This is a genomic window from Pseudoalteromonas sp. L1, from assembly GCF_021728095.1.
Classification (GTDB): Bacteria; Pseudomonadota; Gammaproteobacteria; order Enterobacterales; family Alteromonadaceae; genus Pseudoalteromonas.
The window spans coordinates 57,672-115,342 of record NZ_JAKKCT010000007.1; the positions used below are offsets into that span (position 1 = coordinate 57,672).

Genomic DNA, 57,671 nt, shown 5'->3' on the forward strand with positions numbered 1-57,671 from the left:
CCTACCAAGGCATTATTTTTGATATGGATGGCACCTTAATTGACTCAATGGGCAGTCACTTACAGGCATGGCAAAAAGCTTGCGAAGCCTATGGCTACCCATTCGATTACGACTACATGTACAGCTTAGGTGGCATTCCGACCGTTAAAACAATTGAAATGCTTAACGAAAAATTTGGTTTAGAACACGACCCTCTGGTTGTGGCAAAAGATAAACACCAGTTTTGGGTTGATTTACAGCACCAACCGCTGGTGATTGACGAAACCGTCGCAGTACTTGAAAAGTACCATGGTGTATTGCCAATGGGTGTGGGCACGGGGGCTGACCGCGAGCATGCAATTGATCATCTAACAGATACGAATTTAATTAATAAAATTGGTGCGTTAGTCACTGCAAGTGATGTAAGTAAAGGCAAGCCAAACCCAGAAACATTCTTAAAAGTGGCAGAGCAATTAGGTGTTGAGCCAAGCCAATGTGTGGTGTTTGAAGACACGCAAATTGGCTACCAAGCTGCCAAAAGTGCGGGGATGGATTGCATCATGGTGAAAAACGGAAAAATCCAACTTTAGCGATTAAAGTTGCAATGACACCCTTATTTGTATTATAAAACTATAAATACAATTACAAAAAGGTTATTCATATGTCATTGCAATGTGTTTTCCAAGGTTTAAAAACAACTCATCAAACAGCCAGTTCGAACACGAAAAAGTCGCGCGGGCTTTATGCATTGTTGGTGACATGCGGGATTGCCCTTACACCAGCGTGTGCTCATCAAGGAGATAACATGACTACTTCCCCTTCAGCATCAATGACGGCCTATGGCGTACTGGCTGATCAAACGCCGGTTAATCAAGTAACGTTGACTAACAGCAATGGTATTAGCGTTGATGTGATCAACTACGGCGGCATTATCACGCGTATTGAAACACCGGATGCAAAAGGCGAAATGGGTAATATTGTACTGGGTTTAGATAATCTAGAAGCGTACACAAAAGCGACAACTTACTACGGTGCAATCATCGGTCGTTTTGGTAACCGTATCGCAAACGGTAAATTCATGTTAAATGGCACTGAATATCAATTAGCGACTAACGATGGTGACAACCACTTACATGGTGGTGTGCAAGGTTTCGATAAGAAAGTATGGAACATGACACCGTTCACGACGCAAAACAGCGCCGGTGTTACCCTAAGTTTAGTGAGCCCTGATGGTGACCAAGGTTACCCAGGTGAAGTAACCACAGAAGTGACTTACACGCTAACGAACAACAACACGCTAGATATGCAGTTTATTGCTACAACAAGCAAGCCTACCATCATCAATATGACGCAACACAGCTACTTCAACCTAGCGGGTAAAGGCGACATTCTTGATCACCAAATGCAAATTAACGCAAAAGCAATTACCCCTGTGGATGGCGGCTTGATCCCAACTGGTGAGTTGATGGATGTGGCTGGCACACCGTTTGACTTCCGTACTGCTAAAGCAATCGGTCAAGATATCAAAGCAAGCAACGAACAACTGAAACTTGGTAAAGGTTATGACCATAACTTTGTGCTTAAAGATACGCCAAGCAATGAACTTATTGAAGCAGCGACGGTTTACGAAGCAAATTCTGGCCGTACGTTAACTGTTTACACAGAAGAGCCTGCAGTACAGTTTTATTCAGGTAACTTCTTAGACGGTAGTACTGTGCAAGCGTCTGGCTTAGTGCATAACATGAGAAGTGGTTTTTGTTTAGAGCCACAGCATTTCCCTGATGCACCAAATCAGCCGACGTTCCCAAGCACAACATTACTGCCAGGTGACGTGTATTCAACACGCATCGTGTACGAATTTGGTACAAAATAAAGGAACACAATCGTGAAAACAACAAAGCTTAAAAGCGCAATGCAAAAGGCCGGTTTAGCTAGCCTATTTGCCTTGTCGTTTGGCGCTCTGACGGGCTGTCAGACTACAGCTGAAGACAACACAGCTAAGAAAACTGACGTGGCAGCCACAGAAAAAGCGCCAATCCAAGATAATGGTATTTTTACCAACCCACTTTTTCCTAATGGTGCCGATCCATGGCTTGAGTACTGGGATGGTAACTATTACCTAACCACAACAACATGGACATCTGAGTTAGTGATGCGTAAATCACCAACACTCGCCGGCCTTGCTGATGCAACACCTGTCAATGTTTGGTCTGATTCAACCCCTGAGCGTTGTTGTAACTTCTGGGCGTTTGAGTTCCATCGCCTAAAAGGACCAAACGGCTACCGTTGGTACATGATGTACACAGCTGGTACTGATGGCACTTTAGATAATCAACACTTAAATGTATTAGAAAGTGCCGGTGACGATCCTATGGGTCCATACGAATACAAGGGCGCATTAATGCCTAACGTATGGAACATCGACGGTAACTACTTAACATACAAAGACAAGCTCTATGTGATCTACTCACAATGGCAAGGCGATCAGCAATTAAACATTATTGCTGAAATGGAAGATCCGTGGACACTGAAAGAGAACTCACCGCATACAGTGATCACGCGTCCTGAGCTAGATTGGGAAATCAGTGGTCGTAAAGTAACTGAAGGTGCTGAAATTTTACAGCACAATGGTCGTACGTTTATGACGTACTCAGCAAGCTTCTGTAATACTCCTGATTACAAACTAGGTATGCTTGAGCTTGTTGGTGACGACCCACTTAAAGCGAGTAGCTGGAAAAAATACGACAAGCCAGTATTTGAGCGTACAGAAGAAGTGTTTGGCCCAGGCCACAACGGCTTTTTCACATCGCCAGACGGTACAGAAGACTGGTTAGTTTATCACGGTAATGATTCGGTAGAGCACGGTTGTAGTGCGACTCGTTCATTACGTGCGCAAAAATTTACTTGGAACGACGATGGCACGCCAAGCTTTGGTAAACCATTAACACCAGGCGTTGAAGTAGCTCCGCCATCAGGTGAATACGGTCCACTGGTAACGCGAGTACAAGGTCAACGTTATCAATTAGTGAATGCAACAAGCGGCTTATGTTTAGACATTGCAGCTGATCCGCAAGATGCACGTGCAGTTCAACGTCAGTGTGCAAGCACCAATGGTCAATGGGTTATTGATGCAACAACAGATGGTTTTGTTCGTTTAGCTAACCGTGAAGACAGCAAGTTCTTAGAGCTTGAAAGCTGTAATGACGCAAATAACGCCAAAGTACAATCTGCAGCATGGCGTAATAACTTCTGCCAGCAATGGAAAGTAGCACCAAGCACAGATGGTAATGTATCTATTACTAACCGTTACACAGGCAAGCCATTAGCGGTTGCTGGTTGTTCTGCCGCACAAAACCAAGCGGTTTTACAGCAAAGCGACGCAACAGCGTGTGGTGACTGGCAATTACGCCCAATGGGCAGTGTTGTTGTATTAAGTCAACAAAGTGGTAAAGCACTTAGCGTGGCAGATACAGTTAAAGCAGGTACTAATGTTGAGCAACAAGCTTATACGCATAAAGATGCACAGCAATGGTTCTTCACACCAACAGATACAGGCTATGTAAGCCTTAAACAAAGTGCTGACAGCGAGTTCTGTGCTGCGGTAGCTGATAATGCCTTAGTACCAGGTGCCAACGTAGAAATGGCTTCCTGTGCAGCGAAAACAGCACAGTGGCGCATTGCGCCAGTAGAAGGTGGTGGTGTTATGCTTATCAACCGCTACACAAAACAAGCACTTGGTTTAAGTAACTGTGGTTTAGCTGAAAACACTAACTTCGCACAACAACCTGATTTAGGTAACAAGTGCCAAGTGTTCCACCTGCGTGAACCAAATTAAGTTATAAGTAATAAATCGACTCAACCAAAGCCACTTCATTTATGAGTGGCTTTTTTGCGCTTATTTTCACACCAGCGCACTAATTAATACCCCTGGATCGCTGATACCGGCTTCTTTCATTGCATCTGCGATAGCTTGGCTTAGTGACATAACTTGGTTTTGTAGCCCCATGACTATTTCAAGTTGTATTTCGATTTGTGTTTTAACTGCATCATCTTGCTGGTTTTCTGAGGCTTGTAGTTTTGCAAGTTGCTCTTTTGCTTGCTCAAGTTGTTCTTTTAAAAGTTCTAACTGGGCGAGCATTTTTTGAATTGCAGCTGGCAGTTCACTCTTTTTTTCTTGCGCTTTTGTTTCTGCTGTTTGTTGTCCAGAAAGAGTTGCTCTCTCAGCAATAGAGAAACGATAGTCGGATGTAGTATCGTCTTTTGCCGTCGATTTTTGGTTATCTATGTTCAGGGCATGCGCTAACGAGTTAATATTCATCGCGGTTAAGTATAAGTGAAGGATAAATTAGTATCGGCAATGGGTACTATTTCTTTAGCTTTTATTTAATGTAGCACTGGAGCTGTTACCTCGATACCGACAAACTGGTATCGAGGTTTTGATTAATCTGCTTTAAAGAAACTAATTTGCCGTTTGAGCCCTTCGGCAAGGGTTTTTAAGTCGTCAGCAGAGCTTATTGTGCCTTGGGTACGAGATTCACTGTCTTTTGCAAGTTGACTTATTTGATGAAGGTTTTGTGTTATCTCTTGTGCAACCGTGCTTTGCTGATCGGTTGCTTCAGCAATGTTACTTGAGGAGCGGGTTAATTCCCCAATACTGATGGTAATAGACTCTAATTGCTCTCCTGTTTTTTTGCCTTCTTCTGAAGACTTAAGCCCTAGCTGCTGGCTTTGTTTCATCTTTTCTGCCGCCATGGTAACTTGGCTTTGTAGTTGCTCGATAGTTTGGCTTATTTCGACAATCGATTTTTGTGTGCGCTGAGCTAAAGTTCTGACCTCATCGGCAACAACTGCGAAGCCTCGTCCTTGTTCACCTGCTCTGGCCGCTTCAATTGCTGCATTTAGCGCTAATAAATTAGTTTGCTCAGCAATGGCATTAATAACTTCAGTCACTTTACTTATTTCATTGCTAGCATCATTCACTTTTTCTACCGCATCATGACTGTTATTAAGTTGCTGACTAAGCAGCATTAAATCATTGATGACTTGCGTTAATTGGCTTTGTCCTGATTGGGCATCTTTATCAACTTGAAGTGTCTGGTTCGCGCCTTCAGTGGCATTATGTGCAACATCTTTTATCGAGCACGACATTTGCTCTATTGCCGTTGCAATCTGTGCGGTTTGTGCCATCATTTCATGGGCTTCTTGACCATTTTGTTGTGCTAAGTGGTGAGCCGCAGATGCTTGCGTTTCAAGTTGTACTATTGATGTTTGTAAAGCCAGTATTAGCTTTTTAAGCTCCACAGACATTTTACTCACACTTGCCGTAATCGTTACAACTTCATTATCACTAGGCTGGTTAGTGGCTTCAATATACTGCAATAAGTCACCTTTACCCAGAGCATCAACTGTTTTGGTTAGTTTTTTTAGTGGTGCGAGCGTCTTTACTAGCCCCCAAAATAATAGAAGGGTAATCATGATTATGCCGGCGAGAGAGGCCAGTGCATTTACACGCATTAATTGCCAGCTTTCGTCATTTAGCTCATGTGCTTTTACGCGAGCGAGTAGTGTCCAGTTCCAGCCTTTTACCTTTTTTGCAAGTGCAAACATCGTTTCACCTTGTTGGCTGGTATAATAGACATGTTCGTTTGAGTCGGTTTGCTCAATCGGCAATCCTTGCAAGGTTTGTTTTGTTAACTGTTCTCCTGATTGACTATGCGGACCTACAATAATTGTGTTATTGGCATTATTGAATAGTAACAGCTTTCCTGATTCTTCTATTGTTAGACTTGCAACAGACTCTCTGAGGGCATTAAGAGAGTCGTTTATATTAAAGCCAATATAAAGTATACCTATGACTCGGTTAGTACTATTTTTAATGGGCTTATAAACGGTCATGTATTCATTCCCGAAGAGTTTAGCGTACCCTTCATATTCTTCTCCCGCAATGAGCTTTTCGTAACCCGGGTGCTTGTTCCCTAGGTAAGTACCTACAGCGCGTTCGCCATTGTCTTTTTTTAATGATGTGGCAATACGGAAAAAATCATCACCATCTCTTACAAAAACTGTTGCATTGCCTTTTGTCAGATCTGCATAACGATCGACCGTATTCATATTGTTATTAATTAATTCGCCGTTATGCGCTAATGACGGAACCTGATATTGACCGACTTGTGTTTTTTGTTCACTTAACGTAATTGAACCAGAGTACATATCGCTAAATACATTTGCATTTCGCCGTGCAATGGCAAGTAAGCTGTTATATTGAAGTTCGAGCAGAGATGATATTTGGTTAAGGTTAGCCTTGATCGTATGTTCACTTTTATTAGTTAAAATTGTTTTAGCACTGAAATAAGATGAGGCACCAACGATGGAGAATACACATAAGGATAATATAAATGCGAGTGCACCAATTTGTTTTGCTATAGGCCAGTTCCGAAAGTTCATAGTACGCCCTTTAAATAGTAGCATTGTGTATAAGTTAGTTATTAACCCATAAAATGCCAATGTATTGGTAATCTACTTATCGGCAGATCTGCTTAATAATGAATGATTATTTTGTTTTAGGTAAGAAAAAAGCCGAGTTTTCACTCGGCCTTTCCTGACAACACATAAGTAAGGTGAGACAGCTCACCTTATCCGTTACTCTTCTTGTGCAGAAGCTGCGTCAAAGAGTGCTTTTATTTCTTCAGCACTGATTGCACCGTTGAAAATTTTCAGTTCATCAATAGCCCCGTTGTAGGGGGTATCCCAGTAGTTAACACCGAGTGCAAACTCGTTGGTTTCACCAGGGACTGTAAATACACGTGGAAAACCATTTGTTTCTAGTTGCAGTTCACCATTCACGTACATTTTTAAAGCATTACCATTCGTACCATCGACTGTGAATGCAACATGTGTCCATTCTCTAAGAGGAATGCGACTATCTAACTCAGCATTATCGAAGAATGCGCCGTTATTTGCCCATAAGCGGGTAAGTGCAGTTCCAGACATTGATGGAACATAACTTAGCCATGAATTTGCACTTGCTCCTGCAAAGAATGCTGTCGTGTAATCAGTGAAGGTTTCTGGTTTAAGCCACATAGATACAGAGTAGTCATTGGTGGTTATTAGATTATCCGGTAAACGAACCCCCGAACCGTCAAGAAATACGGCTTGGCCTATAATACCATCTACATAAGTAACATTGCCGCCAGTATTATTAATTAAACCACCAGTTGGTTTGCCAGCTGCGTAGGCATCATTTAGCGCACTTAAGTCACCTTCAAAGCTGTATTCAGCTGGTGCAAGTGATTTTAAGGTTACATCGAATGACTTGGTATCAGTGAAGTCTTTATATCGAATAGTGGCCGTTAATGTCACAACTTGGTCGCCAGCTGTCGCACTTGGCTGGGTGACAATAGCTGTGCCATTGACAGGTTTTAAATACTGTTCGTTGTTGGATGTCCAGCTAATACCTGATACAAACGGACCAACGCGAGGTAATTCGAAGCTTTCTCGTACTGCAGATAAGTCACCTAAATCAAGGGCATTTGTGATAAAGCCTTCAAACTGAGTTGAATCAGTTAAGTTGTTAATCGCTGCGCCGTTAATGTCTAAGCTATTGAGTGCGTAGTCATACACAATAAACTCATCAATTTGACCTTGGAACGGTAAGTCCCAGCCATAGTTTACACCTAGCGCAAAGTTGCCCGTTTGTGTACTAAAAAAGTCAGGGCGTGGCATGCTACCTGCAAGCTCACCATCACGGTATAGTGTTGCTGTACCATTTGCATAGGTAATGGCGATATGGTTCCAATCCATCATTGCTGGTGTTGCTGAGATTATTTGATTCCAGTTATCTGTGCCGTCTTCTTCTTGATAACGGCTCCATAGCATGGGTGTTGAGGTAAAGTGTGTATTACCCGGAATTAGACTCATCCAGCGAGCATCCGATGTTGCCGCAAAAAACGTTGGTGAGAAGTCAGTTAAAACCGTTGGTTTTAGCCAGTATGAAATGGTGTACTCATCGCCAGTGACAAGATCATCAGGTAAACGAACACCCGTTGCACCATCGAAGTTAAAGGCTTTACCTGTTTGGCCTTGTGCATATGTGGCTGTACCTACGCCAACATTGAGCATGTTGTTATCAGTTACATGGGCATCCTCAAGGTTGTTTAAGCCGTCGCTGAGTGAATCTTCGAATGCGTAGTGTGCAATCGCGTTTTTAAATTCTGGGCGGGCTTCAAGGTTTACATTGAAAGTTTTGGTTGTACTTTCGCCGTTGAGCGAAATATTCGCAGTTAAAGTAACGGCTTTATCGCCGCGATCTGGCGTTGGAATAAATACCGAACCCTCGCTGGTGATGTAGTATTCATCGCTACTCTCCCAGTTAATTGCTGCACCGTCTTTACCTTTTGTCGGTAATGAGTAGCCTTCGTCTGCAATCGATAATTCAGTTTTAATATCAAGCGCTTCTTGAACAGTATCAAGCACATTTGCAGTATCTGTGATTTCATCACGTTTACTTGCCCAAATGGTTGCACCTTCGCTTGATGTTGCCGATACAGTAACGGCCATTGCTTTAGTTGCATCATCCCATTGCCATTTAGCCACACCAAAGTAAGTACCAGAATCTAACTCAAGTTTAATATTTGAGTCATCAATCATGTACCAGATACCTGGATCATCACCGGTAACAGAATGATCTTCGTTAAGCGCAATATGCGTTGAACGAATAGCGTCGGTGTTAACCTCATTACCGTGGTTGATAAACTTGTAATAACCGTAAAGTTCATCTGCCACAACCATGTTGTCGCCTTCAAGCGGCACATAGCGTTGTGGTGAAGCCATTGGCCAACCTAATGAATTAATAAACATTTCATGTACGCGAACTTGGTGCGCTTCTGAAATGGTTGGGAACTCAGTCGATGTTTGCGGGAAACGTGTATGCGTTACTAAAATATGACGACCTGTCGTCTCATCGTAGTAAGCTGAGTTATGACCAGGTGATTGGTAGCCCCATGCTGGTGCTGTTTCGCCAAGTTCTTGCGTGTACTCAAAGCCACCCATTAGTTTTTCGCCCACTTCCAGTCCGCCCATTGCAGCAATGTCGTTACCTGCGTTATCTAGGTATGGACCATCAGGTGTTTTTGAGCGAGCGACACGGATGTTGTAACCATCGTTTAGCGCAAAACCAGCTACTGAGTAGAATAAGTAGTAGTATTCACTTTCGGGGCTGTACATCACAAATGCACCTTCCATTGCTCGGAAGTCACCGCCTACTAGTTTTTTACCATAGCCTTGACCTGCTTCTGGCATACCGGTCTCTTCATTCATTGCTAGCACGAAAATACCGCCAGAGTAAGAGCCATAAACCATCCAAAGTTTGCCATCAGCATCATAGAATGCCGCTGGATCAATAGCATTCGGATCAACGGCACCATTCCATGTCGTTTGGCCGTTATCAAGTGGATAAGCTGTAAATTCAGCATCAGAGCGATAACCGCTGCGTAAGAAAATACCTTTGTTTTTATAAGGGCCTTCAATACTGTCAGCTTCGGCTAAGCCAAGGTAAGAGCGGTTCCAGCACACTTCATCAACAACATCCGGTGTATCAGGGTTATCTTGTGCGCAGTGGTTATAGTAAAACCAAAATTTGCCATTTGGCGCTTTGATTACATCTGCTGCCCAGTTACCTGTGAAGCCATCTGTCCACTCAATACCTTCGGCAATTTCAGCGGTGTAGTTGAAATCAAATAGTGGACTCTCATTAACTGCTGCATTAGATGAAAGGCTTGAAATCATTTCCCAGTTCAAGAGATCTGTAGATTTAGCAGATGCAAGGTGAGAGCCAAAAATATAATAGGTGTCGTCAACTTTAACGACTGAAGGATCGTGCACACTTACATTAGCCACCATGACGCTACCAGATTCAGTGTATTGAACACTGCTGCTTACACTTGGTTTTGCGCTTTGTGGCTCGGCAACCGCAGGGGATGAGTCAAGCTTAGTACCCTCTTCTTTACCACAACCTGTAACAGCCAAAGAGCAAGCTATGAGCATGGCTAATTTATTTAATTTCATTTTATGTGTCCTCTTGAAACTGGGATTATTTTTATTCGATTGTTGTCAATAAAATTGCCGCGTGCCTATATCAAACTAATAAGAACGTAGTATTGTAATTTTATAGTATGATTTGAAATGTGCAAATACTTTTGCAAAGGTAATTAAGATGTAAACGCAGGGTTTCATGTTTTACAATGTTTACAGGCGTATTTTTAATTTTTTGAGAGGCTGATTTTGATGTTTTATGAGCTATATTTAGTTTTTTAAATTTAATATTAAGCTAAAAGAAGGCGAGGAATGTGTTTATTTGTATTACATTTAAACAATAAAAAAGGGCTCTTAAAGAGCCCTTTTTTGAAATTATTTGTCTTGTTTACTGAGGCCTTCAGTGGTCATAATAATGCGCTTAAGCGTGCCATCTTCGTTGTAGTAAAGTGGCTCAATAGCGACCGAACGACGAAAACGTCCGCCACTTGGTTTGCCATCAATCGGTGGCACTGCACCAGTATGATAAATAAAGTAGTCTTTACCTTTGTATTCGATGATTGATTGGTGATTTGTTTCGCTGTTACCCGCTATTTCATTCAAGATTCCTTTATACTCCCAAGGTCCGTGAATACTTTTACTCATGGCATAACAGATCTTCTCAGGGAACTCACACGCGTACGAAACATAGTAGTTGTCGTTTTTCTTATGAACCCATAGCGCTTCGGTAAAGTTAGGCAGGTCTAGCGTTTTAATTTCACCATCAAGAGACAGTAAGTCGTCGCTTAGCTTAACGTATTTTGGCATTAAGTTACCAAAGAACATGTAAGTATCGCCGTTTTCCTCTGTATAAATAGCAGGGTCGATGTCGTCCCAATCATTTGGCGTATGTTTGGTCATGTCATCGGTCACAAGCGCATGGCCAATGGCATCTTTAAATGGACCTGTTGGTGATTTAGAGGTTGCAACACCAATTGCAAAACCGGGTTTTGTATCATTGTGGCGCACTGTGGTAAAGAAATAGAAAGTGCCATCACGCTCAATCATGTGTGAAGCCCATGCTTCGCCTTTAGCCCATTTAAAGTCAGTGGCTTTCATAATTGGGCCGTGTTTTTTCCAATTCACCATATCGGTAGAAGAAAAAGCCAGCCAGTCATGCATTTCAAAAAAGACATCATTATTAGGGGCTTCATCATGACCTGTATAAAGGTATACAGTGTCATTGTGTACAAGTGCGGCAGGATCGGCAGTAAATACATCAGTAAATAATGGGTTCTGTGCAACGGCTAAACTGCTTGAGAAAAGTAAAGGCAGTGCTAAAGCTTTGAGTTTCTTCATGAGTGTCCTCTTTGACTAATAATTGTTGTTCGAGCTATTGCTTTGTCCACACTAAAATCTAATCTAAACGGCCCAAGTAATACGCACTGTACGTTAAATTATACTGGGTAACTGATTGTTTACATCGCAACAATTCAGCTAAGTGCAGCAAAAAGCAAGTTAATATTGTATTATTGTATTTCAATAATAGTAGCATCAAAATATGCTGGGTAAATAACTTGTTAGCTCTTTTTGTTGTTTCTTATAAATTAAAATTGAATTGAGGTAATGTGTCTTTTATCTATATCTTAATGATTATTATGACCTTTATGTAGCTGTTTATATTGGCGAACAGTCTTTCATATATTTGTAACGTGCTATAATTAAAGCGTTTTTGTAAACATAGCGACACTTATTTTAATTTGTCATTTTGAGTTGACTGTTAAATAGTCATACAATATGATTAAAGTTCAGGCAGCAAAGTATTAACATAAAAACGTAGATTCACTCGCGCACCGTTTTGACAACACACGATGCACAACACAGTGATCTCGCTTCGGTAACTGAATGGGGAAAGTTCAGCGGACCGATATAACTATAATTTGGAGAACACCGCTTATGTTTAAAAGAACACACATAGCCAGTGCTGTAGTTATGGCATTTACTTGTCAATTTGCTTTTGCTCAAGAGGAAGCACCAAACACTCCTGAGAATAGCGCTGATGAAATGGAAGTGATTCAGGTATCTGGTATTCGCGGCAGTTTAAACAAAGCGCTAGATGAAAAACGTGCAAGCGTTCAGATAGTCGATGCTATTGTTGCTGAAGATATTGGTAAGTTTCCTGATAATAACGTAGTTGAAGCATTACAACGTGTAACAGGTGTACAAACAACTGGCCGTGGTGCGGGTGAAGTGAGTCAAGTTTCAATTCGTGGCTTAACCGATGTAAATACAACCGTTAATGGCCGTGCTATTTTTACAGGGGCGGGCCGTGACGTATCACTACAAGACATTCCTGCGAGCCTTTTATCAGGCGTCACTGTTTATAAAACGCGTTCAGCAGATCAGATTGAACGTGGTATTGCTGGGGCTATTGACATTAAAACGCACCGTCCTTTTAACTTTGAAGGCGAAAAAGTCGTTTTAGCAGCGCGTGCAATTTATTCTGATCAGCCTGATGAAGTTGATCCAAATATTAGTGCTTTATTATCTAACCGTTGGGAAATCGACGGTGTGGGTGAGGTTGGAGCACTCGTTAATATCTCTTATGCAGAGACTCATTATCGCGACGACACAATGACGGCGGGTGCTGCATTTCCATTTTTTACTGACAAACCTCAATTCAATTACTCACCCTATTCACGCGTACCAAATGAGTTTTGGCCACAAGGTACAGAGTCTGGTCTTCCTACAGCTTCAGGATCGACATTAGATGTTAATGGAGAACCGACCGAATACCTATTAGCACGTGATGCAATATTTGGTACTTCATTCACAGGCCTTCGTAAGCGACCAGCGGCTTCAGTGTCTTTGCAATGGGCACCAGTCGATACACTTGAAATTACTGCAGAAGGCTTTTATACCGGTTACGAAAATGAGTCACAAAATGCGATGTGGTTCTCAAACACCTTTGAAAATGGCAATGGTAATATTGATACGCCAATTGTTTTCGATGGCACTAATGTGATTAAAGAGAAGCAGGCAATTGGCGCAGGTGGCTTCCAAAGTGGTGACTTCTCATACGGTAAGACAGACAGTTACTTATATGCACTTGGTGCCCAGTGGCAAGCAAGTGATTATTTAACAATTAATACTGAAGTTGTTTACCAAGACAGTGAATACGAAACAGATTTCTTCGCAATGCGCTTTGACCGCGTAGCGACGGGTCTTGATGTTGATTTTAATGATAAAGATGGTGTACCTGGTATTTCATTTTGGGACGATCCAAACACTGCGGTGAATGAAGCTGATATGGCTGCAATTGCTAACTGGAATGCAGGTACTGTTTACGATAACGGCGGCGGTAATGCTGGTGATGCGCTGACTTTTACCTTTGATGCAGAATACCTAATTGGTGGCACATATTTCGATAAAGTTAAATTTGGTGGTCGTTACGAAAAACGTACGGCACAAGAGTACACTCGTGCTCAAGATGCCATTATTCGAGATGAAAATGGAATGCCTATTATTACTTCTGTTGCGAGTTTAATTGAGCAAATTGCAGCAGCAGGTGGAGCTGGCGATGGTTCAGGCATTGTATTCCAAGTTGATGACTACTTTGATGGTCGTGCTGATGTGTTTGACAGCTTCGTCACAGCTGATGGCGGTTACATGCTAGATAATGGTAGTGCTGTTCGTAGTGTATATGGCATGGAAGCAGAAGACGTATACAAAACATTTGATATCGAAGAAAACTCATACGCACTTTATGCTACGACTAACTTTTTCATTACAGAAGATATCAGCGGTGAATTCGGGCTACGTTATGTCAGCTATGAGCAAGATATGGATTTTGTTGCTGAAGTCGGTGGGATGAACTCAAATGTATTCGAAGAAAGTTCAGCAAACGCAGATACCGATGCCTTATTACCAAGCTTGGTACTTAACTGGAATATCACAGATGATTTAGTGGGTCGTGTGGCGTATACGGAAACGCTGCGTATGCCTAATTTCGCTGATTTAAATGCATTACAGTACTGGTTTGATCCACTTACTGAAGGGGCGACATATGGCACTGGTAACGGTGGTAACCCAGATCTTAAACCAACAGAATCAAAGAACTACGATGTATCACTTGAATGGTACTTTGCAGATACAAGCTCGCTTTATGCCGCTTATTTTAAGCGTGAAATTGAAGGTTTGGTTGTTGCGGGTCGTAAGCAGGTTGTACGCGAAGGTGATGATGGCGTAACACGTCCATACGTATTAAGTGCACCCGTTAACGCTTCTAATGGTGAGCTGTCTGGTTTAGAAGTTGGTTTAGTTTACTTCCCTGAAGCGTTACCTGAATACTTAAATGGCTTAGGTGTGCAAGCTAGTTTCACCATGCTTGATTCATCACAAGATACACCTGAATTCAATCAGCTAGGTGAAATTTCAGGCTATGTTGATTCACAAATGGCCGGTGTTTCTGACGAGTCTTACAGTATCGTGGGTATCTACGAGCGTGATGCGTTCGATATGCGTTTATCTTATGTATGGCGTTCAGAGTTTTACACCGGTAATGAAGCTGCAATCTTTGCTAATCCTTTACAGTTCTGGAATCGTCCAGAGCAAAGCTTAGATTTTCAATTTAGCTACAATGTGAATGAAGATTTTGTTGTGACCTTTGATGCAACAAATATTCTTGATGATGTATATCAAAGCCATTATGGTGAAAATAATGACACGTTATTTAACTTTGGTAATGGTATTTACTCACGCACATTTGCATTGGGTGCACGTTATTCTTTCTAATTCTTAATTAGACCCAAAAGCCCCAGCTCTGCTGGGGTTTTTTATTCGTAAAGCGAGTATTTGCTATCGGTCGAAAAGAGTTGCGATTTAATTAGTATGATAATACTATTAATTAAATTAGCATTAAATTTACAAAAATAACGAACGCAATGGCCAAGCTGTGTACTATCTAAGGCTGTAAATTTATTTAATACGCAGTGTTGAAGGCTTGTCATCATTGCTCGAAATAGTGAGCGTGGCTCATTATTGACCATTTAGGGTGTTGTTGTATGGAATCTCAAAAATTATCCGTTGTAGAAAAGGTCGGCTTTGGTGCCGGTGACATGGCAGTGAATGTCATGGTAGCAGCGTTATTTTATTTTATGTCTTTCTTTTACACCGATATTTACGGACTTGATCCGGTTGATATGGGTGTGTTGTTTTTAGTGGCGCGTTTTGTTGATGCCTTTACCGATCCTTTAATGGGAGTGATCACCGATAAAGTGAAAACGCGTTGGGGTCAGTTCCGTCACTGGTTCTTATTTTTATCTGTGCCCTATGGTCTGTCGGTGATTTTACTCTTTACTACGCCTGATTTTGACTACAACATGAAACTAGCTTGGGCCTATGCGACTTACCTTTTCGCAACCTTAATGTTTACCGGTGTTGCTATTCCTTATATTTCTTACATTGGTGTCTTAACCGCCGATCCAAAAGAGCGTTTGTCAGCCAACGGCTACCGTATGTTTTTCGCTAAGATTGCCAATGTAGTGATTGTATTTTCAGTGCCGCTGCTTGCATCATATTGGGGAGATGGCAGCTTGTCGTATGGTTATAAACTGGCAATGGCGTTGGTATCGGCATGTGCCGTTGCACTGTTTTTATTTTGTTTTTTTACAACGCGCGAACGTATTACTCACGAGCCGCAAAAAGAAAGTGTGCTTACGCAATTAAAAGTGCTACTTAAAAACGATCAATGGTTACTACTGTGTGCGGCATGTGTACTTGGTACGCTTGGTTATGCGATTCGCGGCAGTGTTGCTATGTATTACGCAACCTATTATTTAGGCGTGCCTGATTTAGCAGGTGCCTTTACTAGTGCGGGTATTGCAGCATCTATTGTCTCTATGGTAGCAAGCACTTGGATCACCCAGCGCTACTGTAAAATGAAGTTATTCCGTCAATCACAAATTGCTGTGCTATTCATCTCATTGCTAATGTATTTTGTGGTGCAGCCGGGTGATGTAATGATGGCGTTTGTGCTGTATATCATCTTGTCATTTGTGGTTGATTTACACGCGCCAGTATTCTGGTCTGCGATTGCAGAAGCCGTCGATTACGGTGAAATTAAAGACGGTGTTCGTGCATCAGGCCTATCGTTTGGTGGTATTTCATTCTGTCAAAAAGCAGGGGGGGGCTTAGCTGGCTTAGCGGGTGGTTTATTACTGGCATTTTTTGAGTACAAGCCTAACGTTGAGCAAACCGAATTCACCCTAATGGGCTTAGCACTGATGTTAACTATCATTCCTGGTGTATTCCACGCCTTACTAGGTCTGATTTTGAAAAAATACAAAATTACCGATGAGTACTATACGGATATGGTTATTCATAAGCGCCTACCAAACTAACCACTCTTTAAACGCACACACTAAATAAGTGTGTGCGCTTTGCTCTTTAAAATAACAATTCGCTGGGAGACAACAGTATGAACACATTCAAAGTTAGCTATTTAGCAAGCGTTTGCGCTGCAATATTAACTGTGAGCGGTTGCAGTGAGCTGCCAATAGACAGTAAACAAGCGGTTTCTGTAGAGCATGCTGAATATACCAGCGAACAACATTTATTTGCCCTAAACCAAGTCAGTTTAAGTGCCAGCCCGTTTTTACATGCGCAGCAAATTAATGTGCGTTATTTATTAGCACTTCATCCTGATCAGCTACTTGCTCCTTACCTGCGTGAAGCCGGTCTTGAACCAAAAGCGCCTAACTATGGTAACTGGGAAAGCACAGGCCTTGATGGCCATATTGGTGGTCACTATCTTTCAGCCCTGAGCCTTGCATGGGCAGCCACGGGTGACGAAGAATTAAAGCAGCGTTTAGATTACATGCTAAGCGAGCTGGATCGCGCTCAACAAGCCACAGGTGGTTACTTAGGCGGTATCCCAAATGGCGATGAAATGTGGCAGCAGATCGAAAAGGGTGAAATCAAAGCTGATTTATTCAGCTTAAACGACCGCTGGGTGCCGCTTTATAACATCGATAAAATCTTTCATGGCTTGCGCGATGCATACGACGTAGCCGGCAGTGATAAAGCAAAACAAATGTTATTTAAGTTAGGCGAATGGTTCTTAGCGACCACTGCTAAGCTAACTGATGAGCAAGTTCAACAAATGCTGTACTCAGAGCATGGTGGCTTAAATGATGTGTTTGCTGATATGTACTTTATTAGTGACGATGAGCGTTACTTAAAACTAGCTCGCCAGTTCTCTCATAACATCATTATTGAACCCTTATTACACAAAGAAGATAAGTTAACGGGCCTGCATGCCAATACGCAAATTCCAAAAATTATTGGTATGTTGAAAGTGGCTAATGCCAGCGATGATAAAGCATGGCAGCAAGGTGCTGACTTTTTCTGGAAAACAGTCAGCCAAGAGCGCTCAGTATCAATTGGCGGTAACTCTGTACGTGAACATTTTCACGATAAAAGTGACTTCACGCCAATGGTTGAAGATGTTGAAGGCCCAGAAACCTGCAACACTTACAACATGATGAAACTGAGTAAGTTACTGTTCTTAAAAACCGGTGATACGCGTTACTTAGACTATTATGAGCGCGCCACATATAACCATATTTTATCGTCACAACACCCAGAGCATGGTGGTCTTGTTTACTTTACCTCGATGCGTCCTGGTCATTACCGCATGTATTCATCAGTGCAAGATTCAATGTGGTGTTGCGTAGGCTCAGGTATTGAAAATCACAGCAAATATGGTGAGCTGATTTATAGCAATACCGGTAAAGAGTTATGGGTGAACTTATTTATTCCGAGCACGTTAAATTGGCAACAACAGGGTTTACAGATCACCCAAGACAGCCAATTCCCAGATGATAACAAGGTCTCACTGACCGTAAATCGTTTGTCTGAGGGGCAAAGTACTGAGTCGGTAATTCACATTCGTAAACCGTCTTGGCAACAAGGTGAGCTGAGCTTTACTCTAAATGGACAAGCTGTAAGCGCAACCGAAAAAGACGGTTATTACAGCATCAGCCATGCTTGGCAAAGCGGTGACAAACTTGCCTTTGAACTTAGCCCTAAGCTTTATACTGAGCAGCTACCTGATGGTCAGCATTATTATTCGGTGATGTACGGACCTGTTGTCATGGCTACCAAAGTACACGCTTTTGCAAATGAAAAGCTTAACTTTGTTGCCGATAATAGCCGTATGGGCCACATTGCCGCAGGGCCGACTTGTCCGCCAGAAGCTCTGCCAATTATGCTGAGTGAGCCAGAAAAGTTTATTGCCGATCTCACTCGTAAGCCAGGCCAAGAGCTCGCATTTATCGCCGATAAAAATGTGGCGATTGCTAAACAAGGTATCGATAACACCAAAAGCATAGAGTTAATTCCGTTCTTTCGCTTACACGATAGTCGTTATCAAGTGTATTGGCCGCAGCAAAGCGAAGCTGAGTTCACGCAATTTGTTGCCGATGCAAAAGCGGCTGAGCAAGCGAAAGAACAGCTTCGTTTATTAACCGTTGATCAAATTACGCCGGGTGAGCAACAACCTGAAGTTGAACACGATTTTAAAGGTGAAGGAACCCGCGCAGGTGTTAATAATGGCCACCATTGGCGTGATGCAACAGGTTGGTTTGAGTATCAGCTTAGTAACCCAGAACAAAAAGCGGTTGCTTTGCGTGTTCGCTATTTTATTGGCGATGTGAATCGTCACTTCTCTATTAATTTAAATGGTGAGCAATTAGCTGCAGTTAGTTTGCCTGTAGGTAGACCAACGGATGAGTTCTACACCATTGATTACCCATTAACAGAGGCAATGAAAAAGTCGACAACGCTGACCTTACGTTTTGCTGCCGACAAAGACTCTGTTGCCGGTGGTATCTATGGTATTCGTTTAATCAACGCACAATAAAGAGTTGGCTATGTTAAGCAACAATGCGTTTGCGACGGCTACAGAGCATGTTTTACCGTCGCTTTTAGATAACAGCGCCGAGCAACACAGTTTTTACCAAACACCCACAGGGCTTGGTTATCGAATAATTGAGCAAGGTCAGGGGGATAAACCTAGTTGGGATGCCACAGTGACTGTACATCAACGGGTTACCCTTAAAAATGGTCGGGTGTTGTTCGACACTCGCAAGCAAGGTGCTGCTGTAGAGTACGAAATTGCAGAGGCGATAGTGGGCTTGCAAGAAGCACTGCAATTAATGAATAAAGGCAGTCGCTTTGAAGTTTTAATCCCTGCGCATCTGGCACGCGATGTGTATAGCGTATTTATTGAAGAAAAGCATCAACAAGGCTGCCAAAGCCCCATGCTCGTTGATATTACTTTGATTGATTTTAGTTGATAACACCTACTCTCAACCTCAAACGAGGTCATTAAAGCAAATAAAAAACCTGCAATTTTGCAGGTTTTTTGTGTGTTGAATAATTACTTCTTAAGCTTGGTTTTAAGCTTATTTAGGTCGGCTGGGTTAACAACCGGCCAATTGTTTTTCCAACTCATAGGTAAAATACGTAGCTTTTGCACGCCGTTATCGGCTGTTTCGTAGGCGTGTAATACTAAATAGTCTTTACCATCAAAAGTGTACGCAGCATTATGACCAAGAGCAGCCCAGTCTTTATTACCTTCAATAACTAAACTGCCACCGCCATCAACCATAGAGCGACCTTGTTGATCTAAATATGGGCCTTCGATGTTTTTGCTTCGACCTACGCGTACGTTGTAAGTACTCTCTACGCCACGGCAGCATTTATCAAACGAAACAAATAGGTAGTAATAGCCGTTCTTTTTAAAGATATAAGGTGCTTCAATCGGGCCATGTTCCGTGTTTGGACGACTCGCAATGTGATGCCACTTTTCTGGTTTTGCTAAGCGCACCATGTCATCATCAAGTTTTACTAGTTTAAGGCCGCCCCAGAACGAACCAAAGCTCATCCATGGTGTGCCATTGTCATCTTCGATAATCGCAGGGTCGATAGCGTTCCAATCGTCACGATCTGGCACTGATTCAACCACTATGCCGTAGTCAATCCACTTGTAATCAGGTGATGATGGGTCAAGGGTTTCGTTAACCGTTACACCAATTGCTGAGGTGTTTTTGCCAAATGCAGAGACTGAGTAATAAAGGTAAAACTTACCATTTTTCTCATACACATCGGGTGCCCATAAGTGGCCATCAAAGCTTGGTGAAATACGCTTTGCCCAACTCGGCTCATCTTTAAAAACGCGGCCTGTGAGTTTCCAGTTGGTTAAATCTTTCGATTCATAATAGGTAATGCCTGGGCCTGTGCTAAATACATAGTACGTGTCGCCTTCTTTGGTCATCACCGGATCGTGTACTTCAACTTGCTTTGCAGATACGGCTGCGGCAGAAAAAAGTAGCCCTGTTGAAAGCCACTTCATTACTTGTGTCACGTTACTTACGGGTCTCATGCTTGAATACCTTTTGTTGTTTTAACTCTTGTGTTCATTCAGCTACTATATAATATGTAATACAATATTAACAATAAAATCGAGACGAAATACAGGACACATTATGCTCAAAAAATTATCTCGGCTAACGCTTCTTAGTGCGTTAAGCGCCTCACCATTGTTAGCCCTTGCTGATGCTAATAGTAGCAAGACTTTAGCGCCAATTGACAACCCCATAGTACTCAAACGTGCTGATCCTTGGTTAGTTCGTGATGATAAAAGTGGCTGTTACACGTTTATTGGTAGTTCGCCGAAATTTGATGAAATTGAGCTGCGCCAAGCTTGTCGTTTAAACGATTTAAAATTAGCTGAGCCAAAGGTTATTTGGCAAAAGCGTGATAAAGGCCCAATGAGTGTCAATATTTGGGCTCCAGAGCTACATCAGATTGATGGCAGTTGGTATATCTACTTTGCCGCAGGTGATATCGAAAAGCCATTCAGTATTCGCATGTATGCACTTAAAAACGACAGTGCTAACCCGATGCAAGGTGAGTGGCAAGAAATGGGGCAAGTCACCAGCCACCTTGATAGCTTTTCGCTTGATGCCACAAGTTTTACGCACAAGGGGAAGCGTTACATGATTTGGGCGCAGCAGAACCAGCCTGCAACTTATAACTCAGCTTTATGGTTAGCTGAAATGGACTCACCAACATCAATTAAAGAGCCCATTATCGCGATTACAGAGCCAACCCTTGATTGGGAAGTGCAAGGCTACAAGGTAAACGAAGGTGCTGCAGTCATCACCCATGGCGATAAAATATTTGTCACTTATTCAGCCAGTGCCACCGATCATCGGTATGCGATGGGTTTGCTATGGGCAGATGTGAATGCTGATTTACTTGACCCTGCTAGTTGGCATAAGAAAGCTGAGCCGGTGTTTACCACCCATGCTGAGCTAGGGCGTTTTGGCCCTGGGCACAACAGTTTTGTAAAAGCTGAAGATGGTGTAACTGATTTAATGATTTATCACAGTCGTGATTATAAAGAGCTGAAAGGCACACCGCTTACAGATCCAAATCGCCATGCGCGAGCACGCATTATTACGTGGGATAAAAACGGCTTTCCAGTGTTTTCACCAGAACTCGCTGATTAAAAAAAGGCGCCAATTGGCGCCCTACAACTTTGGGAACGAACGATTACCAGAAGCGGTAGTAAATAAAGGCAGTAATACCAATAATACCTGCGGTATGAATGTAATCCCACTTATCTAAGCCAGCAGCCACTTCTTTCATGGTTGCTTTATCTAGGCTTGAGAAAGTCAGACCTTTCAATTGTTCTTCGTCTGCTTGCTTGGTGAAAATACTCACCACAATCATAATCGCAACGACCACGACAAATAGCAGAATACAGTAATATAACCAGTTCATTGTGGTGATCCACGCAAATGATGAACCTGTTAAATCATCTTTAAATGGCAGTAACACTAAGCGGATCATACCAAGTACAAAACCCGACACTAAGCCCACAAAACCCGCTGTTGGAGTGATGCGTTTACTACATAAACCGAGTAAGAATACTGCTGCAATACCTGGTGCAATAAGCGACTGCACACTTTGCAGATATTCATACAGCACATCGGCAATTAAGCTCATGACGGGTATCCACAATAGGCCTAATATAACAATTACGATAGTGGCAATACGGCCTACTTTAAGAAGGTGCTTCTCAGATGATTCAGGTTTGAATTTCTTATAAAAATCAATGGTAAATAAGGTCGCTGATGAGTTAAATAATGATGCTAACGAGCTCATAAGCGCCGCGACTAAACCACCAATTACAATTCCTTTAACGCCGGCTGGTAATAGCTCAGCAACGAGAGTAGGGAAGGCTTGATCAGCACTTTCATAGCTAATAATACCCTTAACATTCAATGCGTATGCAATCATGCCTGGTACTAAGAAGATAAATACAGGAAGTAGCTTTAAGTAACCTGCGAACATGGTACCGCGACGGGCTTCTTTAATGCCTTTTGCAGATAAAACACGTTGTACGATGTATTGGTCTGTACACCAATACCAAAAACCAATAATGAATGAACCAAATACAATGCCTGGCCATGGGAATTCAGCATCTGAAGCACTACGTATAAGGTGCATATTAGCATCGTTGATACGCTCAACTTCTGCCCAGCCTCCAACTTTATCTAGACCAACCACTAATATGACTAAGGAGCCAATAATGAGCACTGGAGTTTGCAGCACTGAAGTCCACATAATGGCTTTCATACCACCAAGCACCGTATAAATACCGGTGATCACCACAAGGCCAATAGCTGAGATCCAGAAGAAGTCTATACCCCAAATGCTCTCGATACCTAAGATTGTTTTAAATGCAATACCGCCGGCATAAACCGTCACCGCTACCTTAGTTAATACATAACTAATCAATGAGATTACAGATAAGAAAGTACGTGATTTAGAGTTAAAGCGGCGCTCTAAGAATTCTGGCATGGTGTAGACTTTACTACTCCAATAGAAAGGCACGAAAATCCAACCGAGTAGTAGAATGATCCACGATTGCATCTCCCAGTGAGCCAGTGCCATACCCGATTGTGCACCTGAACCTGAAAGGCCCACTAAATGTTCCGAGCCAATGTTTGATGCGAAAATAGAGGCACCAATTACTAACCAACTTGCATTACGGCCCGCTAAAAAGTAATCAGCGGTGTCTTCTTCTTTTTGTCGCATAGACATCACGACAACGCCTAGTAACAGGACAAAAAATCCTGCCAGCACTGTCCAGTCTAAGGTACTCAGTTCGACCATTGTGTGTTCCACCTAATTATGAAAAGTGAATATTGTTTTATATTTGTCAAATAAAAATATTATATTATAAATAGGTTGAGTTAAAGAGATTTGTCAAAATAAGGTGACAGCCAGTACAGAAAATAGTGACTTAAAAGCTCGGTTTTTGTTCATTTATTCTGGGTGTTTTTATCTTTATTATTGATTATAAAGAATAATTTGCAGGATGACGGAAGCAGTATATAAATGTATCATATACCCAGATCTTTTGAGGAACACTTATGGCGCGTTTAGAGAATTTAAACCTATCACAACAAGTTACCAATGAGCTTGGTAAAGCAATCATTGTTGGTGATTACAATACTGAAACGGGGCTACCAACCGAAGCACAATTATGTGAAGTGTATGGTATTAGTCGCACAGCTGTTCGTGAAGCAGTGAAAATGCTCGCTGCAAAAGGACTGATTTCTTCTCGTCCACGACAAGGTATTCGTGTGGAGTCAGCGGAGAACTGGAACTTATACGACACAAGCGTATTGAAATGGTTGCTTGAGAGCAGCCCATCATTATATGTATTAAAAGAGTTTTTGCAGGTTCGCTTGGCGATTGAACCACAAGCAGCGGCACTTGCTGCAAGAAAAGGCGATCAAGCAGCCATCGCAGAAATTAAAATTGCACTCGATAAAATGCAAGCGGCAGCAGAAGAGCCTGAAGGCGTAATGCATGAGCCAGACCTTGCCTTCCACACGGCAATTTTACACGCCAGTGGTAACCGTTTTTTCTATCAATTACGTGACTTTATTCGCACCGCATTACATGTGAGTATTCAACATACTACACCCGCTAAAGGCAATAAGAAGGCTATCGCTGAAGAACACTTTAAAGTGTATAACGCAATTGCAAGCGGTGACCCTGAGCGTGCTAAAAACATGATGACGTACATGATTGATGAAGCAATGGCGTTTATTGAAAAAGAAATCGCTGATAAAGAAGCGGCTCAATAAGTATCGCTTCTTGACGTTGTAATTACTTTAAAACAAAAGGTTATCATGCCAAATTCAAACGAGCTAAAAACAGTTTACCCAAGCCTCGCTGGTAAGAGTGTGTTTATTACTGGTGGTGCATCGGGAATTGGTGAAGTAATGGTAACGCGGTTCTGTGAGCAGGGCGCGAAAGTCACCTTTGTTGATATTGCAACCGAGCAAAGTGATGCTTTATGCGCAAAATTAGCTGGTAAATATGAGTTTGATCCACAATTTATTCATTGTGACATACGTGATGTCGAAGCCTTAAAAGCGGCCATTGAGCAAACTCGCCAGCAACAGGGTGACATTGGTGTGTTAATTAATAACGCCGCCGATGACACCCGTCATGCCGCGGAAAATATGGATGTGAAATATTGGGAAGACAAGTTTGCCGTTAACTTACGCCCGTGCTTCTTTTCATCACAAGCAGTGGTTGAACACATGCAGCGTTTAGGTGGTGGTAGCATTATCAATATGGGGTCGGTAAGCTGGCGTATTAAGCAAACTGGCATGCCTGCCTACACAACAGCAAAAGCAGGGATTGAAGGTTTAACCCGTTCATTAGCTGCTTCTTATGGTAAAGATAATATTCGTGTAAATTCATTGGTGCCAGGTTGGGTGATGACAGAGCGTCAAATCACTCATTGGCTAACCCCAGAAATGATTGAAGATGTTCGTTTAAGTCAATGTATTAATGAAACAATTCAACCAGACCATGTTGTCAATGCCGCGTTGTTTTTAGCCGCTGATGACAGCTGCATGATGACAGCACAATCACTGATAGTAGATGCAGGTTGGACTTAATCTTTCAAAGCGATTGCAAAATAGCTAACTTGCGATAAAATTTTTTATGTAATTCAAATGGTACTATAATAATAAAATATGGGTTACAGAATCAGCAGAACTCATACTTAGGAAGGTGGTAAGAAAGTTTGACCGACTTTGTTCTTGTTTATTTAATTTTGATTATTGGCGCTTGCCTACAAAGTGTTATTGGCTTTGGGTTAGGTATGTTATGTGTGCCTGTCCTTTACTGGCTAATGCCAGAACTGGTACCAGGTCCTATGATTTTGAATGCGCTGTTTTTAACGTCGGTGTTAATGATAAAACACCGTGGTGCAATAGACATGAAACAAACGGGCATATCCATAATCGGTGGTGCAGTGGGGGTTATCTTCGCCGCTGTGGTGATGTGGTATGTCAATGCCAAGCAGTATCAACTCTTGCTCGGGGTGAGTATTTTGGTCGTGGTAGCTTTATCTGTTATAGGTATGAAACCGAAAATCTCCACAATCACTAGCTTGCTTGCGTCAATGTCATCGGGCTTTTTAGGGACCACGACTTCCGCTGGTGGCGCGCCGATGGGGTTACTTTATCAAGCTGAAGATAAAGACAAAATTAAAGCGAATCTGAGTGCCTTTTTCGTATTCATAAACCTGTTTGGCATTATTGTATTAATGCTTACAGGCTCTGCTGATATCAGCGATGTGAAGCTGTTTTTCTTATGTTTACCCGCAATTTTAACTGGTTGGGGTCTATCTTTTGTGATTAATAATAACCTCAATGAAAAGGCCATTCGCGGCATCATCTTGCTGGTGGCTGGTTTATCTGGTCTAGCACTTATTTTCATACACAGATAGAATGAGAATAGTTCAGCTTTTTGTGTAATGAAGCCAATGCTCGATGACACCATTAAAATAATCATTTCTAGCCAATGCCAATTAGGCGAAGGTGCCTATTTTGCAAAGGCGCATAACTGTTTATTTTGGGTCGATATTTTAGGGCAGCGTTTGTTTCGTTTAGACTGCCAATCGATGCGCGTTAGCCAGTTTGCCATGCCAGAACCTATTTGTTGGGTGATGGAAACCGAGCAAGCAGAGTTAGTTGCAGGCTTTGCCAAAGGCGTTTATACGCTAAATAGTAAAGACTTTAGCCGTGAACTCCTTTATGCAATTGACCACGAACCTTCACAAAACCGCTTAAACGATGGTAAAACGTCTCGCCAAGGTTTTGGCTTTTTTGGCTCAATGGACTCTCAAGAGCAAACCAATAGTGGCAAGCTATATCGTTTTGGCCATGGTCAAGCTCCGACAGCCGTTGATCATGGCTACACCATTAGTAATGGCCCTGCGGTAAGTAAAAATGGTCAGTTTCTATATTCTACAGACTCAGATAAACAAACAATCTACCGCTTTACTCTGAATGAGCATGGCGAGCTTGCTGATAAGCACGAGTTTATTCGCTTTACTGATAATATGGGTTTTCCTGATGGTATGACTGTTGATAGCGAAGATCATCTGTGGGTTGCTGCATGGAATGGTTATGGCGTGTATCGTTTTGCGCCAAGCGGTGAGCAAGTGCAGTTTATTCGCTTGCCCGCCCCACGTGTTACGAGTGTCGCATTTGTTGGTGAAGAGCTCACGCATCTCGCGGTGACAACAGCGGCGGTAGGGCTAGAAGACTCAGTACTCGCTGATTACCCGCACAGTGGCGGCGTGTTTATTCTTGAGCCGGGCGTTAAAGGTATTGCTGAAACGCCCTTGAAGCTATAGATTTTCCATCACTTGATAACGCAACTCGCCAAGAAATGCGCGTGCTGCCGGGCCCAGTTTATCACCGTCTTTAAAGAGCAAATGTAATTTAGCGCTGCGACTGCTGTTATGGGTTAAATTAAGAGCTTTCATTTGCCCAGTCGCAAGTTGTTTTTCTATCGCGACTTTTGGTAACCACGCAAAGCCCAGTCCATTACTGATCATATCAATCGACGTGCGCATATGAGTGACGGTCCAGCGCTGATCGGCACCTAACCAGCCACCATCTTGTTTGTGCTTATTCGCTGAATCGCGAACCACAATTTGGCGATGTGATTTTAAATCTTCGAGGGTGATTTCACGCTCTATCCCATGCAAAGGGTGATCTGGATGGGCGACGGCAATAAACTCGATATCACATAATTCTTCATGAAAGTTTGCCGCAATTGGAAAGCCGGTAATGGCAATATCAACCTGATCGTTTTCAAGCAGTTCATTGCCCCCCATTAGTACAGACTCATGCAACTCAATACGCAGTTGCGGGTATTGCGATGACGTGTCGTTAAGTACTTTATAAAGTAATTGTTGTGGGAAAATAGCATCAACGGCAATACGTAACTTACTTTCGATACCTTCACCCAAGGTTTGCCCAATGGCCTCAACCTTAGCGGCTTCATCGAGTAAGTAATTGGCACGGCGTAGCATCATTTCGCCGGCTTCAGTGAGCACGGTTTTGCGGCCTTGAATGCTGAATAATTTTACATTGAGTGCAGATTCAATTTTACCAACCGCATTATGAATACTCGATTGGCTTTTATGAATGCCTTGTGAGGCCTGGTTAAAGCCTCCAAATTCAACAACAGCACGAAACATGCGCCACTGTTCTAGCGTAATTCTTAGCATGATGTTCCTTTGCTTACTTAACTGCCTAATAGTACCTGTAAATGCTGAAAAAGTTTACTTTTTAGCAGTGGGCAACTCAATATACTCAAGCTCATCACCAGGAATGCTTGCAAAGCGCTGTGCTTGCCAATCTTGTTTTGCTTGCTCGATGCGCTCTTTGCTGTAAGCGACAAAATTCCAGTGTAAATACGGGACTTTATTGAATTTACTGCCACCAAGTAAAATAAAGCGGCTGTGCACCAGTGTCGTTATTTCGTGTTCGCTATCATCAAGTAGCACAAAGTCGCCTTGGGTATAGCGAGTATCACCCACACTAATTTCACCATAAATAACATACACGGCGGTTTCATGATGAGGATGCGGTTTAGTAATATGGCTACCTTGCTCGGCTACCGTATCTACATAAAACATCGGTGAGTAGCTTTTCACCGGGGAGCTTAAACCATAGGCATCACCTACAATGAGACGCATCAGCACGCCTTTTTCGATTTTCTCAGGCAGCTGCTGATTTTTGATATGCTCAAAGCGTGGTGCTATTTCGGTCATGCTCTCAGGTAAAGCAACCCAGCATTGCAGACCATTAATGTCGTGCTCGCTCGCCCGCACTTCAAGGCTTTCTCTTTCTGAGTGCACTATCCCGCGACCTGCGGTCATCCAGTTTACATCGCCGGGTGCTATTTGCAGGCTATTACCTAACGAATCGCGATGGTAAATGCTGCCAGTAAATAAATAAGTGAGCGTTGACAGGCCAATATGAGGGTGGGGCCTCACATTTATGCCTTCACCGCGAGGAAAGTGATTCGGCCCCATGTGATCAAAAAAGATAAATGGACCAACCATTTTTTTGTCAAAATGCGGCAAGATGCGTTTTACATCGAGCCCACCAATATCGTGGCTGGTTGCTGTTAATAACGTTGCCATATTCACGCCCCCTTAAAAACAAATTCAGCCAACAACCTAGGTTATTGGCTGGGATAAATATTATGCCTGACTACGTTTTAACACTAGTTGATCTAGACTGATTTTGCCTGCACCAATACTGGCTAATGCTAAAAAGCCGCCTGCCATTGCAATGTTTTTGTAGAACATTAAAAATTGCATTTGATCATCAAGTTGAAAGTGGAATAACAAAGCACTCACTAGGCTGAAACCAGCAAAAGCGACAGCGGTTAGTTGTGTTAAAAAGCCGAGTAAAATAAATAATCCGCCAACAATTTCAAAAGCAATCACAAACGGTAGTAAGAACTCTGGTAAGCCGACACTGCTCAGTACCCAAGCAAACTAAAGATACGAGAATTCAGCAAGAGATAAAACGTATTTAGACAAGGCATTGATTGCAGGTAATGGCATTCCCTTATCAAAATCAATAACGCAGAATAAATGCGTTTTAGCCTTGCCCTTCGGGCGCTTCTCAGGGGCTCCACTACTGTGTTGTGACAAATTGAAAGGTACCTACATTCCTTCATTGTCACGCCTTGTATTGAATCCCCTGAGATAGCGCTGAAGCATGTATCTTCAGATTGCTTGGGTACCCTGTGCTGTGGCATCAAAGAATTCTATTTTGCTAAAGCCGGTTAGTAAAAAGATCGCTGATAAACCAATACGTGCCAATAAAGTGCTAATATTTTGTAAGTGTGGTTGAGCTGAGATTAAAGTAAAAAGTTTCATAGTAGGTATCCTGTTTAGTTAAGCAGTGTGTCTGCGATGGAGTAACTATAGATTCACTTTAAAAGAATTAAAAATTGTAAAATTAGTATTTATCATTCTTGAAAAAAGAATTTAAAAGGAAGGTTGAATATGAAGTTGTTGTTATTAATAGGGTTTTGTTTTTCGGTGGTTACGAGTAGCTTGGTGTTTGCCGAACAAAATTTACCAAATAGTCGTCATTATGCGTTGTTAGCATCAGATATTGCGGTGCAGCAAAGCTGGCAAGTTAAAGACACAATTAAAGGTTATGAGATGCTGGAATATCAAATTAACCTTAATAAAGGCGCTATCTTAACGGTTGATTTTACACCTTCAAACTCTAGCAACTACTTTAATATTTTACCGAAAGGCAACCCAACCGCTTTGTTTGTTGGCCCAGCAAAAGGTGATCATGCTGAGCTTACAATTCCTGATAATGGCGATTATGTGATTCGGGTATTTTTGATGCGCAATGCCGCACGCCGTGATGAGCAAAGTGAATTTACTGCCGATATTAGCGTCGTAAAAAGTACATTAAAAGGCATGCACCCAAGCTGGGATGTCGATGGTGATGGGATTAATGATTGCGAGAAAGACGGTAGCTGCGATCACACGGTTGACTACAGTCTTCCTCGAAAGTCTAATTAGGCCTTTGTTAAGGCCTAATTAGCGTATTATTCAGGCGCTACTTCAAGCGTTGTGAATAATGAGTAACGAACGTTATCGATATCGGCTTCTACTGGTTTTTGATCAACAGAGGCTTCAATCAGATACATATCAGCGTGAGCGAAAGTCACCGTAAAGAAGCCTTTTTTATCGGTTGTTACTTTCACTTCGTCACGCTCATTACGGTAGCGAGCACTACCACGCACAATAGCAAGCTCAACGTCAGCAGCTGGTTTGCCATCCATTAATAATTGGAACTTAGCTTCTTCACCAGCAAATAGATCGTTCGGGTGAGTAGGGCCTGAAATTTCTAAGCCCTGACCAAGCAATGTTGGCTTAGAAGTACCATTACGGCTAACGAAAGTATCGACTGTTGCGATTGATTTTACAGTGCGCACGTCGGTTGCGCCTGCTGGTAGGTCTGCTTCTTTTTTACCTGCGAAAACACGGCCGCGATTGCCGTCTTTATCTTTATAGAAAGTCATTAGCATTGGCTTTTGCTGCATAGCAATATGGTAAGTACCGTCTTGCGTTAAACTTACTGCCGCAGAATTTTTGCGTTTTAAGTAGTATGCGCGAATCGTTTCTTCAACCGGTTTACCATCTGGAGCAAGAGCAATTAATAGGTTGTCGTCATACTCAGCGCCTTTTTCTTTCGGGCGGTATGCTTTATCTGGGCTAAATAACTCATTAGAAATACTGGCATCGATCATCACATAGTGAGTTTTCTCACCAGATAAAGAAGTGTGAGATGGCATTAACCAACGGGCATGTGCTTGTGCATAGCCAGATGCAATTGCTGTGAAGGTCACAGCGCCGATCAGCGCCGTCTTTAATAATTTTAATTTCATTGTTTGTCCTTAATGACTGGTAATGGTAACAAAGCTAGTCGCGAACTCTTTTTCGCCTTTAATAGTGACTTTGCCGTCTTTTGTTAAGTCGATTTCAACGCGGGTGTAATCTCGGCCACCTTCTTCACGTACAACTTCAACATTTAGTAGGTATCTACCAGGTTTAACTGGATTACCTTTTAAATCTTTACCTTGCCACTTAATGGTGTAAGTGCCAGGGCGTTTTGTTGCGCCTGTAACACCATCAAAGTTGTCGTTGCTACGACCGGCTTTTCGCCACCACTGACGTAAGTCTTTAAACCATTCAGCTTTTTCGACCCAAAGTGCAATGGTGGTAACGTGTTTACGTTCAGGTGTTTCTAGCCATAGCGCTACGTAAGGGCGGTGATATGGGGAAACATCCAGTTCAGGTAAGGTGAACTCAACGGTTAGGTTGGGATCTTTTGCAAAGCTCAGTGGACTGAATAAACAGCCAATTAGTAGAGCAACGAGTAAGTGGGCTTGTTTCATTAAGATACTCCTTTAAGTTGAGGCACCCAAACTAGATAAATGACCAAAGGCGTGGCAACACCAAGAAGCGTTAACCACAGGCCTGCGGCACGTTTTTTACGGTTTTGAAAGAGGATAAATAATCCGGTAATAGCAAACAGAATCATCAAAACAGCTGAAATATCAATGACCCAGCTCCATGCTTCGCCGGTATGGCGGCCTTTGTGTAAGTCACCAATCAGACTCATAAAGCCACCGGTTTGATAATCAATATTAAGTTCACCGGTTTGAAAATCGATTTCGGCATAGGCAAAGCCTGCCGGAAGCGGGTAGTCGAGCATTACTAAGGCATCTTCTTTTTCCCACTCAATGCTTTTTACATTGCTGAGTGAAAATTGCTGTTGCATGTATTGCTCTATTTCAGGATAAAGGCTTGGTAACGTGTCGAGGTTTGCTTGTGCTTTTTCGAATAACTCTGCAGAAACTAGAAGTTGGTTTTGCCCGTTTTGCTTGTCGTTTTCTAGCCAGTCAACATGGTTAAGGATAATACCGCTAATACAGAAAAGAATTAGCAAAAAAAACAATGCAGTTGAAAGGTATATATGCAAAGCACGGCTAACGCTATAAAACGTGCGCTTATTAATAGAAAACATAAAACAGGCAATTCGTTAAAGATACAAATATGATAATGATTTGCATTAATGATAACAAGTGAGTTTACGTTCTTTACATTTGTGTTTTAGAAGTGAATAGCGAGGTAAAACATGATGGCGACTTGTGTGCAAAGAAAGCAAGTAAGTAGCGTCAAGCGCACTTGTGAAGACATGTTTACTCGGATAAATGGAGGGTTATTTTTAGTTGACGGGCGGTTTATTAAATAACCCAATACGCCTACTTCAATCACGACAACTAAATACATAACCCAAACAGGCGCTGCGCTTTGTAATAAAAATATATAACCTAATGCCATACCAAAAGCGGCTAAAAACTTAGCACGGGTTGGTACAATTTTATGTTCTTGCCAATGTCTAAGTGACTCTCCGTATCGAGGGTGATTTAGGAGCCAAGCAGAGAGTTTGGGTGAAGAACGTGTAAAGCAAGCTAAGGCTAAAATAAAGAAAATTGTTGTTGGCATGACAGGCAAAGCAATACCTATGATACCAAGCGCTACCATTAATAGACCAACCGCTTGATAGCAGCTGTTTTTAGATGCAGCCAATAGTGTTTTAACATTCATTGATAGAATTTAGCCCAAAATATAATACGTAAGTGCTTATTTAACTCTAGCTTAGCTTATCCTTTCTTAACAAGCCGTTATTGATAATTAAGATAAAAGAGCCACCAATCAAAACACGTAATTAGTGTTTTGATTGGTGAGATTAGTTATGGATAGACGTGTGTTAGAAAGTTTTGGAATCGAGAAAATGCTTGGCGAGCCCCCTCAATAAGGGCCGTTTCTTGTGTTTGTGTTAATTCCATATTATCAATTGCTTGAATAAGGTTTCGCCAAGCGCTGCCACGTCCTGCTCCTGGGCCTGTTAAGTACCTACCTCCATGTTCGGCGTTATAATTTAATTTAGCTTGCACTTGTTTTCCGAGCATTGCAGCGCCTACTTTTGACCCCTCTACAACATAAAGCCAGCCAAGGGCAGTAGCGAAGTCAGTGTTGTTATTAATACAGGGCACTAAATAGATTTGAGGTAAAGGTGTCGATAAGTCAGCAAAATCTTGTTCTAACATCGCTAGTCTTTGACGAGATGATAAATCGTCGATGTATTTTTTTAGTTCAGGATGGGTGTAAAGAGCACTTACATCTTTTAAAAAGTAATACTGTAAGGTTAAGAATGCTAAATAGCTTTTTGTATTAGCAAAAGGATCTTGAGCCATAATGCTTTTATCTACATTGTCATGCACATCGGCTGTAGTAATTTTTAAATTATGCGCACGCGATACTTGAGAGGCGGTAATGGTCATGTTTTTTCCAAATAGTAAACGAAAAAAGCATTACATTGATAGGAGATGTCAATGTAATGCAGGAGATAAAAAATGTTTATAGCTTGATTTCTAAACCAAGAGTAATGGTCTTCCCAGGCTCTGGCATTGCCACAATTGAACCGGTTGATACCTTGTATTGATCAGTTAAGTTAGTCACAGAGGCGTAGCCTTTGAGGGTTTCATTAAATGTATAATCAAGATAAAAATCGAGCTGGTGTCCAGAAGGAATATACTCAAGCGCATCCACCCCCGTTGCTGACAAAAATCCACCCGGATGGCGCTTCTCTGTATGCTTTTTATAAATCAAGCCAATATCAAGGGCGTCATCAAGTAAGGTGACGCCCATATTGGCGATATAGCTTTTTTTAGGTGGGATACGCAGGGGTGTTAATCCACCCAAGAAACCTTCACTGTTACAGCGCTGTGCATCACCGATATCTGCTAATGCGTTTGAGCACATTTCAACATCTTGGTAATTGATCATTGATGCTGATGCATAGAAGTATTGGTTTTTATAATCCATTTTTAACTCAAAACCAGGCAGGGTGAATGAGTCATAGTTTGTAAACGCGTAGGTGCGTTGCCATGAATATGCGTTAGGATCGGTTTTCGGCATGTTAGCTGTGGCAAGCATATCTTTAATTTCTGTATGAAAAAGACTTAGATTTAAAGAAAAGCTGTCATTAGCGACTAATACCTCGTTAAAAGAACTTTCGAGGTTAATTTCGTATGAGTTTGTTTGCTCTGGACCAATAGGGTAGTCAGGTGAGTAAGAAAAAACTTCATTCGATACTGTGCCCTCGTACAAGCTCGGCATTCTATATGCCTTACTGTACTTTGCCGACACAACTGTATTGCTGCTTAGCAAGTATGAAGCTTGAAAGGTTAAGTCTAGTTTTGCATCAAAGTCATGCGTGAGTGTGGCCTGATGGTCGTCAATCTTAGCGTCATGCAGATTCAAATTTAGCAGTAGCTCTAGATCATTGAAATCTAACTGTGTATTAGCAAAAATACTGTTTGAGCTACGTTTTCCATCTCTTGATGTGGGGTACTTAGTATGAAAGTTTTCCTCATAGCCCTCTTTTGGTTTTAACTCTTCAGATTGCCATGCGTAACCTGTAGTCAACGTTGTAGGGATTTGATCTGCAATTTTAAAACTTGATACATTAAGCACACTAAAACCTGCGCGCTCATTTGAGTATTGATGTGTGTATTGCAGTGCATTTGAGCCTAAATTTGAAGCCAATGCATTATATTGATCCAGCTTTGCATGGGTTTTCCAAACATTTACCTTTAAATCAATAACAGGGTTAGCGGTCGGTAAGTAATGGTAAACTGCGCTTACACTATTTACATGTGCTGTGCCAAGTTGCCACTGTGGCATGGCTTCTTCACCAGCTTGAATTTCTACCCATGTACCATCAGGTAAACGTTTGTAATCACCTTCTTTATACTTATGCCAATAAGTAGCAAGCATTTCACCCGCTGCTTGTTGGTGGTGACGTGTATTAACTTCTAATGTGTGCTCATCAGAAAAGTCATAACTAAACTTAGCTAAATATGACTCGCTTTCAAAGCTTGTATTTACAACTTCTGCCCCAGGACTAACAGGCGGGTGGATTTCATACGTACCTCGCCAACCCTCAACAGTTTCAACAAAGTCTTTGTAACCATGGCTACCAGCAAAGTAATTGCCCACTTTTTTGTCACTAAAAGCTAATACAGCACTAAAGTCATCGCTTTTATAGGCAGTAGCAAAAACCATTGCGCCGTTTTCAAAGTCTGTGGTGTTATGGCCTTGTGATACTTGGTAATACTCTTGTTCTACAGGGTCATCACTCACACTTGGCATTGAGTTATTGTTGTAAGTTTTTAACTTTATCAATGCACCTAAACTTTGCCCCTCTTTTAAAATATCTGCAGGGTTTAGTGTACTCATGGTGACTGTACCACCAATAGCACCAGCACTAAATGGAGAAGCTTTAGCCGCAGGACCTTTTTCTACATTCACAGTACTGATCAAATCAGAATCTATATAAGTGCGGTCAGAAGTACCCATATAACCGCGGTTGGTATGGGTCGATTGCAAGCTACCATCAATAAAAATGGGGACTCGACCTTCACCTTGAACCCCGCGTATACCTATATCTAAAGCGCCAGCCTCATTTCGAATATTATTAGCTTCAATGCCTGAAAATGTAGAAAAAATATCTGAGTTAGATAGTCCACTTGTTCTGTCCATATCTGCACGGGTGAGGTGTAACTGTGTGCCCTTAACAACGATAACTTCAATATCTTCTTTACCTTTAGTTGGACTCGGTGTTGATACAGAATTATCGGCAGAAAGTGGGAGGGAGTGCTTAGTAGTTTGTGAGGGTTTAATAATAATATTGTTATCGATAACCTCAGCACTCATCGTGGTGTTTTTTAGAGCATGATCTAACGCATCGTATATCGATATTTGACCGTGTATGGCCGGTGCTGCAAGCCCTTTTAAATGTTTAGCGTCAGCAATTAAGTTCATGTTTGCTTGCTGCGCAAGCTGGTTTAATGAGTTACTTAGTGGCTGCTCTGCAATATTAAATGTATAAACAGTGGATTGTTGGGCGGCAATCGGGGCGCTTAAGGTTAATCCTAGTGCTAGCGCTAAAGGAGATAACCTCATTGCAAAAGGGCGAGACTTATTCATTTTTATATTTCCAAGCATTAAGTGAAACTAAGTTGAAAACGAATGAGAATGAGAATTCCTCAGCAAAAATATTAAAAAATTAAACTTTTTCTATAACTATCTGATCTAAAGAGCTTTTGATTTTTACTGGAAGTACATGAGGCAACAAGGCTAAGAACTTTTCAAACTCATGAGCTAAAAATGTACCAGAGACAAGAAGTTGACTTGCTTTATCATCGGTAATTTTGACATTGATTGCATGATAGCGGTTAAATTCGGCTAACACTTCATCAAGCGGGGTGTTGTTAAAAATGAGGCGTCCATGTTGCCAAGCATCCACACGATTTAAATCAATGTTTTCAACGGTGATGCCGTCTTTATTTATTTGGGCTTGCTGTCCTTGAATCAGTTCTACAGCATGGGTGTTTGTTTGAACTTTTACCCGACCATGCTCAACACTAACATGTGTACTCGATGTTTTTTTATCGACAGTAAATTTAGTACCGAGTACAGTGATTTTAGTTGTGCCAGTGTTAATAATAAAAGGGCGTTTAGCGTCTTTAGAAACATCAAATAATGCACGCCCTTTGACTAAGGTATTTAAGCGCCTATCGTCATTAAAATTAATGCTTAACTTTGTTTTGGCGTCTAAGCTCAGTTGCGATCCATCAGGCAGGGTAACGTCAAATTGCTCGCCTATCTGAGAATTGTATTGCGCACTGTAATCGTTAGATTGTGGCCATAATGTATAACTAATGAGGCTTAGCATACATAGTGCGAAGCATGCCGCAGTTGCAATCCAGATGCGCGAATGTGTAAAACTAACACTATTTGAATTCGATAGTGCATCAATCTGATGATCAGAAAACTGATTTAATAGGCCATCTATTTGTTTGCTTTGTTCAAAACACGTTAAGTGTTCTGGATTTGCCGTAAGCCACTTCTGAAACTGTTGCTCTTGTACTGCGGTGAAGCCCTTTTTTTGCTGTTCAAGCCACTGATTCGCTTGCTCTTGCAAACGTATTTGTTGACGGTCCATTTGACTTAATCCTATTTTCTATTCATTGCTTTACGGCATAACATCATGGCTGTGGCTAGGTGTTTTTCTACCATGCTAACAGAGATGTTCATTTGTACTGCAATTTGTGGCTGGCTCAAATTTTTAAACTTATATAACACAAATGCTTGTTTCGTTTTTTGTGGCAGTTGCTCTATCGACTTATACAGCAAGTCGAGTTGTTGTTGTGCTGCTAATTTTTTTTCTGGCTCGTAGTCAACGGGGGCGATTAACTCTTGTTCTTCATCGTTTGAGATCTTTTGATTTTTTCGATAATGATCGATGACGATATTTTTCGCGGTTGTAAAAAATAAAGCGCGGTGTTGGGTTGAATTATGATCTGGGTTTTTAGTCGTATGATTCAATAACCGCAAATAGGCTTCTTGAACTATATTTTGCGCTTTTTCTCTGCAGCCAATAGAGCGAGAAATATAATTTAAAACTTCAGCGTAATAGCGTTCCAAGATACACACTTTTAGATAGTTAAAAAAGGATGCGCATAATAGTTACCAAAATGGGTAATAGCAATGATTTTTATTTTCATTTTTTACTGGTTTGAGGTGTGACAAAAAAGCCCAGTTAAAAACTGGGCTTTAATATTTCATTTACTATCAGTGGTTACTAGAAGTAATAACCTATGTTGATATTGAAGCGAGTTTCTGTTTCGTCGCTGTCACCAGCAACTGAGCCGCCTACAAATGGCTGATTTTTCGCTTGAACAAAATCAAAGTAGGTGAATAAGCCACCTGCTGCAACAGACACCCCAGTTACATTCATCCAAGTATCGGCGCTATTGTCTGACTTGTCATAAATAATGCCGTAGTCATTGTAAAACTGTAGGTCTGTAACAGGACCCCACTCGACAGGGAGGCTGTAGGCAATATTGGCATTAGTCATGGTTGCTTCAGCTGCGATGCTATCGTAAAAAGCATAAGCTCCGACAGCCATACGATTTACATTATCAATATCGTAATTATATTCGCCATGTTGCAGTTGGAAGTTCCATGGGCCAATAGTGCTATTTAAATGGACTGCCCAAGCATAGTAGTCACCAGCACGGTCTTCACCATCGTGTAGGCCACCTGATAGGGCAGATACACCTAGCTCTGTTTTGCCACCTTCATGCTCAAAGTGATAGCCGTAGCGACCAGAGAAAGTGTTGTATTCACCAATAGCATTGCCTGGCTCTGCATAAATGCCTTCGTCTGCTGAACGGAAACCAACTACATCGTATGAGTAGCGATCGCTGCGATCATCAACATAACCGTCGACACCACCTAGTTCATCATTTTTGAAAAAGCCAAGGTCAATCTGCCAGTTATCGGCAATTTTTCGTTTGAATAGCACACCTAAATCGTGATCATCTTCCAAACCTACATAATAGGTTGTTCCAAAGAAGTAGTTGTGTGAATTATATGGCCAGTTACCAAAAGGAACTTTGGTTATACCTGCCTGCACTTGCCAGTCTTCGGCAAAGTCGTAGGCTGCATAGGCATATTTAACTGCTGTCATATAGTCAAAGAAACGAATTTCAGCATTTAGTTGCACATCACCGACATCCCCTGAAAAATTCAGTCTAAAGATATCGAAGTCGAAGTCACCGCCACGATTTTTGTTACCGTCATCATACGAGGTATAGCTGTAGTTTGTTCGCACAGCTCCACCAACATGAATACCAGATTCTTTTTTGTCTGATACAGTTTCAACAGCAGCAGTTTGCTCCTCAAGTTGCTTTTGTTGCCTTGCAACCTGTGCATCAATCTGCGCTTGTTTATCAGCTTGTTGCTGCGATTTTTCCTCGGCAGCATCAAGCTTGGTCTGGAGTTGCTGCATTTGCTCTTTAAGTAATTGCAGCTGTTTTTGAAGGTCATCTATTTCAGATGCCTGACTAAGACTAGAAGTCGTGCCCAAGGCGATTGCGAGGGCTAACTTTGAAAGTTTAAGCATGATTTTCGCTAGTGTTGGAATGGGTACTACTAGCATAGTTGATATTCACACTTAACCCAAGGGTAGCCACAAAAAATTAATATTAATCAACCAGTTTTGCAATTAACTATTGTGATCGAGTGATTTTGTTATGGCACCAACTTCTAATAGTGGTGATGCATCAAGCTGATCAGCATCCATCATTGCTGCAATACGTTGCATTGATGAAAGCAATAAGCTTTGCTCCCACTCTTCGAGGGCTGAAAATTTTTCTATGAAGTGCTCTTGCAATGGCTGAGGAGCTTGCTCTAAAAGTGCTTTGCCTTTTTCTGTTAAATACAAGCTGACGCGGCGCTTATCCATTTGACTGCGCACACGGGTGATAAGCTCTCTGTTTTCAATTCGGTCAAGAATATTGGTCACAGTTGCAGGGCTTAAGTTGACGTTTTGCGCAATACGACTTGCTGTGATGCCGTCTGTTTGTGCTACTTCATTCATGATAAGTAATTGCGGGCCTGTTAACCCAGACGTTTTGTTGAGCTGCTTAGAATGCAGATCGATTGCTCTGATTACTTTACGTAATGACACAAGTAGTTCGTCATACTTTTGCATGTTTTTGTCTCTTTAAAGGCGGCCTAGAACGACCGAAGCCGCAAAATATTACACATCAAATAAATTGAGTTCAAATAATTTGTGGCTATGTTTGCTATAAATAGCCTAATTTTCAGAGGAGATTTTTATTTGAGTAGTAATTAAATCTCGTTTGGTGTATCACATAATAATGTAGATGTTCTTTATAATTAAATAGCGCTTTTCGCCTGCACACGCACAAAGTAGTAAACAATTTCATCAAATAACTAAATATTATTTACTAACTACTATGGCTTTGGGTATTGTGGGGTTATTTAACTATTTCTTTTCTTTCATTTAATGGGACGAATTATGAAGCTATCGCCATCAGTTACGATTGAGCAAAGTGAGACTGGCCTTGAGTTTATTAAAGTAGCCAGTGAGTTTTGTGATGCCACTATCTTTTTGCAAGGTGCGCAAATTACAGAGTTTACACCGACAGGTAAAAAGCCATTACTGTGGGTTTCTCAGCAGGAAGATTATCAAGAAGGTAAGGGCGTTCGTGGTGGTATTCCAATTTGTTGGCCGTGGTTTGGTGTGAGCCAACATGAAGGCTGGCCTGCTCATGGTGTTGCTCGTACGGGACTTTGGCGTGCTGAACAGGTGAAAGAAGAGGAAAACTCGATCTACATCAGCTTGTCATTGCCAATGAATCAAATTGATGAAAAGTATTGGCCACACAAAACTAAATTATTGGTGGAATTTATTTTATCAACGAGTTTAGAAGTGCGTTTAACAACAACTAACCTTGATAATGAAACACTTAATTTTACGCAGGCATTACATACTTATTTTCCAACGCCTGCGATTGAAGAAACTAAAGTTGATGGTTTACAGGGCTCTAAATATATAGAATTCGGTGAAGGTCCATTTGAGCAACATGATTTGGTTTCATTTGCTCGTGAAACCGACATGGTTTATACCCAGGCACAAGATACACAACGTATCATTACGCCAGATGGGATCATTGAAGTAAGCCGAGAAAATTCGCGGTCATGTGTGTTATGGAACCCGTGGATTGATAAATCAAAAAGGCTATCTAATTTTGCTGATGATGAATATCACGTGATGTTATGTTTAGAAGCCGCCAATGTACTTGAAGATAGCGTTGAGTTAGCGCCGGGTGACAAGCATACACTTGCTACCTCTCTTCGCTGGGTATAAAAAGTACCGAGTATGAGTAAGGCCAGTTAAGACTGGCCTTAACAAGGAACGATCGTGTTTAGTAATCAACAAATAGAAACCCTTCCACAGCATCAGCGCATACAATTTCAATCACTTGCAGATAATGCGATATGGCATGTACAACTAAATTGGTTGTTGTTTTATGTGCCTCTAATGGCCGTAATTATTACTGTAAGGCATTTTAATCCTGCCGTTAGCGAAGCCATTGCTACACCTTGGCTTCTGGTTTTACCATTGTTGGTAATACTGTCGATGGTTTACAACCTTTACAGCGTCCGCGCTAAAGGGGTGGCAGTAAGAGAGCATGATATTGCCTTTAAGCGGGGGCTAATTTGGCAACAAATCACTTTATTGCCTATTTCTCGCGTGCAACACACCGAAATTCATCGCGGCCCAATTGAGCGAAAGTTAGGACTTGCAACACTCAGGCTTTACAGTGCAGGTGGCATGAGTGCAGATTTACATATCAGCGGGTTAACTGACGAGCAATGCAATGATGTCCGCCAGTTCGTGCAAAGTTATGGTGATAATGCATCAACTCAAGAAAATGAGCTTGCCGATGAGTGATCAACAATGGCAACGCGTGTCGCCATGGGCGCTACTGTATTTTATTGTTCACTTTGCACTGCGCTTCATAAAAGATGGGCTGCTTAATTTACTGCCAATTTTGGTGTTATTTGTTACGCAAGTTGAGCAAAAGCTGTTTTGGGGGCAAATAGCTGTTGCCGTAGCCTCTTTAGTTTTAGTGCTGTATGCCTTTGCTTATTATCGTAATTTTAAATACCGCATAACAGATGGTCACGAAATACTGCTCAATAAAGGGGTATTTAAAAAAGAGCGGCTAACCCTAAAATTTGCTCGCGTACAGAACGTAAACATTGCCGAGCCTTTTTATTTTCAGCCGGTTAATTTGGTTAATTGTATTTTCGATGCTGCCGGTAGTAGTGCTCAAGAAGCTGTGATCCCGGGAGTGAAGCTTAGCTACGCCGAGCAAGTGCGCGAACAAGTTATGGAATTTAAGGCTCAGTTACAACAGCAAGAGCAGCTACCTATTGAGCAGGGCGAAGTAACAGATAAACCGAAAACCTTAACGATCAGCAATGCTGAAATTGCTAAGTTTGGTTTGATGTCGAACATGGCAATATTGGCATTGGCTGCACTTGCTCCATTTATGAATGTGATTTTTGAGTACCTCGAAAAAACCATCATAAACCGCCTAGAGGCCATACTGAATGAGCAAGCTGCGTTCATTGGCAGTGCTGCTGCAATCGCTGTGTTAATTATGGTTGTAGCTATTGTTTTATGTGCCATTTTACTTTCTGTTGTTATGGCCTTAGTGCGCTTTTTTAACTTTCAGCTGTACTTTCAAGACGGTAAGTTTAAGCGTGTGGCAGGTTTTTTTGAGCGCCAGCAATTATCGATCAGCGTGTCGAAAATTCAAAGTGTGCAAATTAAACAAAATATTATTGCCAGGTTCCTTAATCGCTATACCTTAATTTGCCCACAAGTGAGTAGTGGTGGTGTGGCAGCTGGGGTTGCGGCACATAAAAATAAACAAACGTTAGTGATGCCAGTAATCACCAAAGAGCAAGTAAAAGCCGTATGTGGCTGGTTATTTCCATGGTTTGTTGATTTCACAGAGCTTAACTTTATTAAGCCTGAGCGAGCTTTACTTTATAAAAATACGTTTTTATATGTAATTCTACCCACTGTATTTTCTGCTTTAATTTTCAATGCCTTATTTGATGCTGCTACGATGTTGTGGAGCATTGTCGTGGGCTTAGTTTTGATGATCGGTGTGTTTTTGAATTATCAAAAAACGGGTCTGGCTATGTATCAACATGACGGCCGTTTTTTTGCCGTATTTAAAACCGGCATACTGGGTGTGCAGTATCGTGTTTTTGAAATCTATAAAGCGCAAAGCGTCACCACAATAAGCACTTATTTAATGCGCCGATCACAGCTTAAGAGCTTGTATATACAACTGGCTTCTGGCTCTGTATCAATGCCTTACTTAAAAGCAGAGCTGGCTGAGCAGTTTGCTGATTTCGCCCTATATGAAATAGAAGGTGTTGAGCGAAATTGGTTTTAAATGAAAATAATTCTCAATATCATTGACCTGTTTGGGTTTTTGAGTATACTTTCTCAAAAGCTACAGAAGGAGGTGCGCGATGATATATTTTCTGCCTATTTTAGCCATTACAGGTATTGTCGGCTTACTTTGCTATGCTCGCAACAAGAAGGAGTGTAAAGGTCTTTGCGTAAGCTGTGCAGTGACTTGTATTGCTTTGCTTGTAACAGGCGCGATGGCTCTTGCGGGTCTGGGTGCACTTAGAAGCAGTATTATGTTTGCAGCGACAATATTTATTGTTTACCAATTACTAGGCTTGGTTCGCCCGATTAAAATTGAATAGTTTCTTACATTTTTTAACTACCCACTTGCCAAAAAGCAACGCATACTAATCCTGAAATAACAAAGTCAGGGATTAAGATGATAAAAGCATTGTTGATTGGTACTTTACTTGTTGCTGGGCAAGCGTTTAGTCAAGAAGTATGGCAAACAATTCATACTGAGCATTTCAATGTCCATTTTAGTACAGAAAATCAGCAATGGGCTCAATCAGCGGCAACCGAGCTGGAAATTGTTCGCAATAAGGTATTAAAACAACAAAACCGCGCGTTGGATGAAGTGATTGATGTTGTTGTTTTTGATCCATTTAACGCATCTAATGGCTTTGCTTTACCGGTTACAATCAAGCCCTTAATGGCGTTATTTACGACCCCTCCACAATCAGATTCGATGATTGCCAATACAGATAGTTGGCAGCAATTACTCATTTTACATGAGTACATTCATTTGGTTCATTTGGCTCAGCCTACGCGCAGCTTACCTCGACAAGCAATTAGAAATATTTGGGATCTCTACGATTTATCACAAAGCGATATGCCTCGCTGGGTCGGTGAGGGTTATGCGACGCTATTAGAATCAAAAATGACGGGGCGTGGCCGTTTATACGATAATCTTTCAGAAGCGATACTGGTTGAATTTGCACAGCAAGGCGCACTGCCAAGCTATGGCCAATTAAATCGTACTGAAGACCGTTATATGGCCGGATCAATGGCGTATTTAATGGGCGCTCGCTTTCTCGCTTGGTTAGAAGATAACTATTCTCCAAAGACCCTTGATGCTGTGTGGACACGCATGCAAGCGGTTAAATCGCGCGATTTTAATGACGCTTTTAGCGGTGTATTTGGCGACTCACCTGAGCGGCTTTATCGTCGCTTTATTGCTGAATATACTTATAAAGCAATGGCTAAAGAGGTGAGTGAGCAAACACTTACAAGTGAGCTTTGGTTAGAGCTTGATTTATATGCATCAAACCCAGCTTTAAGTTTAGATAATAGTAAACTCGCTATTGTAGAGCGAAACAAAGATGATGAAACGCGGCTAGTTATTTATAGCACAGCCGATAATCAACAAGCAGCAGATGATTTTGCAAAGCAGCAACAACAGCTACTCGATGACGATCCTGCAGATATTGCCGATAGAGCACCGAGTGTGTTTAAACGTAAACAAAAGCACGTGCTTCATCAAATCAATAAGCAGGGTATAAAGAATCCGCAGTGGTTAGACGAAAATACACTGTTTTTTACCGCCACAACAACCGTTGGTAAAGGCTCAATTCAAGGTATCTCGGACTTATATCGCTATGATATCGAAACTGGTGAGATAAGTGCATTGACCCATCATGCGGGACTGCGTCGTTTTACAATTAGCGATAACGGACAAACTGTTTACGCTGAGCAAACTAGGCATGGCTTCTCGGAGTTGGTGCGTTTTGATCTCAATACGGGTGTCTCTACGCCTTTATTTGAGAAGAGCCTAGAAACGGTTTATGACTATCCATTACTAAGTCCTAATAAAACTAAGCTTGCATATTTAAAAGTGGCACTGAATGCAAATTGGCAGTTGTATATACAAGATATGAACTCCCAGCAATCAATAGCTGTGCCTATGCCTGAGGGCTATCAGTATGTGTCACAACCTAATTGGCAAGCAGATGGCAAAGGGCTTTACTTTGTCGCTGGTAAGAATGCCGCTCTCGATTTGTATCATTATGATCTTAGCCGCAACTCACTACGCCAATTAACACAAGGGCAAGAAGCCGTTGCATACCCAATGGCAATGAATAATGGTGAACTTTTGTATTTATCGATCACTGCTGAAGGGCCAGATATAAAGCATTTTGCAGAGCAACCACAAGGATTAGAGGTTGCTGAGTTGGCAAGTAATACAGCGCCACCGCGAGGGCAAGTAACGAGCGAAGTGTTACCTGAAGCAAAGATTTACAAGCAAAGCCCAACAGAGCCAACCAATTATGATGTATGGCAGCAAAAACCAACCTTTTCGCTGTCATCTCAGTATTATTCGGCTTCATCTTCGCTTCTTACCCTTGGGATAAAAAGTAACGACTTTTTAAAGCAGCTCGATTTACAAGCAGGCTATAGTGTTGATTTACATGATAAAGCACTAGAGGGAGTGTTCGCGGCAGCTAAATATTCAGCGTTTGATTTAAAACTTAAAGCGCTGCTATTTGATTACGACCTTGAATCAGCAAAACAGTACCATTCAAACACGCCGCTAAATGTCAGTAACACAGGGGCACATTTTGCCATGAGTTACCCGATGCAGTTTCAGCAGTTAAATATCACACCGACCTTAAGTTACAACTATAGTGATTATGCTAAAGGTGACGATCAATGGCTAAAGCTAGGACTTAAGCAGCAATGGCAACATGACAGACAGCGTTATGGTTTTAGTCAGTCGTTGAGAGCTGAATGGTTATCCGGTGATGCTGACTCAAATAATTGGCAGGGCTATAACTTTGCCACCGTATTGAGTGGTTATGCTTTTGATATTCCCGTTTATGTTAATTTTGCTCAGCAATATCGTGATGACAGTACCCTTGCGCTTGGCGGTTATGAGTCAAACCTAATTAATAAAGACACGCAAAGTGGCTTTGTTAGTGCACCTGAATTGCCACTTTTTAGCCAGCTTGGTAACCGTTATAAAGGTTATGGCGGGGGAATTAGTTATAAAGATTCATTACCTTGGCTTTACTACCAACAGCATCAAGTTGATAACCGAGTCTATGCGCAAAGCTACGGCCTCAAGTGGCGAGGAGACTTTAGCTTTGGTCTGGGACCTGCGGGTTTGAATGATGTAAATATTGATTTTGGCGTCGCCCGAGTAGAAAGCGACGACTTTGAAAATGATTTACGCGCTTGGCTTAGCTTTTACTACTCGTTGTAATACTAACAAGATGCGCAGTTAAATACTGCTTGTCCATACGCTAAATATCTCAAGTCGTATTTTATTCTAAATAGACTGTAAACGAAGATGCAATATGCTGCTTTAACTTTACAGTCTGTATGTAAATCTTGCCACTTACAGCTTGGCTGTTTTTTCTACCTCGTTGCTTTCTCTGTGGGCCTCATTAAAATGCCGCGCTCCTTTAAATCACTTAAAAAACAGTTGTTTACATGTTTGATGGCAGTGGTTGATAAATTACTAACTTATTAACTAAATTGTAACGAGACGGGGGTTGTTTTGGCGCACTTTTTGCCGATTATTTCATGCTTTATTCTAGCGTTTAGCTTTTATCCGCTATTAAATAAGATTCGTAAAAATCGTAGTGTGTCGGGCGTATCACTGTTGATGATGAGTTTTGGTGTCGCGCAGAGCATTTACTTCATTACTTACAACTTATATTTTCAACGTTTTTACATGGTACTGCCGTTTATTGTAACGGGCATGCTCAGCGGTTTAATTCTCTATTACTTTGTTCGATATAACGCAGCTCGCCAGCAGCGAATGCAGTTAGCAGGATTGTTGGTACTGTGTGTTGTACCGTTTACTTTGCTGCTCAGTCCGACGCTTGATATGGCCACTGTGCTTAACTGGTTAACTTATGTTGGCTTGGTGATGAGTTCGATTCGTGTTATGCCGCAAACTTATAAAACCATTAAAAGTGGTGATATTAGTAATTTAAGTGCTCGTTACTTTAGTCTGCAATTTGTTGCTGGTAGTTGTGGCCTTGGCGCTGAGCTGTCGATGGCTGCACCGAGTGTATCGCATATTTTAACGTTTGTGATGATCTTACTAACAAACGCGGCGCAACTTGGTTGTATCCAATATTACAAGTCACGCCCTGCAATGGCATAGGCGAAACAATGAGTAAAAAGGCTGCCAATTGGCAGCCTTTTTACTGTTGGTTAAGCGTCTAATGCTTTGCTAATTAAGCGATTAATATATTGTTTATGCGCTTTAGCAGCAGTATCTGCTCCCCAAGGAGTGCTGATATCAGCAATTTGGTTAAGTTGATAAAGAGCTGCAGCTTTAGCGAGATTATCGTGCTTGCTGGCTTTAGTTAAACCGGCAATGGCAATCAGTTGATTCACATACTCAACTTGTAAGTTATGGCTTAATGTATTTGCTTTTTTGCCGTCGACAAAAATGCTTGCTGTTAAGTCATTCATAAATTGGTTAAGTGAATACTCATTACCATACATAGCACTGTCTGAAATACGCAGCATCACAGCAGGGTGTAATAGCTGAGCAAGTACCAGCTTTTGCATGCCTAAAATCATACCATGTGGTTTAGGGTCTTCGTTTTTACCATAATGGTTGAAACCACGACGTTGCTGTAGCAGGTAGTTATACAGAGGCTGCATGTTAGCAAGTACATGTGGAGAGAACACTTTGTCGGCTAAAATCTGCATTGCTTGTTGTTGGCGTTCAAGTGACACAGGAGTCAATGGTGCGCCATTTTTATCATCACCTACGACATTGCGTTCTACATAAACACCACCTATTTGACGTGATACCACGCCAGCTTGTGTTCTGTAGCTAGCAAATAGAATGTTCGCTGAGGTAACAAGTTGTTGGTATGACTCACCTTCAACGGTGGCTTTGTCTTTAAGTTCAGTAAATAACTTATTGATAAGAGCCATGCGATCGTCAGCATAAGCGGCAGGGTTAGATGACATATCGCCAATCATCACGCGAGGGTCGATATGGCGACCCGGTGCACGCATATCGTCAGCATCATTACCAAATGCGAGTGCATGCTCTGATGAGCGAGCGAGAATTTTTTCAAGGCGTTGTTGCTCAGCATCTTCATCGGCTAGTGCTTGGCTATAGCCATATTCAATCGCCCAATCATCATAAGGGCCAGGCTTAGTTTGGAATATATCGCCTTGTTGCATGCCAATAGGCGCAATGTTGGCCGGTGCATAATCCATCACCGAGCCTGTCACGATACCTTGTGTTTTACTCTTGTCGTGAACTTCTTTTTCATCCCATAAAATCGATGACTTCATGTTGTGGTTTAACCCCAATGTGTGACCTACTTCATGGAGAATAAGCTGGGTTAAGCCTTGGCGTAAAATTTCTTTATCTTCAATACTGGCTCCAGCACCTAACCCTCTTGCAAGTAGCATGTTTTCTTGAATAGTGTGACCTAATGAACAGTGTAAGTTAGGATTATTTTCGTCAGAGGTTAATGAGGCTGCGCCTTGCGTATATAAGGTTTCGTACATCCAGCGATTTTTCATAAAAACATACTCTAACATGATGTCAGAGCCTAAGATCTCACCCGTTAATGGGTTAGCAAGGGCAGGTCCATAGCCACCAAAAGGTGGGCGTGGAGAGGCTGTCCAGCGTAATACGTTGTAGTTTATATCGCCAGCATCCCAATCTGCATCGTCAGGTTGAACTTTTACTTGAATAGCGTTTTTAATGCCCGCTTTTTCAAATGAAGAGTTCCATGCAAGCACTGCGTCGCGAATCGTATCACGCCACTCAATAGGGGTGGTGTTTTCAATCCACCAAGTAATTGGTTTGACTGGCTCAGAAAGTGCAGCTGTAGGGTCTTTCTTTTGTAAATCCCAACGTTTGATTACGTCCTCGTAAGGTGCCCAGTCAGCAGAAGTCATATTATCAAATTGGTTTGTGAAGTAACCGATACGTGCATCATCGTGGCGCGGCTGATAATTATTTTTTGGTAAAGCGACAAAGGAATGCTGTACTTTAATCGATACATTACGAGGGTCACTTATTGCTTCAGAGCCACGTACACTAGGATTGGCATTGGTAAACACATAATCGACAGTGATATCTAAATTGTTTGGGTAAGGACGATGCTGAACAATGCGCGATTTTTTATCGTCTAATTTTCCTAATTTGAAACGCTTTTTAGCATTTTTATCGTCTGGATTTGGCCAAGGAGATATCTTGTGTAATGCTTCACTTATAAGCAGTTTATCAACATTAAATGCTATTTTATCGTTTTCCTCTTTCTCAATTTTGATGCTAGCTAGCACTGCTTCACTGATATTTGCATCAGCAGAGCGAGCAAGAGCAGAGTGTTGATCAAATTTATAACGAGGGGTTTTGCTTATAATATCAATACGGTCAAAATATTTTCTAAATTCAATGAGTTTTGTTTCACGGTACGCACCTCTGAAGTGACCAGCATCGGTCACACCATCTACGGTATGTGCAAAATAGACAAAGGGTGTATCAAGTTGTGATTGGTCTATGACCATTAGGTTTTCACCGGTTTTTTCGTCTTGATAAAGAGTAAAAATACCTGAGTATTCGGTTTTATCTTTAATCATTTCAGCCAGTGTTTCAGGCTTTTTTTCTTCTTTCTTGGCTGCAAGTGCATGCCCATTTATGGCAAAAGCAATGCTTAACGCCAAAGCAATATTGGTTATTTTCATTTTTAGTCGTTCCATTTGTTTTTTCAGGCACGAGTTTAATGAAATTGCTAATTGATAGAAGTTTGTTTGTTAACAAGTGTAAAGCGCTATCTCTAATACCATGAAAAGTTGAGATTTTTATTTAGTAACAAATTATTTTTAGCTGCTGATGGTGTATTTGGCTCTTTTTGTAACAGTTACTTACAAATGTCACATTAATGTTTCTGTCAGCTTTGGTATGATAAGGGCAGTAAAAATTTAAAAGGTGTAAGTTATGCGCACGAATGTATTGAAATGGATGTTACCATTTGCTGCTTTAGCCCTTGGTATTGCTGGCTTTGTAGGTATTAATGCTATTGCCCAAGAGCCACAAGATAAAGAGGTGGTTGACTCCAGACCTCTTGTTAGAGTGGAAACTATCTCAAGTGATGACCATCAAGTTATTATTAACAGTTATGGTGAGGTTAGGCCGCTCGAAAGTACTTTGCTTGCATCTCAAGTTGCGGGTGAAGTCACAAGCTGGCATCCAAATTTTGTTGCGGGTGGCATTGTTGCTCGCGGAGAAGTGTTATTCACGATTGAAAAAGACAATTACGAGGCGGCCGTATTACAAGCTGAAGCTTCATTGGCGAGTGCTCAAGCTGCATTAATTGAAGAGCAAGCGCAAGCGAAGGTAGCGCTTGATGAAGCCAAGCGTTATCCAGAACGTGAGCGTACTGACTTATTCCTACGAAAACCACAAGTTTTAAGTGCGCAAGCTGCGGTTAAATCGGCTCAAGCTGCACTGAAACGTGCAGAGCGAGACTTAGCTCGATGCGAAGTAAAAGCACCTTATGATGCGTTAGTGATAAGCCGTGAAATTGGTGTGGGTCAATATATTAATGTGGGCAATCAGGTTGCCGAGCTAAACAATATTGAAAGTGCTGAAATTATTGTGCCTATCGCAGGATTCGACAGCGTGTTCTTACCTAAACGTATTAAAGGCATTAAGGCCACTATTATCAATAAAGGCTTAAATAGCTTTACCCGTGAAGCGGTGGTGGACCGTGACTTGGGTGTCGTTGATAACGCAACACGTATGAGTAACTTGGTTGTTCGTGTCGATGACCCATATGGTTTAAAACATGATGTACAACCCATTAAATTTGGCGCTTATGTGCAGGTTAATTTTGCCGGCGCCACATTGCAAAATATCTATCGCCTACCGCAATCATTGGTAAACAATCAAACCGTTTGGGTGGTTAACGATGAACAAAAGTTAGAGCCGCGTAAAGTGACTGTAGTTCGCGAAGAAGGTGAATATTTTTATATTAGCGATGGTTTAAATATTGATGATCAGCTTGTACTGACACTGCCTGAGTACCCGCAAGCGGGAATGGAAGTAAAAGTAGCCGGTATGCAAGAAATGACAAGCGATGCAGGTGAAACTGCTGCTGTCGAAAAGCTGTAAGGTGGCTGTATGAGTGATACAACAACACAGAAGCAGTCTGGTTTAATCGCCTATTTTGCTAATAACTCGGTCGCTGCAAACTTAATGATGTTTTTTATCCTTGCTATGGGGATATTAAGCTACTTTACCATTCAGCGTCAGATGTTTCCGAATATTGAGATCAATTATATTGAGGTACAAGCTAATTACCCTGGGGCCTCACCACAAGAAATTGAAGAAAGTATTCTGATTAAAATTGAAGAGTCGCTCAAAGATGTGACCGAAATTAAACGTGGTGTTTACCGTGCATTTCGTAACAATGGGCGTGCTAGCTTAGAAATTAATACCGATGCAGAATTAACCGACGTTCTTGATAAAGTAAAACTACGCGTTGACGGAATTGCGACCTTTCCTGCGGGGATGGAGCCGGTGACTATTAGTCAGGTTGAGTTTCGCCAAGATGTTATTGGGATGACATTAGTCGGTGATGTGCCACTCACAGAATTAAAGCCAATAGCTAATCAAATTGAAGATGAGTTATTGCAGTTATCAAATGTGTCTTTGGTGCAAAATGATGTGCCGCTTGATGAAATTGCAATTGAAATTGATCCAGATTCTCTGCGCCAATATAACTTAACATTAAGCGATGTTGCTAATGCCGTACGCCGCTACTCAGCGAATATTTCAGCAGGTCAATTACGCACTGATGCAGGGATTATTTCTGTACGTGTTGAAAACCAATATTACAGTGGTGATGAGTTCCGTCAAATCCCTGTAAAGGTGGGAGCTAACGGTGCAAAAGTCTTGTTACAAGACATTGCTGTTATAAAAGATCAGTTCACAGAGGGTGAGCGTTACTTTAAATTCAATGGCGAAAATGCAGTGTATTTATCGGTTAAAGCAACGAAAGAGCAAAATATGATCCCCGTTGCGGACTCCGTGAAAGCATACATAGATAAAAAGAACAAAGAGCTGCCTGTGGGGTTACGTCTAGAGCCACTAATGGACATGACATATTACTTGAATGCGCGTTTAGACATGATGAAAAGTAACCTTTTTCAAGGCGCTATCTTAGTGGCTATCATGTTGTCTATCTTCTTGCGCTTTAAACTAGCACTTTGGGTAATGATTGGTTTACCAATTTGTTTCTTAGGTGCAATGATGATGATGCCTGTTTTTGGTATCACTATTAACATTGTATCTCTATTTGCGTTCATTATGGTGCTGGGGATTGTCGTTGACGATGCAATTGTCATAGGGGAAAGTGCCTACACTGAGATAGAGAAAAAAGGAGGCGGCGTCGTTAACGTTGTGAACGGTGCCAAACGTGTAGCAACTCCGGCAACGTTTGGGGTATTAACGACGATTGCTGTATTTGCGCCATTTACTTTATCAAGTGGCCCAGAGAGTGCTTTTTTCTACGGTATCGCGGTCGTTGTTATTTTATGTCTGGTATTTAGTTTAATAGAATCAAAGCTTATTCTACCTGCGCACATTGCACATACTCACTTTCCACCTATCAATCCTGAGAGTTGGCGAGCACGTTTTAACAAGCGCTTCTTTAATTTTGTGAATGGCCCGTATAAACGCTTTATTGAGCGTTGTGTTGAATGGCGTTGGTTAGTGTTATTCTCATTTATTGGCCTTTTGATTTTGACATTCGCTTTAATTTCGTCAAATCAAGTACGTGTTGTACCAACACCAAAAGTACCGCATGACTTTCCGCAAATTAATCTGGAAATGAATGAAAATGCGTCTGATATACAGACCATTGAAGCAATTCGTGAAATTGAAGCCATGGTTAAAAAGGTTGATCAAGAGACAGAACGCGAGTTTGGTCACACATTATTACGTGATATTTTGGTCTTTAATCAGGGGCGTACAGAAGCACAAATTTTAGCACCATTGGTAGATGAGGACTTGCGTCCATATAATGCTTTTGAGCTCTCGCGACGTTGGCGTGAGCAGATGCCAAACATTGCTGGTGTTAAATCATTGCAAATCTACGACGATGTAAATGGCGGCGGCAATGATGGCGAGTTTGGATACCTGCTTTATGGGCCCGATGTTGATACTTTAAATGATGCGGGTCGTCGCTTTATTCAGTTGCTGCAACAGCAAAAAGGCTTATTTGATATTAGCTCGACAATTGACCCTGCTAGTAAAGAAGTCCAACTTAGCTTAAAACCTGTTGCTTATGATTTAGGCTTAGACCTTGCCACAATTGCCAATCAAGTTGGTGCAAGTTTTTACGGCGGAGAAGCGCAGCGTGTAATTCGTCGTGGTGAAGAAGTACGTGTAATGGTGCGTTATCCTAAATTAACGCGTGAAGCATTTGCTTCTTTAAAACATGCGGTAGTGACGACACCTGCTGGTAAAGAAGTACTGCTTGGTGATGTAGTTGAACTAACTGAAAAGCCAGGGATTAGTTATATTCGCCGTGAAGGTGGTTATCGCACTGTGTATATTTACGGCAGCATTGACGAAGAAACCATAGAACCAGGTGAAGTGGTCAAGCAGGTCGACGATGTACTACTGCCACAGCTCAAAGAAGAATTTCCATCAGTGAAAACTGAATTAGGCGGTGCCATTGAAGAGCAGCAAGCACAGGCGAATGAGCAATTAATGTTTTTCGCTGCGGGGATGTTCTTAGTGTATATCTTACTTGCGGTGCCACTAAAAAGTTATTCACAACCATTGATCGTTATGTCGGTGATTCCGTTTAGCTTGACCGGTGCTATTTGGGGGCATTATTGGTTTGATTTAGATATTAGCTTAATGTCAGGCTTTGGCTTAATTGCTGCTGCTGGGGTGGTGATCAATGACTCTTTAGTTATGACTGACTTTGTGAACCAAGCTCGACGAGAGGGAATGTCAACTCGTCAAGCTGTTATTGAGGCAGGTTGTGCACGCTTTAGAGCAATAACCTTAACGTCAATTACAACCTTTGCTGGCGTACTTCCTATTATGTTTGAAACAAGCTTGCAGGCAAGGTTTGTTATTCCTATGGCAGTGGCCCTTGGTTTTGCAGTGATGTTTGCAACTCTCATTACATTGGTACTTGTTCCTTGTCTGTATATCGTGATGAGTGATGTAGGCCATGTGTTCTTACGCTTTTTCCGTTCAGTGAAAGAGCTCATACCAAATCGACGTGCGGTAAGAGATTAATAACTAAGCCAACCTTCGGGTTGGCTTTTTTATAGCTTATTTGTGACTAGTAATTGCTTGTTATGCATATCTTTCGGTTACATTCTTTTGTTTGATTTGTTTTCAACTGAGGATTATACTCATTTCAGTTTTTGGCAAACTAACCGAAAGGTTAGGACGCAAAGTTTCCGGTCTAAGGTTTTGATTACAAAACTATGATAGCGGGGCCGCTGAAAAGCGCACATTCTTCGTGCTTTGGATCTATTGCCTCAAACTAAAATTGTATTTATTTTGTACGGCTGTTATTGGATAGTACCTACTAGCTGTTCTTAGGGTGTTACTTTGTTTATGCATATGTCACTGGCTTCTGGAAAGTGGTTGCCGATAGGTTGCTTAAATCATCATACTCAGCTTTTTGTTGGGGATAAGGTGGTCGTGACTTTTTATGATGCACAAGGTGAGTTAGCTGATTTGTCATTTCAGTACCCTATCACTAGCTCTGATGAGGGTGAGCCTCATAATTGGCCTCGTTCAATTGCTGAGCATATAAATGTGCATATGCCCATGATTCGAGCAGGAAAAATAACAGAGCAGGGTCTCATCGTTGCATATCGGCTCAATCAGATTTATGCCTTAGAAAGCACGGGTATAACCCATGTAAAAGTGGCATTTAACTGTATTGCGAAGTGCGAAAAGAAAATAAAGGATAAAAATCAAGAGTATGATTATGTTTATCCGCAAGCATGCAATGCTTACAGCTCAGGTGTAAAAGTACTACAACCAAAGACTGGCCATATTTATATGTGTAAACCTTGGCCGTATACAGAGTTTTGTCGTGTGAAAGAATCACACAACCCACTCTATGAACCTGGTGTGGGTAAAAGTTGGCCCATGGCATGGCAGCAAGTATCACATTGATAGTTTCCCCCTAAATGCTATTTAGCATTGTTTGGCCCACTCAATTTGAGTGGGCTTTTTTATTTCTGTGTTAGACTCGGGTCATTCGTTTTTAATCGTGGTTTTTCCTGTGTCGCAAAACTCTTATTCTCTGTCTTTATTAACGCCTACTCCTGTAGCTAAAAAACAACCCCATCAACTGACAGCTCATCAATTAACTCGTACTGATAATTACTACTGGATGCGTGATGATGAGCGCAAGAATGTAGACGTGTTGGCACATTTACATGCAGAAAATGAATATTGTGAAAAACAGCTTGCCAGTATTAAACCGCTACGAGAAGCGTTATTTAACGAACTAAAAGAGCGGATAGTTAAGGATGATAATACCTTTCCTGTGAAGGATGGCCTGTTCTGGTATCACTCAGAAGTTCGTGGTGATGATGAATATGCGCGCCATTACCGAAGTAGTTCAATCGAAGCCCATGACAAGCAGTTATTGTTAGATGTAAACCAATTAGCCAGTGATTACGAATTTTATGAATTAGGTGAAGTCGCAATTAGTCCTGATGAGCAATTACTTGCTTATTCTGAAGATACCGAAGGCCGCCGTATTTACACCGCGCGTTTTAAAAATATTGCCAGTGGCGAAGTCTTCAGCGATGTACTTGAAAACACGGAAGGGCAAATTGTTTGGGCTAATGACAGTAAAACAGTCTTTTATGTCAAAAAAGATCTACAAACTTTATTGGGTTTTCAGGTGTATCGCCATGTGTTAGGCACCCCGCAAGACGATGATGTTTTAGTGTATGAAGAACAGGATAAAAGCTTTTTTCTGGGGCTTGGTAAGAGTCGAGATGAAAGCTTAATTATTATTGATTTGGCTACGACTGAAACGAACGATACTTGGGTACTTGATGCTAACAATCCCGAGGGAGAATTCAGCGCGTTAATGCCGCGTGAAGAAGGCCATGAGTTTGACGTTGATAAGCTTGGCGATACTTTTTATATAGTCACAAATTGGCAAGCCAAAAACTTCCGTTTAATGACTGCCACAACCGACACAATTGCTACAAAAGAACAGTGGCAAGAGCATACTGCGCACCGTAATAATGTGTTATTGGAAGGGGTCGAAATATTCAATGATTATCTTATTTTAACTGAGCGAGAGCTTGGTCAAACCCGCTTTGTGGTTGTTGATAAGCAGGAAGAGCGACTCACATTAGAGTTTGATGACCCTTGTTATTATGCCGCAATAGCGATGAATCCTGAGCCTAACACTTGCTTTGCACGTATTTATTACTCAAGTCTAACAACACCTGGTTCATTGTATGATGTTGATTTAAAAACGGGTAACAAAACGTTATTAAAACAACAGCAAGTACTTGGTGAATTTGACCCAGATCACTATCGTTCAGAACGATTAATGATCACCGTAAGAGATGGTGAGCAAGTACCAGTGTCATTGGTGTATCGTATTGATAAGTTTAATCAAGATGGCTCTAACCCTTTGTTGCAATATGGATATGGAGCTTATGGTATTACCATTGATCCGAGTTTTTCTAGTAGTTCATTGAGCCTGCTTGACCGTGGCTTTGTTTATGCCATTGCCCATATTCGTGGTGGTGAAATGCTAGGTCGTCATTGGTATGAACAAGGTAAAAAACAGCATAAACAAAATAGCTTTAACGATTTTATTGATGTTACTCGCTCACTCACTGAGCAAGGCTATGCACATCCACAGAAGGTGTTTGCCTCAGGGGGAAGTGCTGGCGGTTTATTAATGGGGGCTGTGGTAAATCAAGCACCAGAGCTTTATTTAGGCGTGGGCTGTCACGTACCTTTTTTAGATGTGCTGACAACCATGCTTGATAAGAGTATTCCCCTTACAACAAATGAGTATGATGAGTGGGGTAACCCAAATGATCCCGACTTTTACGAGGTCATTAACGCTTATTCCCCATACGATAATATTACGGCTCAAGCCTACCCAAATATATTAGTAACAACGGGTTTTCATGACTCGCAAGTACAATACTGGGAGCCGATGAAATGGGTTGCGAAACTGCGTGAGATAAAAACAGACGACAATATTGTTGTGTTTAAAACGGATATGGATGCCGGACACGGAGGCGCTTCTGGACGCTTTAAAAGCCTTGAAGAGAAAGCGCTTGAGATGGCCTTTTTTATGGCTCTATTAGATTGAAAATAACCATTTTAAAGCTAATATTACCTTAAACGTAGTAAGAGTGATGTTTGGTTATGTTTAAGCCCCATGGGGAGTGGTTTTATAAAATAAGCCCTCCTTGCGTATTTATTGAGTTTAGAGGCTGTGTTAATAAAGAGGCGTTTGTTGACTTCACGAATAAAATAGCAGACGAAATAACAGGCAACTCAATAAAAAACCTTCATCATTTAATAATAAATGTTAAGCAGTTTGAATTAGCCACCGCAGAGAGCGTTCATATAGCAAAAGCTTATTTTGAAACGGTTAAATCACGTGGCTATAAACAAGTTGATTATGTGGCACCTAATAGTGTGGCTCAAAGTCTGATAGAGTCTGTTTGGAAAGACAGTGGACTCAGGGTGACCTTTCATAAAGA

General features: G+C 41.6%; 44 protein-coding genes, 1 pseudogene and 1 riboswitch (2 of these 46 cut by a window edge). Of the genes and pseudogenes, 24 read left to right on the forward strand and 21 right to left on the reverse strand.

The features are described 5' to 3' along the window. From L3V38_RS17850 to L3V38_RS17860, 3 genes are all read left to right on the forward strand, one after another. Positions 1-569 carry the 3' portion of a beta-phosphoglucomutase family hydrolase gene (locus L3V38_RS17850; RefSeq protein WP_237120213.1) on the forward strand. Its footprint begins 16 nt before the window's first position, so 569 of the gene's 585 nt are visible here — the last part of the coding sequence; its start codon lies off the left edge, out of view; it ends in the stop codon at positions 567-569. A 71-nt stretch (positions 570-640) separates the two neighbouring features. Then, complete coding sequence (locus L3V38_RS17855; RefSeq protein WP_237120214.1) at positions 641-1,852, forward strand: aldose epimerase family protein; 1,212 nt, start codon at positions 641-643, stop codon at positions 1,850-1,852. A 12-nt stretch (positions 1,853-1,864) separates the two neighbouring features. Then, positions 1,865-3,814, forward strand: coding sequence for a family 43 glycosylhydrolase (locus L3V38_RS17860; RefSeq protein WP_237120215.1), 1,950 nt, complete (start codon positions 1,865-1,867; stop codon positions 3,812-3,814). Between the two features lie 66 nt (positions 3,815-3,880). On the opposite strand, the gene L3V38_RS17865 is transcribed toward L3V38_RS17860, so the two are convergent. From L3V38_RS17865 to L3V38_RS17880, 4 genes are all read right to left on the reverse strand, one after another. Beyond that, entirely contained in the window at positions 3,881-4,297 is a 417-nt protein-coding gene (locus L3V38_RS17865) for a hypothetical protein (RefSeq protein WP_062567461.1), read from the reverse strand. A 122-nt stretch (positions 4,298-4,419) separates the two neighbouring features. After that, positions 4,420-6,423: a methyl-accepting chemotaxis protein gene (locus L3V38_RS17870; protein WP_130150897.1), complete on the reverse strand. Its 2,004-nt coding sequence runs from the start codon at positions 6,421-6,423 to the stop codon at positions 4,420-4,422. A 195-nt stretch (positions 6,424-6,618) separates the two neighbouring features. Next, entirely contained in the window at positions 6,619-10,041 is a 3,423-nt protein-coding gene (locus L3V38_RS17875; RefSeq protein WP_237120216.1) for a LamG-like jellyroll fold domain-containing protein, read from the reverse strand. 342 nt (positions 10,042-10,383) lie between these two features. Next, positions 10,384-11,346 (reverse strand): glycoside hydrolase family 43 protein, encoded by a 963-nt coding sequence (locus tag L3V38_RS17880; RefSeq protein ID WP_054562986.1) that lies wholly within the window; start codon positions 11,344-11,346, stop codon positions 10,384-10,386. A 597-nt stretch (positions 11,347-11,943) separates the two neighbouring features. Between L3V38_RS17880 and L3V38_RS17885 the strand changes: the two genes are divergently transcribed. The 4 genes from L3V38_RS17885 to L3V38_RS17900 all read left to right on the forward strand — a co-directional run bounded on the left by L3V38_RS17885 (position 11,944) and on the right by L3V38_RS17900 (position 19,346). Continuing rightward, positions 11,944-14,781, forward strand: coding sequence for a TonB-dependent receptor (locus tag L3V38_RS17885; protein ID WP_237120217.1), 2,838 nt, complete (start codon positions 11,944-11,946; stop codon positions 14,779-14,781). A 269-nt stretch (positions 14,782-15,050) separates the two neighbouring features. Continuing rightward, entirely contained in the window at positions 15,051-16,388 is a 1,338-nt protein-coding gene (locus L3V38_RS17890; RefSeq protein WP_237120218.1) for an MFS transporter, read from the forward strand. Between the two features lie 77 nt (positions 16,389-16,465). Continuing rightward, positions 16,466-18,910 (forward strand): glycoside hydrolase family 127 protein, encoded by a 2,445-nt coding sequence (locus tag L3V38_RS17895; RefSeq protein WP_237120219.1) that lies wholly within the window; start codon positions 16,466-16,468, stop codon positions 18,908-18,910. A 10-nt stretch (positions 18,911-18,920) separates the two neighbouring features. Beyond that, the gene (locus tag L3V38_RS17900; RefSeq protein WP_237120220.1) at positions 18,921-19,346 is read left to right on the forward strand and encodes an FKBP-type peptidyl-prolyl cis-trans isomerase; all 426 of its coding nucleotides are present in this window, start codon (positions 18,921-18,923) and stop codon (positions 19,344-19,346) included. An 83-nt stretch (positions 19,347-19,429) separates the two neighbouring features. Here the strand turns inward: L3V38_RS17900 and L3V38_RS17905 are convergent, their stop codons facing one another. Beyond that, the gene (locus L3V38_RS17905) at positions 19,430-20,434 is read right to left on the reverse strand and encodes an arabinan endo-1,5-alpha-L-arabinosidase (RefSeq protein ID WP_237120221.1); all 1,005 of its coding nucleotides are present in this window, start codon (positions 20,432-20,434) and stop codon (positions 19,430-19,432) included. A 103-nt stretch (positions 20,435-20,537) separates the two neighbouring features. Here L3V38_RS17905 and L3V38_RS17910 point away from each other — a divergent pair, with 103 nt between their 5' ends. After that, complete coding sequence (locus L3V38_RS17910; RefSeq protein WP_237120222.1) at positions 20,538-21,566, forward strand: family 43 glycosylhydrolase; 1,029 nt, start codon at positions 20,538-20,540, stop codon at positions 21,564-21,566. A gap of 43 nt (positions 21,567-21,609) precedes the next feature. Here L3V38_RS17910 and L3V38_RS17915 read toward each other — a convergent pair whose 3' ends face one another. After that, positions 21,610-23,238 (reverse strand): sodium:solute symporter, encoded by a 1,629-nt coding sequence (locus tag L3V38_RS17915; protein ID WP_237120223.1) that lies wholly within the window; start codon positions 23,236-23,238, stop codon positions 21,610-21,612. A gap of 260 nt (positions 23,239-23,498) precedes the next feature. Here L3V38_RS17915 and L3V38_RS17920 point away from each other — a divergent pair, with 260 nt between their 5' ends. From L3V38_RS17920 to L3V38_RS17935, 4 genes are all read left to right on the forward strand, one after another. Continuing rightward, complete coding sequence (locus tag L3V38_RS17920; RefSeq protein WP_130150906.1) at positions 23,499-24,221, forward strand: FadR/GntR family transcriptional regulator; 723 nt, start codon at positions 23,499-23,501, stop codon at positions 24,219-24,221. 45 nt (positions 24,222-24,266) lie between these two features. Further along, positions 24,267-25,046, forward strand: coding sequence for an SDR family oxidoreductase (locus L3V38_RS17925; protein WP_105173867.1), 780 nt, complete (start codon positions 24,267-24,269; stop codon positions 25,044-25,046). Between the two features lie 128 nt (positions 25,047-25,174). Further along, entirely contained in the window at positions 25,175-25,882 is a 708-nt protein-coding gene (locus L3V38_RS17930; protein WP_130150908.1) for a sulfite exporter TauE/SafE family protein, read from the forward strand. Between the two features lie 27 nt (positions 25,883-25,909). Continuing rightward, positions 25,910-26,794: an SMP-30/gluconolactonase/LRE family protein gene (locus L3V38_RS17935; RefSeq protein ID WP_237120224.1), complete on the forward strand. Its 885-nt coding sequence runs from the start codon at positions 25,910-25,912 to the stop codon at positions 26,792-26,794. Here the strand turns inward: L3V38_RS17935 and L3V38_RS17940 are convergent. The 4 genes from L3V38_RS17940 to L3V38_RS17955 form a co-directional block, all read right to left on the reverse strand. Then, positions 26,789-27,676 (reverse strand): LysR family transcriptional regulator, encoded by an 888-nt coding sequence (locus L3V38_RS17940; RefSeq protein ID WP_130150909.1) that lies wholly within the window; start codon positions 27,674-27,676, stop codon positions 26,789-26,791. The two genes, L3V38_RS17935 and L3V38_RS17940, sit on opposite strands and share 6 nt — an antisense overlap. A gap of 54 nt (positions 27,677-27,730) precedes the next feature. Continuing rightward, positions 27,731-28,597 (reverse strand): pirin family protein, encoded by an 867-nt coding sequence (locus tag L3V38_RS17945; protein WP_237120225.1) that lies wholly within the window; start codon positions 28,595-28,597, stop codon positions 27,731-27,733. Positions 28,598-28,657: 60 nt separating this feature from the next. Continuing rightward, positions 28,658-28,945, reverse strand: a complete 288-nt coding sequence (locus L3V38_RS17950) for a DoxX family protein (RefSeq protein WP_267136428.1) — start codon at positions 28,943-28,945, stop codon at positions 28,658-28,660. Positions 28,946-29,191: 246 nt separating this feature from the next. After that, entirely contained in the window at positions 29,192-29,344 is a 153-nt protein-coding gene (locus L3V38_RS17955; RefSeq protein ID WP_237120227.1) for a hypothetical protein, read from the reverse strand. Between the two features lie 129 nt (positions 29,345-29,473). Here L3V38_RS17955 and L3V38_RS17960 point away from each other — a divergent pair, with 129 nt between their 5' ends. Beyond that, the gene (locus L3V38_RS17960; RefSeq protein WP_130150912.1) at positions 29,474-30,010 is read left to right on the forward strand and encodes a hypothetical protein; all 537 of its coding nucleotides are present in this window, start codon (positions 29,474-29,476) and stop codon (positions 30,008-30,010) included. A 26-nt stretch (positions 30,011-30,036) separates the two neighbouring features. On the opposite strand, the gene L3V38_RS17965 is transcribed toward L3V38_RS17960, so the two are convergent. The 10 genes and pseudogenes from L3V38_RS17965 to L3V38_RS18010 form a co-directional block, all read right to left on the reverse strand. After that, positions 30,037-30,879 carry a DUF4198 domain-containing protein gene (locus L3V38_RS17965; RefSeq protein WP_237120228.1) on the reverse strand — a complete coding sequence of 281 codons (843 nt, stop codon included), beginning with the start codon at positions 30,877-30,879 and terminating at the stop codon, positions 30,037-30,039. Positions 30,880-30,888: 9 nt separating this feature from the next. Next, the gene (locus tag L3V38_RS17970) at positions 30,889-31,389 is read right to left on the reverse strand and encodes a DUF2271 domain-containing protein (RefSeq protein ID WP_237120229.1); all 501 of its coding nucleotides are present in this window, start codon (positions 31,387-31,389) and stop codon (positions 30,889-30,891) included. After that, positions 31,389-32,021, reverse strand: coding sequence for a PepSY-associated TM helix domain-containing protein (locus tag L3V38_RS17975; protein ID WP_237120230.1), 633 nt, complete (start codon positions 32,019-32,021; stop codon positions 31,389-31,391). Before L3V38_RS17975 ends, L3V38_RS17970 begins: the two co-directional genes overlap by 1 nt. A 188-nt stretch (positions 32,022-32,209) precedes the next feature. Further along, positions 32,210-32,605, reverse strand: a pseudogene (locus L3V38_RS17980) (YbaN family protein); the annotation flags it as partial. 146 nt (positions 32,606-32,751) lie between these two features. Then, on the reverse strand, positions 32,752-33,342 hold the full coding sequence (locus L3V38_RS17985) for a biliverdin-producing heme oxygenase (protein WP_237120231.1): 591 nt from the start codon (positions 33,340-33,342) through the stop codon (positions 32,752-32,754). 76 nt (positions 33,343-33,418) lie between these two features. Continuing rightward, a complete protein-coding gene (locus L3V38_RS17990) occupies positions 33,419-36,052 on the reverse strand; it encodes a TonB-dependent receptor (protein ID WP_237120232.1) in 2,634 nt (877 codons plus the stop codon). A 79-nt stretch (positions 36,053-36,131) separates the two neighbouring features. Next, positions 36,132-37,070 carry a FecR domain-containing protein gene (locus tag L3V38_RS17995; protein WP_237120233.1) on the reverse strand — a complete coding sequence of 313 codons (939 nt, stop codon included), beginning with the start codon at positions 37,068-37,070 and terminating at the stop codon, positions 36,132-36,134. 11 nt (positions 37,071-37,081) lie between these two features. Beyond that, complete coding sequence (locus L3V38_RS18000) at positions 37,082-37,552, reverse strand: sigma-70 family RNA polymerase sigma factor (RefSeq protein ID WP_237120234.1); 471 nt, start codon at positions 37,550-37,552, stop codon at positions 37,082-37,084. 157 nt (positions 37,553-37,709) lie between these two features. Further along, positions 37,710-39,035, reverse strand: coding sequence for a porin (locus L3V38_RS18005; RefSeq protein WP_237120235.1), 1,326 nt, complete (start codon positions 39,033-39,035; stop codon positions 37,710-37,712). Positions 39,036-39,137: 102 nt separating this feature from the next. Beyond that, a complete protein-coding gene (locus tag L3V38_RS18010; protein WP_130150922.1) occupies positions 39,138-39,626 on the reverse strand; it encodes a MarR family transcriptional regulator in 489 nt (162 codons plus the stop codon). A 330-nt stretch (positions 39,627-39,956) separates the two neighbouring features. On the opposite strand from L3V38_RS18010, the gene L3V38_RS18015 reads away from it, so the two are divergent. From L3V38_RS18015 to L3V38_RS18040, 6 genes are all read left to right on the forward strand, one after another. Continuing rightward, a complete protein-coding gene (locus L3V38_RS18015; RefSeq protein ID WP_130150923.1) occupies positions 39,957-40,808 on the forward strand; it encodes a D-hexose-6-phosphate mutarotase in 852 nt (283 codons plus the stop codon). A 54-nt stretch (positions 40,809-40,862) separates the two neighbouring features. Continuing rightward, complete coding sequence (locus L3V38_RS18020; RefSeq protein ID WP_237120236.1) at positions 40,863-41,396, forward strand: PH domain-containing protein; 534 nt, start codon at positions 40,863-40,865, stop codon at positions 41,394-41,396. Beyond that, complete coding sequence (locus L3V38_RS18025; protein WP_237120237.1) at positions 41,389-42,921, forward strand: PH domain-containing protein; 1,533 nt, start codon at positions 41,389-41,391, stop codon at positions 42,919-42,921. The genes L3V38_RS18020 and L3V38_RS18025 overlap by 8 nt, the downstream gene beginning before the upstream one ends. A 79-nt stretch (positions 42,922-43,000) precedes the next feature. Beyond that, positions 43,001-43,243 carry a hypothetical protein gene (locus L3V38_RS18030; protein ID WP_130150926.1) on the forward strand — a complete coding sequence of 81 codons (243 nt, stop codon included), beginning with the start codon at positions 43,001-43,003 and terminating at the stop codon, positions 43,241-43,243. 77 nt (positions 43,244-43,320) lie between these two features. After that, the gene (locus L3V38_RS18035; protein WP_237120238.1) at positions 43,321-46,143 is read left to right on the forward strand and encodes a hypothetical protein; all 2,823 of its coding nucleotides are present in this window, start codon (positions 43,321-43,323) and stop codon (positions 46,141-46,143) included. Positions 46,144-46,440: 297 nt separating this feature from the next. Beyond that, positions 46,441-47,055 carry a hypothetical protein gene (locus L3V38_RS18040; RefSeq protein ID WP_130150929.1) on the forward strand — a complete coding sequence of 205 codons (615 nt, stop codon included), beginning with the start codon at positions 46,441-46,443 and terminating at the stop codon, positions 47,053-47,055. A 50-nt stretch (positions 47,056-47,105) separates the two neighbouring features. On the opposite strand, the gene L3V38_RS18045 is transcribed toward L3V38_RS18040, so the two are convergent. After that, positions 47,106-49,616 (reverse strand): zinc-dependent metalloprotease, encoded by a 2,511-nt coding sequence (locus tag L3V38_RS18045; protein WP_237120239.1) that lies wholly within the window; start codon positions 49,614-49,616, stop codon positions 47,106-47,108. 253 nt (positions 49,617-49,869) lie between these two features. Between L3V38_RS18045 and L3V38_RS18050 the strand changes: the two genes are divergently transcribed. The 5 genes from L3V38_RS18050 to L3V38_RS18070 form a co-directional block, all read left to right on the forward strand. Next, on the forward strand, positions 49,870-51,045 hold the full coding sequence (locus L3V38_RS18050; protein ID WP_130150931.1) for an efflux RND transporter periplasmic adaptor subunit: 1,176 nt from the start codon (positions 49,870-49,872) through the stop codon (positions 51,043-51,045). 9 nt (positions 51,046-51,054) lie between these two features. Further along, a complete protein-coding gene (locus L3V38_RS18055) occupies positions 51,055-54,192 on the forward strand; it encodes an efflux RND transporter permease subunit (RefSeq protein ID WP_237120240.1) in 3,138 nt (1,045 codons plus the stop codon). Positions 54,193-54,315: 123 nt separating this feature from the next. Beyond that, positions 54,316-54,406, forward strand: a riboswitch (cyclic di-GMP riboswitch). Between the two features lie 113 nt (positions 54,407-54,519). Beyond that, positions 54,520-55,089, forward strand: coding sequence for a chitin-binding protein (locus L3V38_RS18060; RefSeq protein WP_237115283.1), 570 nt, complete (start codon positions 54,520-54,522; stop codon positions 55,087-55,089). A 109-nt stretch (positions 55,090-55,198) separates the two neighbouring features. Further along, positions 55,199-57,274 (forward strand): S9 family peptidase, encoded by a 2,076-nt coding sequence (locus tag L3V38_RS18065; RefSeq protein WP_237120241.1) that lies wholly within the window; start codon positions 55,199-55,201, stop codon positions 57,272-57,274. A 56-nt stretch (positions 57,275-57,330) separates the two neighbouring features. Next, on the forward strand, positions 57,331-57,671 hold the 5' portion of the coding sequence (locus L3V38_RS18070; protein WP_193988008.1) for a hypothetical protein. It continues 70 nt past the right edge of the window; 341 of the gene's 411 nt are visible here — the first part of the coding sequence; the start codon lies at positions 57,331-57,333; the stop codon falls past the right edge of the window.

Bases quoted from the DNA above. Each gene is read 5' to 3' on its own strand.
- L3V38_RS17865 (WP_062567461.1), bottom strand. From the start codon at position 4,297: ATGAATATTAACTCGTTAGCGCATGCCCTGAACATAGATAACCAAAAA.
- L3V38_RS18050 (WP_130150931.1), top strand. From the start codon at position 49,870: ATGCGCACGAATGTATTGAAATGGATGTTACCATTTGCTGCTTTAGCC.
- L3V38_RS18035 (WP_237120238.1), top strand. From the start codon at position 43,321: ATGATAAAAGCATTGTTGATTGGTACTTTACTTGTTGCTGGGCAAGCG.
- L3V38_RS18055 (WP_237120240.1), top strand. From the start codon at position 51,055: ATGAGTGATACAACAACACAGAAGCAGTCTGGTTTAATCGCCTATTTT.
- L3V38_RS17990 (WP_237120232.1), bottom strand. From the start codon at position 36,052: ATGAATAAGTCTCGCCCTTTTGCAATGAGGTTATCTCCTTTAGCGCTA.
- L3V38_RS17960 (WP_130150912.1), top strand. From the start codon at position 29,474: ATGAAGTTGTTGTTATTAATAGGGTTTTGTTTTTCGGTGGTTACGAGT.
- L3V38_RS17975 (WP_237120230.1), bottom strand. From the start codon at position 32,021: ATGTTTTCTATTAATAAGCGCACGTTTTATAGCGTTAGCCGTGCTTTG.
- L3V38_RS17875 (WP_237120216.1), bottom strand. From the start codon at position 10,041: ATGAAATTAAATAAATTAGCCATGCTCATAGCTTGCTCTTTGGCTGTT.
- L3V38_RS17955 (WP_237120227.1), bottom strand. From the start codon at position 29,344: ATGAAACTTTTTACTTTAATCTCAGCTCAACCACACTTACAAAATATT.
- L3V38_RS18060 (WP_237115283.1), top strand. From the start codon at position 54,520: ATGCATATGTCACTGGCTTCTGGAAAGTGGTTGCCGATAGGTTGCTTA.
- L3V38_RS17870 (WP_130150897.1), bottom strand. From the start codon at position 6,423: ATGAACTTTCGGAACTGGCCTATAGCAAAACAAATTGGTGCACTCGCA.
- L3V38_RS18045 (WP_237120239.1), bottom strand. From the start codon at position 49,616: ATGAAAATAACCAATATTGCTTTGGCGTTAAGCATTGCTTTTGCCATA.
- L3V38_RS18030 (WP_130150926.1), top strand. From the start codon at position 43,001: ATGATATATTTTCTGCCTATTTTAGCCATTACAGGTATTGTCGGCTTA.
- L3V38_RS17970 (WP_237120229.1), bottom strand. From the start codon at position 31,389: ATGAAACAAGCCCACTTACTCGTTGCTCTACTAATTGGCTGTTTATTC.
- L3V38_RS17940 (WP_130150909.1), bottom strand. From the start codon at position 27,676: ATGCTAAGAATTACGCTAGAACAGTGGCGCATGTTTCGTGCTGTTGTT.
- L3V38_RS17905 (WP_237120221.1), bottom strand. From the start codon at position 20,434: ATGAGACCCGTAAGTAACGTGACACAAGTAATGAAGTGGCTTTCAACA.
- L3V38_RS18015 (WP_130150923.1), top strand. From the start codon at position 39,957: ATGAAGCTATCGCCATCAGTTACGATTGAGCAAAGTGAGACTGGCCTT.
- L3V38_RS17920 (WP_130150906.1), top strand. From the start codon at position 23,499: ATGGCGCGTTTAGAGAATTTAAACCTATCACAACAAGTTACCAATGAG.
- L3V38_RS18025 (WP_237120237.1), top strand. From the start codon at position 41,389: ATGAGTGATCAACAATGGCAACGCGTGTCGCCATGGGCGCTACTGTAT.
- L3V38_RS17915 (WP_237120223.1), bottom strand. From the start codon at position 23,238: ATGGTCGAACTGAGTACCTTAGACTGGACAGTGCTGGCAGGATTTTTT.
- L3V38_RS17935 (WP_237120224.1), top strand. From the start codon at position 25,910: ATGAAGCCAATGCTCGATGACACCATTAAAATAATCATTTCTAGCCAA.
- L3V38_RS17855 (WP_237120214.1), top strand. From the start codon at position 641: ATGTCATTGCAATGTGTTTTCCAAGGTTTAAAAACAACTCATCAAACA.
- L3V38_RS17910 (WP_237120222.1), top strand. From the start codon at position 20,538: ATGCTCAAAAAATTATCTCGGCTAACGCTTCTTAGTGCGTTAAGCGCC.
- L3V38_RS17945 (WP_237120225.1), bottom strand. From the start codon at position 28,597: ATGGCAACGTTATTAACAGCAACCAGCCACGATATTGGTGGGCTCGAT.
- L3V38_RS17925 (WP_105173867.1), top strand. From the start codon at position 24,267: ATGCCAAATTCAAACGAGCTAAAAACAGTTTACCCAAGCCTCGCTGGT.
- L3V38_RS17895 (WP_237120219.1), top strand. From the start codon at position 16,466: ATGAACACATTCAAAGTTAGCTATTTAGCAAGCGTTTGCGCTGCAATA.
- L3V38_RS18010 (WP_130150922.1), bottom strand. From the start codon at position 39,626: ATGCAAAAGTATGACGAACTACTTGTGTCATTACGTAAAGTAATCAGA.
- L3V38_RS17985 (WP_237120231.1), bottom strand. From the start codon at position 33,342: ATGACCATTACCGCCTCTCAAGTATCGCGTGCGCATAATTTAAAAATT.
- L3V38_RS17885 (WP_237120217.1), top strand. From the start codon at position 11,944: ATGTTTAAAAGAACACACATAGCCAGTGCTGTAGTTATGGCATTTACT.
- L3V38_RS17890 (WP_237120218.1), top strand. From the start codon at position 15,051: ATGGAATCTCAAAAATTATCCGTTGTAGAAAAGGTCGGCTTTGGTGCC.
- L3V38_RS17880 (WP_054562986.1), bottom strand. From the start codon at position 11,346: ATGAAGAAACTCAAAGCTTTAGCACTGCCTTTACTTTTCTCAAGCAGT.
- L3V38_RS17995 (WP_237120233.1), bottom strand. From the start codon at position 37,070: ATGGACCGTCAACAAATACGTTTGCAAGAGCAAGCGAATCAGTGGCTT.
- L3V38_RS17900 (WP_237120220.1), top strand. From the start codon at position 18,921: ATGTTAAGCAACAATGCGTTTGCGACGGCTACAGAGCATGTTTTACCG.
- L3V38_RS17965 (WP_237120228.1), bottom strand. From the start codon at position 30,879: ATGAAATTAAAATTATTAAAGACGGCGCTGATCGGCGCTGTGACCTTC.
- L3V38_RS18005 (WP_237120235.1), bottom strand. From the start codon at position 39,035: ATGCTTAAACTTTCAAAGTTAGCCCTCGCAATCGCCTTGGGCACGACT.